The sequence below is a fragment of the Actinosynnema sp. NPDC050801 genome (assembly GCF_040673975.1).
GTDB lineage: Bacteria > Actinomycetota > Actinomycetes > Mycobacteriales > Pseudonocardiaceae > Actinosynnema.
This window is the reverse complement of sequence record NZ_JBFAQZ010000014.1, coordinates 1-45,023: the sequence shown is the minus strand read 5'-3', so window position 1 is coordinate 45,023 and position 45,023 is coordinate 1. Positions and strand designations below refer to the sequence as shown.

The following is a 45,023-nucleotide window of genomic DNA, read 5'->3' as shown; positions in this document are numbered from 1 at the left end:
TCCTAACCCCTGTCACCTCCCCGGCCCCTCTGCGTACCTCCACGACCACGTGGCCACCGGCGGGTGCCGGCCGGCCCCCCCCCCCCCCGGGGGGGGGGCGGGGGGGGGCCCCCCCCGACGCGGGTGGCGTGCGGTCAGCTCCCGTACTTGGCGATGAGCTGGGTGGCGACGTCGTCCAGGTCGGCGCCGACGATGGTCGGCGCGTCGGCGGCGGGCAGCGGCCTGCGGCCCTCGCGGGCGACGAACGCGCTGTTCAAACCGGCCGCCGCGGCACCGGCCACGTCCCAGTCGTGCGCCGCGACGAGGACCGCGTCGGACGCGGCGACGCCCTGTTCGCGCAGCACGAGCTGGTAGGGCTCGGGCGCGGGCTTGAGGCGCTGGACCTGGTCGGCGGCGTAGATGGCGTCGATCAGCGGCCGCAGGCCCGAGTTGACCATCTGGTCCTCGGCGACGGCGGCGACGGAGTTGGTCAGGGTGACCACGCCGAAGCCCGCCTCGCGCAGCCGGGTGATCGCGTCGGCCACCTCGGGGTGGGCCGGGAGCTTGCGCAGCAGCCCGCCCAGCTCCTTCTGGTGGTCGGCGGTCGCCGTGCCGCCGTGCGCGGCGACGACCGGCAGCAGGCAGGCGCCCGCGATCTCGCCGAGCGGCTTGTACCCGCCCAGGGCGGTCGTGGTCAGCGCGTTGTGGATCAACAGGTCGAACCACTCCCGCCGGGCCCCGGCGTCGCCGGTGAGGTCGGCGAAGAAGTCGTCCAGCGGGGCCAGGTCGAGCAGGGTCTCGTTGACGTCGAACACGCAGAGCACGGCCGCCTCCAGAGGTACGATGGATGTCGTACCCGAAAGGTACGATGAGCTCCGTACCTTTGTCGAGGAGGGTCGCACGTGGACATGACCGTGCCGCCGATCGCCGAGGTCGACCTCGGTCTGGTGTTCCGCGCGCTCGCCGATCCGATGCGCCGGGCGGTGGTGGCCGAACTCGCCGCCGACCCGGACGACGCCGAGCGCGCATGCTCCTCGTTCGCCATGCCGGTGGCGAAGTCCACCAAGACCCACCACTGGCGGGCGCTGCGCGAGGCCGGGTTGATCATGCAGCGCGACGCGGGCAACGGGACGTTCGTCCGGCTGCGGCGCGCCGAGTTCGAACGGAGGTTCCCCGGCCTGCTCGCCACGCTGACCGCGCTCACGCGGGAGGTCGAGGCCGCTGCGCCGAGCACGTGAGCGCACGCGGGAGGTCGAGGCCGCCGCGCCGGGCACGTGAGCGCACGCGGTCCGTCCGGGCGGCCTGATGGCGGCGGTGTGATCAACGTCGTTATTGCATGGAGCTGGCCATTGCGGTCTATGTGCAACTAGCGTGTGGTGCGTGTCCGAACAGGTAGCAATGCACATGAGCGACGGTCTGCTCAACGCGCCGACCTCGCTGCTGTTCGTCGCGGTCGCCGTGGCGGGGGTGGGCGTGGCGCTGGCCAAGGCCCGCGGTGACCTGGACGACAGGACCGCGCCGATGGCGGGCCTGGTGGCGGCGTTCGTCTTCGCCGCCCAGATGCTGAACTTCCCGGTGCTGCCCGGTGTCAGCGGGCACCTGCTCGGGGGCGCGCTCGCCGCGATCCTGGTCGGGCCGTGGGTCGGCGCGCTGTGCGTGACGATCGTGCTGGTCGTGCAGTCCCTGTTCTTCGCCGACGGCGGCGTCACCGCGCTCGGCGCGAACGTCACCAACATGGCCCTCGTCGGCACGGCGGTCGGCTACCTCACGGCGGTGGCGCTGCGCCGGCTCGCCACCCGCAACAAGGGCGGCCTGGCCGCCGTCGCGTTCGTGTCCGCGCTGGTCAACACGGTGCTCGCGTCGTTCGGCTTCGTGCTGGAGTACGCGATCGGCGGCCAGGGCGGTGTCGCGTTCGGCACAGTCGCCGCGGCGGTGCTCGGCGTGCACGTGCTGATCGGCATCGGCGAGGGCCTGATCACGGCGGCCACCGTGACCGCGGTCGCGGCCGCCCGGCCGGACCTGGTGTACCTGCTGCGCGGCGTGCCGCAGAAGCTGGAGTTGAGGGCGTGAAGCGCTTCTTCCTGGGGTTCGCGGTGGTCAGCCTGCTGCTTGCCGGGGCCGTGTCCTACTTCGCCGACCCGAACCCGGACGGGCTCGACCACGTCACCGAGCAGCACGGCATCGCCGAGCACGCCCGGGACCACCCGCTGGCGGGGTGGCCGCTGGCCGACTACGCGGTGGCGGGCGACGACCGGTTCACCGGCCTCGCGGGCATCCTCGGCGTGGTGCTCACACTGGCCGTGGCGGGTGGGTTGTTCCGGTTGCTGCGCAAGCGTCCCGACGGGCGCACTGCCGGGAACACCGCCGGGAGCACCGACGTGAAAACCGACTTGGGGTGAGCGCCGGGCACCACGGCTTCCTGCACCGGCCGGGCGACTCGCCGGTGCACCGCCTCGCACCGCAGACGAAGATCGTCGCCACGGTGGTGGCCGTGCTGTGCGTGGTGGCCACGCCGCGCGACGCCTTCTGGGCCTTCGGCGCGTACCTGCTCGCGCTCACGGCGGTCTGGGCGGTGGCCCGCGTCCCGGTGCGGTGGTTCGCCGCGCGGTCGGTGATCGAGGTGCCGTTCGTGCTGCTGGCGCTGCTGCTGCCGTTCACCGGCGCGGGGGAGCGGGTCGACGTGCTGGGCGTGGCCGTGTCGGTGGAGGGCGCGCTGGCCGGGTGGAACATCCTGGCCAAGGGCACCCTCGGCCTGCTGACGTCGTTGACCCTCGCCGCCACCACCGCACCGCAGGACCTGCTGCTCGGGTTGCAACGGCTGCGGATGCCGTCGGTGCTGGTCACCATCGCCACGCTGATGCTGCGCTACGCCGAGGTGATCGTCGGCGAGGCCAGGCGGATGCGGGTGGCCCGGATCTCCCGCGGCGACGACCCGCGGTTGTTCTGGCAGCTCGGCGCGACCGCGCGCGGCGTGGGCAGCCTGTTCATCCGCTCCTACGAACGCGGCGAGAGGGTGCACCTGGCGATGGTGTCGCGAGGCTGGACGGGCCGGATGCCCGACGGCGCCGGAGGCGGTGCGGCGGTCGAGCCGCGGCGGTCCGCGCCCGCGTTGGTGGTGGAGAAGCTGGCGTACGCGTACCCGGACGGCCACCAGGCCCTCTACGGGGTGAACCTGCGGGTGGAACGCGGTGAGCGCGTCGCGGTCCTCGGGCCCAACGGCGCGGGCAAGACGACGTTCGTGCTGCACCTCAACGGCGTGCTGGGCGGCGGTTCCGGCCTGGTCGAGGTGGCCGGGCTGCCGGTGGAGAAGGCGCACCTCAAGGAGATCCGCCGGCGCGTCGGCGTGGTCTTCCAGGACCCCGACGACCAGCTGTTCCTGCCCACCGCGCGGCAGGACGTGGCGTTCGGCCCGGCGAACTTCGGGCTGCGCGGCGCGGAGCTCGACGCACGGGTGGACCGAGCGCTGGCCGCGGTCGGCATGGAGGGGTTCGCCGACCGGTCGCCGCTGCACCTGTCCGGCGGGCAGCGCCGCCGCGTCGCGCTGGCCACCGTGCTCGCCTGCGACCCGGAGGTCCTGGTGCTCGACGAGCCCTCGGCGAACCTGGAACCGGTGGCCCGCCGAGAGCTGGCCGAGGTGTTGCTGGGGTTGGACCACACCATGCTCATGGTCACCCACGACCTGCCCTACGCCCTGCAGTTGTGCCCGCGCAGCGTGCTGATCGACGGCGGTGTCGTGGTGGCCGACGGACCGACGCGGGAGCTCCTGGCCGACACCGAGCTGCTCGCCCGGCACCGGCTGGAGCTCCCGTTCGGGTTCCGCCTGGACTGACGGCCACGGATCGGCCCGACAGCCTGAATCAGCCTGGATCAGCCCGAATCAGCCCGACAGGGGGATCAGGGGCTGGTGCAGGTCACCGTGGGCAGCGAGTTGGCGCCGGAGTAGTTGGCCGTGAAGCCGAACTTCACCGATGCCTCCGGGGCCACCGCGCCGTTCCACGCCGCGTTCTTGACGATCACCTGCGAACCGGAGCCGGACTTGACGCCGCTCCACAGGCTGTTGATGGCCTGGTTGCCGCCCCACGTCCACGTGGCGGTCCAGCCGTTGTACGCGCTCTTGCTGTGGTTCATGAGCTCGACCTCGCCCTGGAAGCCGCCCGACCACGAGCTGGTGATCTTGTAGATCGCCATGCAGTTCGGGTCACCCGGGTTGTTCGAGGTCGTGGTGGTGCTGGTCGGCGTCATGGTCGTGGTGCTCGTCGACGTGCTGGTCGACGTGCTGGTAGTGGTCGTCGTGGTGGTGGTCGTCGTGCCGCCACCGTTGCCGACGCCGGTCTCCTGGCCGTTGCCGCCGTCGAACACGACGTCGGAGCAGTTGTAGAACGTCTCCGTGCTGTCCGAACGGGTCCACACCGAGTAGATGATGTGGCGACCGGACTTGCCGGACGGCAGGTTCGCGTTCCAGTAGTACTTGCCCTCGACGCTGCCCACCGCCCCGCTGTTCGGCGGGTTCGTGACGCTGTGGAACGGCGTGCTCTCCAGGTCGCTCCAGGCCAGCGGCCGGGTCGGGCTCCAGCTGTCCTTGGTGACGTACAGGTGGAACGTGCCAGGGTGCGCGGCCCACTTGTTGTAGGTCCAGGCGAAGTTCGCGCCGGAGGTGAGGTGGGTCACCGGGTAGTCGTTGCGGGCGATGTCGAACCCGGAGAACGTCGGGTTGCCGCCGCTGCACAGCTTGCCGTCGGGGATGAAGCCGCTGGTGCGGCCGGCGCCGTCGGACCGCAGCACGCCGAACCAGTTGTACAGCGCGTTGGTGCCGCCGGCGTTCACCGCGGCGGTACAGGCCGGGTTCTGCGGCTGGATGTTGCCCGTCGGGCTCAGGCCGTCCTTCCAGCACATGAAGGTCCGGCTGCCCGGCGTCATCATCGCGCCGTGCGCGGACGCGGTGGTGGGGCCGACCACATTCACGAGCGTGGCAATCAGCAGGCTTGCCGCACCGGCCGCGGCCAGTGCGATCCATCGTCGGGCCGTCACGTCGTTCACCTCCTCGTTGAGGTTCTGGGAGCGCTCCCAGGAGCAGTCCTGACTGTAACGGGGGCCACCTCGATCTGTGAATGGGCGATTACTCAGTGCATCCGAGCGGCCCAACGCGTGCCGCCCTCCGGACCTGCGGCGCTACACCCGGACGCGCGCACGCGGCCTGATGCGTTTCCCAGGGCGCACTGGTCCGTGCGGATGACCGGTGGGTGGAGCGGGCTGGTGCGGCCTGCGCAGCACGCGGTGCGCCAACGCGGTCCGGCGGTGCCGCGGCGCGGCCAGCACGGAGGCGGCGCACACCGTCGCCAGCAGTGTCAGCACGCCCGCGAGCACGAGGGTCTCCGGTGCGCCGATCCGCTCGCACAGCCAGCCGAGCAGCGGGGCGCCCACCGCGCCCGCCGCCGCGCCGACGGCCGAGTTGACCGCCAGCAGCCGGCCGCGCATCCCGTCGGCGGTGTCGAGCTGGATCCGCGTGCTCATGGTCGTGTCGATGACCACCGCGCCCGCCGCGATCGGCAGCAGCACGAGGGCGAACCCGAGCAGGCCGGGCACCAGCCCGCTGGTCACCTGGAGCACGCTTGTCGCGCAGGCGACCACCAGCAGCAGCCGCACGGTCAGCGCCTTGCGCGCCGCCGCGGCCAGCCCGCCCAGCACCGTGCCGATCGCGAACACCGTCGACAGCAGGCCGTACGCGGTCGCGTCCGGGCTCATCGCGGCCATCGTGACCTGGTAGTTGCGGCCGAGGCTGGACAGCGTGAAACCGAGCGCGAACAGCAGCAGCAGCCGCCCGCTGGCCGCGACGTAACGCAGGCCCGCGGCCACGCCGACCCGGCCGGCCGGGCTGCGCTCCAACGGGTGCAGCGCCTCGCGGCGGATCGTGAGCACCGCGACCATCACGGCGAGGAAGCTCACCGCGTTGATCAGGAACAGCGCGGGCGAGCCGAACGCGGCGGCCAGCACCGCGGCGCTGCTCATGCCCAGGATGCGGCCGGTCGAGCTGAGCACCGAGCCGAGCGCCACCGCGTTGCCCAGGTCCTCCCGGGACACCACCTGCCCGCCGAACCGGCCGAGCGCGGGCCCGTCGAACACCGTCACCAGACCGGAGGCGAACGTCAGCGCGAACACCGCCGTGATCGGCGCGCCCTGCCACACCGCGAGGGCCAGCAACGCGGCCAGCGCGGCGTGCAGGGCCTGGCAGGTCAGGATGATCCGGCGCACCGGCAGCCGGTCGGCCAGCGCGCCCGCCCACGGGCCGAGCAGCACCGACGGCAGCGTGCCCAGCAGGACCGAGAGGCCGACGGACGTGGCCGAGCCGGTCCGGTCGAGCACGACCCAGTTCAGGCCGATCAACTGCATCCACGAGCCGGTCACCGAGATCAGGTCGGCGAACGCCCAGCGGCGGTAGTTGCGGCCGCGCAGAGCGCGGAACATCGAAGCTCCCTCGAAGACGATCCGGGGCCTCGACGTGCGGAAGTGCCCAGGTGAACGGCGCTCACACTAGGTGTCGCTTTTTCGCGTTCAAACCTGATGAGCAGTGAAAACGCTCACGTGACGCTCTGTGTCGCAAGCGATGCGAGCCGGCTCAACGCCTGCACGAGGTGCTCGTCGGTGATTTCGTGCGCCTCGCCGCCCTCCGCTGCGGGGTGCTCGCCGCCGACGTCCAGGTGCAGCACCACGCGGCTGCGGCCGGGGCCCTCGTCGTCCACCTGGAGCCACCCCGAGTAGCCGCCGCCGTCGAGGTCGCCCCACTCCAGCCGGCGCTGCTCGGTGTCCGCGGCCAGGTAGCCCTCGGCCTCGTCGATCTCGTCGCCCATCGACACCCGCCCGGTGACCCGCTCCGGACCGCTCCGCTCGACCTGGAGGCCGTCGGGTAGCCACGCCTCCATCGCGGTGACGTCCCGGGCCAGGTCGAACACCACCCGCGCGTCGACCGGGATCGCCTGCTCGTGCTCGAACTCAGCCATGCCGGCAGCAGTACCCCCGGCGCGGCGCGGCTACACCGGCGCGGGCGCCATGCCCCCGATCGTGGCGAGCCGGACGTGGTGCGGGCGCATCGGGCGCATCCCGGCGTCCACGCAGCGGCGCACCACGCCGGGGTGCTCGCGCAGCAGCCGCAGGCCCCGGCGGGCCAGCAGGGGCACCGGCTTGCGCGCTTCCGCCACGTCCCGGGCGAACCGGCGGGCGAACGTCACCAGGGCGTTGGGCGCGAGCACGATCGCGTCGGCCAGCACGCCCGCCTCGCGGCAGCCGGCCACCAGCCGGTCCGCGAACAGGCCCTCGGCGATGAACAGGCCGGGCGCGGTCACGGTGCGGCAGCCGACCCGCCGGTCCTCGCCGAGCGCGTACACCGGCGCCCGCACCGTGCCGGTGGTGGCGAGCTCGACCACGGCGGCGAGGGCGTCGGCGGTGTTCCAGGAGCCCTCGGCGTCCCAGTCCGGGCGGCCGGCGTCGTCGCGGGGCAGCAGCGGGTCGTCACCCTCGCGGTAGAAGTCGTCGAGGCGCAGCACGGGCAGGCCGAGGTGGGTGGTGAGGGTGGACTTGCCCGAGCCGGAAGGACCGGCGAGCAGCACGGCGCGCGCGTGAACGGCAGGTGACGGCACGGGACGCGATTTTCGCACACGTTCCACCCGGATCGCGCACCGCCGCCGTGCGGTCGCCTTGTCCGATCGTGCACCGCGGCCGCACTCCCGTCGTGCGCGTCCTCTTGTCCGATCGTGCACCGCGGCCGCACCCGCGTCGTGCGGTCGTCTTGTCCGATCGTGCACCGACGCTGCTCCCGCTGTGCACCCGGTCTGGTCACCCGCGCGCGGGCACACCACCATGTGGTCCATGGTCGTCAGGGTGCGCGGCGTCGAGGACGCCAAGCGGATGCGCGAAGAGCTGCGCGATGAGCAGCGCGAGTCGGGGCCGGTCGCGGTTGCGGTGGTGCCCGAGCCGACCGGTGCCGGTGCGGCGGACGTGGTCGCCGAGGGCGGTGACTTCATCGAGCTCGACCTGGCGTCCTTCACCACGGCGGTGTCCGACCTGGAACGGCTGCACGGGGTGCTGACCGAGCTGCTGGCCCGCGCGGACCGGGAGATGGAGCAACCGCTCGGCGACGGCAAGGGCCCGGTCGCGCTGAACATGCGCCGGGCGTTCGGCCTGCGCGGCGGCGACGTCGGCGGCGGTGTGCGCACGGCGCTGCGGTCCTACCTGCGGGAGCTGGCGCGGTTGCGCGACTCGCTGGAGCAGGTGGGCCGGACCCACCAGGCACAGGACGAGCAGGTGCGGCAGGACCTGGGGCGGCTGCGGTGAACGAGCGCGAGCGCAAGGGCGGGTACTGGTCGGACTTCCACGACCACTCGCGGGCCGCCCGCCGGCGCAACGAGAAGCGGCTCAGGCAGCGCCGGGCCAACCGGGAGCCGGAGAGCTTCGGCAAGATCAACTGGCGGGCGTACACGCACCGGCAGCTCTGGGACATGGTGAAGTCGGCCGACGCCGCGCAGATGGCCACCCGCACCTACGAGTGGCAGCGCCTGGCCGCCGACATCGACCAGGCGACCGCGGACGTGCGCAAGATCGTGCAGGGCCTGGCGATGTCGTGGCGCGGACCGTCGGCCGTGACGGCGGCGGCGTCGGTCTCCGAGCTCACCAAGTGGGGCGCGGAGTCCTCGAAGCACGCGTTCCAGGTGGGCAACGGCCTGGAGGGCTACACCTCGGCGGTGACGGAGGCCGCGCGGGCGATCCCGGAGCCGGTGCACCCGGACGCCGAGAAGTGGTTCCGCGAGGGCTACGACGTCACCACGCTCGACGGGCCGCAGGGCGCGTACATGCTCAAGCAGCTCCTGGACGACCACATGCCGTCCAAGCGGGAGCAGCAGGCGGCGATGGACCAGGCCGTCCGGGTGATGGAGCAGTACGAGGCGGCCAGCCACGGGATCGGCCGCGAGCTGCCGGTGTTCGACGAGGCGCCGACCGGCGCGCAGCCGACGGCGGACACGCGGCCCACGCCGACGGCGCCGCCCTGGACCGCGCCACCGCCCCCACCGCAGGCGCCCTGGGAGACGCCCCGACCCGCGGACCCCTCGCCGCTCCAGCCGGGCGTGCGGCCGGAGGGCACCACGTCCGTCGCCGCCGCCGGTGGGCCCGCGACCGGTCAGGGCACCCACGGCGGTCCCGGCGGGTTCGGCTCGCAGGCCGGGTTCGGACCGGGCGGCGGCGGCTCGTACGGCCACGGCCCCGGCCAGGGCGGCGGTCAAGGCGCCGGTCAGGGCGGGTTCAGCCAGGGCGGGTTCGGCCCCGGCGGTTCCTCCGGTGTGCTCGGCGCGGTGCCGGGTGGCGCGGCGGCCCGGGGCGGTGTGGGACCGGTCCTCGGCACGGGCGGTCCGCAGGGCTTCGGCATGTACCCGCCGATGTCCCCGGCCAACCGCGAGGAGGACGGCGAGCACCGCAACCGCTACGACAACGGCCTGGACCTGCTGGACGACCTGCCGCCCGCGTTCCCGCCGGTGCTCGGCGAATGAGCGGCGGCTACCTGGTCGACCCGGACGCGTTGACCGCGTTCGCGGGCCGGTTGGACGAGGCGGCCGACGAGGTGCGCGCCGCCGGGTCCACCGTGGCGCAACCGCCGGGCGACCTGGGGCCGGAGGGCGTCACCGAGGCGGTCGAGCAGCTGGTGGTGGAATGGTCGCGGGTGTTGCGCGGTGTCGAGCTGGACGCGGTGGCGAACGCGTTGCGCGCGGCGGGTGAGACCTATCGGCAGGCCGACGAGCTGCGCCATGACTGACTACCGGGGTCTGGGGTTCGACCCCGCACCGGGCCACGCGGGCGCGGTGGCGGCGGCGAGCGAGCGGTTCTCCGTCGCCTTCGGGGTGCCCGGTGAGCCACCGCGGGAGTGGACGGGTGCGGCGGCCGACGGGTTCAGGACGCGGTTGGAGGCGGTGGTGTCGGAGCTGACGGCGGTGCGGCGCGCGATGCGGGCGGCGGCCGAGGTGCTCGACGGGTGGGCCACCACGTTGCTGGGCAACCAGCGGCGGGCGGAGGAGTTGGACCGGCGCGCGCTGGCCTTGCGGCGCGCGCTCGCCGACGCCGCCGACGAGGTCGACCGGACCGGCGCGATGGCCGCGTTCACCGCCGCCGACGGCCAGGCGCACGAACGTGCGACGGCCCGGCACGACGAGGTGAGGCGGCAGTTGGACGAGGTGCTGGAGGAGGCACGGCTGTTGGCGCGCGACCACCGCGCGGAGGCCAGGCGGGTCGCCGAACGGCTGCGCGCCGAGGAGCCGTCGACGGCCGTCGCGGACACGCTCGCGGGCTTCTCGGCGATCACCGCCGAGCTGGCCTCCGTGCTGCTCGGTCCACCTCGACCGGCGTCCACCAGGGGCGCGGCGGCGGCGTTCCGGGCGGGCCTGGGGTGAGACTCGCTCCCGTGCCGGGGGTGACCCCGGTGGCACTCGGCACTCCTGAACGCACCGCCGCGGAGCTGTTAGCCGTGCTGCAACGGCTCAAGGGCGCCCGCGACCCCGGTCTCGAAGTGTCCGCCACGCAGGCCGCGGAACTGGCGCACCAGCACGGCGCCGGCCTGCTGGCCGTGGTCGAGCACCGGGACGCGGACCCGGCGCTGCTGATGGCGGGCGTGGTCGGGGTCGACCGGCCCGCCGATCCCGGTGAGCTCGGCTTCCACCTCGACGGCCCGGCGATCCGCGAGGTCACCCGCGGCGAGACGGCGACCGGCTACCCGGTGGTGATCGTGGAACGCATCCCGGTGACCGGGCCCGGCGCCCAGTTGCAGGTCGTGGTGACCGACCCGGACCACCCGCGGATCGCGGTGTTCACGCTGCACTCGCCGACCGGGCGCGGCTGGCTCGACGTGGCGGGCGTCGCGGGCCGGTTCGTCTCGGGCATGACGTTCAGCGATTACGGAACTCGCTCGGTGTCTGCCCGACCACCTGGCGGAACGTCCGGGAGAAGTGCGCGGCGCTGACGAAACCGCAGTCCTTGGCGATCTCGCCGATGCCGCGCGCCGCCTTCGCCGGATCGGCCAGCAACGCCTTGGCCCGGTCGATCCGCAGGCCGCGGATGCGTTCGGACACGCCCTGCCCGTCGTCGAACAGCTGGTAGAGGCGGCGGCGGGAGATGAACAACGCCTCGGCGACCCGGTCCGCGGAGAGGTTCGCGTCGGAGAGGTGCTCACGCATGTACTCCACCGCCTCGCGTCTTCGCGCGACCAGCGAGTCCACCCGTTCCAGTTCGGCGCGCAGGGCGCTGCGCAGCACGAGTTCGGCCAGGCCGAGCAGGTGGTGGGACAGGCCGTGCGGGTCCAGGGCGGGCGCGGCGGCGAGCACCTGGGCCACCGCGACGGAGAAGACCGAGCGCAGCGCGGCGTCCACCGGGACCTGTTGGAACATCAGCGGTTTGAGCTCGCCGAAGCCGACGGTCAGCCGGGCCTCGGCGACGGTCAGCATCACCACGTCGGGCAGGACGTGCAGCGCGCAATCGGGAAACCGAAGGGCGGTGCCGTTGCGGGGCACCCCGTCGGCGACCGTGCAACCGACGAGCAACTGGATGTGCTCCGGGGTCGGCGCACCCCCGCTGAGCGCGGCTTTGGCCGCCGCCGCGCCGGAAGCCCGCACAGTCAGGAACCCGCCGGCGACGTCCACGGGGAGCAGCGTAGCCACCGGTGTTGCCCAACCGGCCGCGCGAGACGGTGCCGGGCGCTACCTTCTGGCCCCATGGCGCGACGTTCGGCGACCGCGGTCGTCCTGTCCCACCTGGAGTTCGACCTGCTGTGGGAGGACTTGGGCGTGGGCGAGCCGCCCTACCCGCTCGAAGTGCCGTCCCACGGCGAGACGATGGACGACCGGGACGCCCTGGGCGCGGAGGTGCTCCGCACGTTGACCGAGGCGGGCCTGGCCGACGGCGAGGACGTCTCGCCGGAGCTGGAGGACCTGTTCACCCTGCTCGCGCACGGCGAGGTCTCGGTGGACGCCCTGGTCTTCCGCCCGCACCCGTGGCGGGTGCTGGCCACGGCCCGCGGCCGGCAGGGCGTCCTGGCCGTGCTCAACGACCGGGAGGTGGCGCTGGAACCCGTCACCGACCTGACGTCCGCGATCACGCGCGTCATCGGCGACGCGCCCGCCGGCCCCGGCGAGCAGGTGCGGATGCCCAGGTCCGTCTTCGCCGCCGCGATGGACGCCTACGCCGAGTCGGGCCACCTCGCGCTGGAGCGCACGCTGGCCCAGGCGGACATCACCGGCCGCGCCACCCGGGCGATCATCACGCTGGTCGACTCGCCGCGCAAGTCGACCGGTCAACTGGCCGCCACCGGCCCCGCCGGCCGTTCCCGCGTCCTGAGCTGGACCGACACCGCCGCCGGCCGCTACGCCCTGACCACGGACGAGTCCGCGGACACCGAGTGGGTCCACCTCTCACCGGCCGACACCCCGTGGCTGACCCGCCACCTGACCACCCTGCTGACCCAAACCCGCCCACCCCGACCGTAGAACCCACCCGCCCCGACCGTTCGACTCGCGCGACGCGAACGTTCGACTCACCCACCCTGAACGTTCGACTCGTGCGACGCGAACGTTCGACTCGCCCGTCCTGAACGTTCGACTCGTGCGACGCGAACGTTCGACTCGCCCGTCCTGAACGTTCGACTCGCGCGTCCTGAACGTTCGACTCGCGCGTTCTGAAGGTAGGACACGCGCGCGAGTCCTACGTTCAGGACCACCGTGTCCTACGTTCAGGTACCCCGAGTTCAACGTTCAGGACGTGAGCAGTTCCGGTGGGAAGACCTCGGCCAGGATCGACGTGCCCTCGGCCACGGCCGCCGCCGCGGCCTCGTCGGCCAGCCGACGGATCAAGCCGGCCAGCTCGTCCGGCCGCACGGCCAACGCCTCCCGCGTGAACGACAGGTCGACCAGCTTTCCGTGCAGGTCGACCACCACCGTCACCCCGGACGCCGAAGCCTCCCGCCGCACCGCGTCCAACCGCTCCCCGAGCCCCATCACACCCTCCACGTCTCGGGGGTCGTGTCCTCGACCGACTCCACCAACGGCGCCCGCACGTCCAGCCCCAGCGCCGCCGCGTCGTCACCGATCGCGTGCCGGGCCCGCGCGTTCGCCCGCGCCGTCGCCGTGTCGACCAGCGCCAGGATCGCGCGCGCCAACCCCGACTGCCCCAGCCGCAACGACCGCGAGTCCAGCACCAGGTCGCGCAGCCCGCCGCCGGGACCCACCTCCACCGAAATCCCCGTGTCCGGGTCGTGCGCGTGCGCCGTGATCACGGGTGCACCCCTCCGTAGAACGTCGCCGAGCTGAGCCGGTGGGTGTTGCGCCGCACGCTGTCGCCGGAGTTGCCCTCGATCAGCGTCACGGTCCCACCGGAGACCTTCTCCACGATCCCGATGTGCGTGCTGGTCGCCGGGCTGCTCGGCCCGCTCCCGAACAGCAGCACGTCACCCGGCTTCACCGCGCTCAACGACGTGTACGCCTTCCCGTGCCGCTGCCCCCACCGGAACACGTCGCCGGTGAACGGCAGGATCGGGATGTCCACGCCGGCCTTGCGCCACATCGCGGTGGCGAACGACGAGCACCACGCCGCCGTCGGCCCGTACGGGTTGCGGTTGCTGCCCGGCGGGTTCTCCCGGGTGCCCAGCTCACGCCGTGCGGCCGAGATGACCGTCCGCGAACGGCCGCGGGCGCGGGCGCGGGACGGCGCGGTGCGGCCGCGGGTGCGTTCGGCCCGCCCGTCCGCGACGCCGTCGTGCTCGACCTCCTTCTCCAACGCCCGCAGCTTGCGCGCGGCGTCCTCCAACTCGCCCCGCACGTGCCGGACGGTCGCGGTGGTCTCCTTGGTGTACTTGGGCTCCAGGTCCGCCGCCTGGGCCACGGCCTTGAGCAGCGCGGCCTGCGTGCCGACGGCCTTGCCCGCGTCCAGCAGCCGGGTCGCCGTGTCGAGGTACTCGTCGACGGCCTGCCGCGCCCGCGTGTGCCCGGTCGTCAACGCGCTGGTGACGCCCGCGACGATCTTCTCCGCGTCACGGGCGGCGTCCGCGGTGACCCGCAGCTGCCTGCCCAGCCGGTTCGCGCGCTTCTCGAACCCCTCGGAGTTGTCGCCCTTCCAGTGCTCCAGCACCGTCCTGGCGGCCTTGCGCTGGTCCTCGTGCTGGTCGGTGAGCCCGGACGCGGTCTGGTGCAGCGCGTACTGCGCCTTCACCGCGTCCTCGGCCTTGCCCGCCAACGAGTTCCGGTGGCCGATCATGCTCTCGGCGAAGTGCCGGGCCATCTGCCGCGTGTCCACTAGCCTTCCCCTCCACCGCTGATGCCGCCGCGGTTCCCACCGCGCAACGATCCGGCGATGTCGTCTTCCTGCTCCTTGTACGCGCGGGCGGAACGGCCGGCCGACGTGGCCAGCGCGTCGGTGTTGTGCGCGACCGCCTTGACCTGCTTGCGCAGCGCCGCGCCGAAGTTGTCCAGCGCGTCGGCGAACCCGGACTGCTTGCCGATGCGCCCGAAGCTGTCGTCGGCGATCTCCCGCACCTCGCGCACGTGCCGCCGACCGAGCGCGGTGAGGTCGTCCGCCGAGTTCCGCGTGCGCCGCGCGTAGTCCCGCAGCACCCCCACGTCCACGGAGAACCCACCGCCACCCGAGCCGCCACGTGAACCGCCACCCGAGCCGCCGCCTCCCGACCCTCCCCGCGAACCGCCGCGCTTCATCCCCTCGACGCCCCGCCGCGCCTCGTCCAGGTGGCGCTTGTAAGCACCGCTCGTGTACGTGGTCCACGGTGTCCACGACCGGCCGTCACCGGAGATCTTGTTCGCCGCACGGGCGTTCTCCGCCGGGTCGAACAGCTCCCGGTTGGACTCCAGCCCGAACTCGCGCCGCCGCGCCGGCCCCATCGAGCCCAGCATGTTGATCTGCCACAGCCCGTAGGAGTTGTCCGGCGGGGTGGCGTTGTGCGCCCGCGGGTCGCCGCCGGACTCGGCCAGCGCGACCGCCACCGCGATCGTCAGGTCCTGCCCGCGGAACCCCGCGTCGTGCGCGTGCCGGGCGATCTGCTCCGGACTCAGCTTGCTCATGCCGCACACCCTGCACCGCCCGCGACCTGCGACGGAACCGCCGTTGCACGCTCGGACAGCGGCTGTGCACGGGGAAGCTACAGTCGAACACGTGAACGAAGGGCTGTTCGACGACGGCTTGTTCGGCGTCGACCCGGAGGAGAAGGCGGCGCGCATCGCCGCCAACGCGCCGCTGGCCGTGCGGATGCGCCCGCGCACCCTGGACGAGGTGGTCGGGCAGGACCACCTGCTCGGGCCGGGCGCGCCGCTGCGCAGGCTGGTGGAGGGCTCGTCGCCCGCCTCGGTCATGCTCTACGGCCCGCCGGGCACCGGCAAGACGACGCTGGCCACGCTGGTCTCCCAGGCCACCGGCCGGCGGTTCGCCGCGCTGTCGGCGCTGTCGGCGGGCGTGAAGGAGGTGCGCGCGGTCATCGAGGAGGCGCGCCGCCGCCTGGTCCGCTCCGGCGAGTCGACCGTGCTGTTCATCGACGAGGTGCACCGGTTCTCCAAGACCCAGCAGGACGCGCTGCTGGGCGCGGTCGAGGACCGGATCGTGCTGCTGGTCGCGGCGACCACGGAGAACCCGTTCTTCTCCGTCGTCTCGCCGCTGCTGTCCCGGTCGCTGGTGCTGCAACTGCGCCCGTTGACCGACGACGCGGTGCGCGTGCTGGTCAAGCGCGCGGTCCAGGACGAACGCGGGCTCGGCGGCACGGTCACCGTCGAGCCGGACGCCGAGGACCACCTGGTCCGGTTGGCCGGCGGTGACGCCCGACGCGCGCTGACCGCGCTCGAAGCGGCGGCGGACTCGGTCGGTCCCGGGGGCGTGCTCGACCTGCCGACGCTGGAGGCGACGGTCGACAAGGCGGCCGTGCGCTACGACCGGCAGGGCGACCAGCACTACGACGTGACCAGCGCGTTCATCAAGTCGATCCGCGGTTCGGACGTGGACGCCGCGCTGCACTACCTGGCCCGGATGATCGAGGCGGGGGAGGACCCCAGGTTCATCGCCCGGCGGCTGGTCATCCACGCCAGCGAGGACGTCGGCATGGCGGACCCGACCGCGTTGCAGACCTGCGTGGCCGCGGCGCAGGCCGTGCAGCTCATCGGGCTGCCGGAGTGCGCGCTGAACCTCGCCCACGCCACCATCCACCTGGCCACCGCGCCCAAGTCGAACGCCGTGGCGGCCGCGATCGGCGAGGCCATGGCGGACGTGCGCAAGGGCTCGATCGGCTCGGTGCCGACGCACCTGCGCGACGGCCACTACGCGGGCGCGGCGAAGCTCGGCAACGCCCAGGGCTACCGCTACCCGCACGACGTGCCGGAGGGCGTGCTGACCCAGCAGTACCCGCCGGACGACCTGGTCGGTCGCGACTACTACGAGCCGACCGGCCGGGGAGCCGAGCGCGTGCTCGCCGAACGCCTGCCGAAGCTGCGCAAGGTCGTCCGGGGCCAGGAGTAAATGCATTTCCGATCCGTTCGAGTTCTGACACGGTGTGCCCGTGACAGACGCACCGCTGAACGGCCACGCCCTGCTCGACTTCAACACACCGCTCTCGGACACGAAGGCGTACGACCTGATCGGGAGCCTCCACCTGCGTCCGGGTGAGAGGGTCGTCGACTACGGCTGCGGCTGGGCGGAGCTGCTGTTGCGGGCGGTCGAGCACCAGGTGGGCGTGACCGGGTTCGGTGTGGACAGCGACGAGTACGCCATCGCGCGGGGCCGGGCGAACGTCGAGGCCAGAGGCCTGACGTCCCGCGTCACGCTGGAGCGGGCGGACGTCACCGCGTGGGAGGCGGAGCCCGCGGACGTGGCGATCTCCATCGGCGCGTCGCACGCCTGGGGCGGCACCAAGGAGACCCTGGAGGCCATGCACGCCCGCGTCCGCCCCGGCGGCAGGCTCCTGCTGGGCGACGGCTTCTGGGACCGGCCACCCGGCCCGAAGTCGGTCGAGATCTTCGGCGAGGACGAGTTCGGCACCCTCGCCGAGCTGGTCGACCTGGCGATGGCCTGCGGTTACCGCCTGCTGTCGGTCACCACCGCCAACCAGGACGAGTGGGACAGCTTCGAGTCCCGCTGGTGCGCCGCCCGGGAACACTGGCTGCTGGAGCACCCGGACGACCCGAAGACCGCCGAGGTCCGCGCGGTCGTGGACGACCACCGCGACGGCTGGCTCAAGGGCTACCGGACCGAGTTCGGCCTGGCCTACCTCACCCTGGCCCGCCCCTAGGACCCCGGCCGCCTCGCCCGGCCGGGGATACCGGACGAGGCGGCCGGAGATCTCCTATCGCGCACGGGTTGTCGAATACGCTGCGGGCCTCCCTTCGAGCGCCTGAGGTGGAACCGTGCCGGGACCGATCGCCGCCACAGCCGACCCTTCCCTGGTCACCGTCGCGCTTCCGGCGCTGATCGCGCTCGCAGGAGTGCTGTTGACCGCACTATTGGGGTTCCTGCAATGGCGCAAGGCGCAGGCAGCGACGAAGGAATTGGAAGCCGAGAAGCTCGCCCACGCGCGGGACCTGCTGGCCTGGGAGAAGGAGAAAGCGGCCCTCAGCCAGGAGTCCGATCGCGAACGGGCGGCGGAGACCGCAAAGGCGGACCGCCTGCGTGACCGCCGAGAAGTCCAGCGGGCCGAGCTGGACAAGGCGCGCGCGTCACGTCGAGAGTCGTCCACCGACGCCGAGTTGGCCGAGCAGTACCGCCGGACCCTCGCCGAGCAGCTCAAGTCGGTCCAGATCCTCGACATGAGCCGTCCGCTGGACCTGGAGAAGGTGTACGTCCAGCTCACCGTGCGGGAGGAAGCCGGGCAGTTCGCGCGCGAGCGCGAGGTGCGGCAACTCGCTGAAGGCGATCCGCGAGAACACCTCGTTCGGCTGTTACCCGAACAGCAGTCGGTGTCCACCGCGCCTCCGGACGAGGCGTTGAGGCGGCACCAGCGGATCGTGGTCCTCGGCGACCCCGGTTCCGGCAAGACGACCATGCTGCGCCACCTGGCGCTGCGCGAGGCGCAGGGAGGCGTTGAGGCCCCCGTCTACGTCGAGCTGCGCAAGTTCGTGGACAGCGGCCTGGAAGACCTGCTCACCTACGTCATCCACGTGCTCGCCGAGGACTACCGCTTCGACGGGGCCACGACGTTCATCGAGGAGGCGTTCGCCGGGGGAGACGGCGTGCTCCTGCTCGACGGCTTGGACGAAGTGCTGGGAGGCGCTTCCGCCGAGGCCGCGGCGGCCGAGTACGACCGCATCATCAACGACATCGGCCGGATCTCCGTCCGCTACCCGAACCTGCTGATCGCCGTGACGTGCCGGCGGGCCGGGTGGCGTTCCGCCCTGAACTCGTTCGCCACCCTGGAGGTCGTCGACTTCACCTGGGAGCACATCGGGCAGTTCATCGACAACTGGTTCCGGGCGCGGCCCGAGCGGGGCAGGCAGTTGCGGCAGGCGCTGGCGGACAACTTGCGCATGCAGACCCTCGCAACCAACCCGCTGATGCTGTCGCTGATCGCGATCGTCTTCGAGCGCGAGCTGGAACTGCCCGAGCGCCGGGCGGAGCTGTACAACCGGTGCGCCGAGGTCATGCTGCGCGAGTGGGACTCCCACCGGGGCATCCGCCGGTTCAGCAAGTTCACCACCGACCGCAAGCGCGACCTGCTCCAAGAGGTGGCCTGGCGCTTCCACCTCGACGGCAAGCGGTACTTCCCGCAGGCGGACCTGCTCGACGTCATCGCCGACTACCTGCCGACCATCGGCATCCAGGCCACCGACAACGCGTCCATCCTCGCCGAGATCACCGCCCAGTACGGCATGCTGAAGGAACAGGCCCACGGCTGGTACGGCTTCCTGCACCTGACGATGCAGGAGTACTTCGCCGCCGTCTCGGCCGCCGCGCGGGGAGCCGAGCGCATCGACCACGTCGTCCGCCACCGGCACGACCCGTGGTGGGAGGAGGTGTTGGTCCTGCAAGCCGGTCTGGTCCCCGACGCCACCGGTCTGCTGCGCGACGTCCTGGGGTGGAGGTCGAAGAAGCGGAGGACCGACGACATCTTCTCCAGCGACCTGCTGCTCGCCGCGCAGTGCCTGATCGGCACGCCCAGGATCGAGGACACAGGGCTGCGCGCCGAGATCATGGCGGCGGTCGAAGCGCTGATCCTCGACGGACCGTCCCGCTTCCACCGGGACCGCGCCACCACCGCCCTGGTCCGGATCGGCACGGTCGAGTCGATCTCCACGGCTCGCACCATGCTCTTCGACACCGACCTGTCCGAGGACGTCCGGGCGGCCGTCGCACGGGCATTGTGCGGGCTGCCGGGCGAGCAGACCAGGCAGGACGTCGAACGCCTTCTTTCCAGTCGTGCTCGGCACGGGAACAAGGTCGTCAAAGCCGTCCTCGACGCCGTGGCCACCACCCGTCTGTTCACCGACGCCGACCTCCTGGTCGATCTGCTGATGCCCACCGAAGACAGCGATGTGAAGGCGGCCGTGGTCAAGGCCGTGGCTTCGACCGGCGACCGGTCGGCTGTGCCCATCCTGCACCGCGAGTTCCGCGACACCTCGGCGGAAATCACAGGACAATACCGGTTCGCAGTGCTGGAGGCGATAGCCGATCTCGACGGCGAGAATTCCTGGCGCTGATGTTCGACGTGCTGGACGGGGCAGATGGGAATCCGTTCGACGCCGCTGAGCACGTCGTGAAAAACGGTGGTCCGGCGGCCGTGCGGAAAATCGCAGAGCGCGTAATGGCTGCCGTGTGGCCGATGGACGCTTATGATCTCGTCAAGTCGCTGACCTACGCTGGCAGCGACCTCGTGGAGGAGTTGGCGGATGAGCTGCTCGGCAATCCCGAGGTGGACTGGGCGGTCAAGTGGGTGTATGTCACCCTCATGGAAGATGTCGGTGCTTCTCGGCAGACGATGCGTCGGCTCCACGCAAATCCGGATGTGGACGACCGGACGAAATTGGCCCTGTCCGCTGCCCTCGTCCGCCAAGGCGATCTCGAACTCGTTCCCGATCTCCGGCATGCGCTCCTGTATCGCTCCATTCCTCTCGACCTGAGATTCGCGGGTGACCGCTCCCTGATGACTCGTCCTGGTGGGGCCTGGAGGTGGCTCTGTCAAGCGCTGCACTCCGCAGACGACACGTCGGTGATCCCGGAGTTGCTCGACCTGCTGCGACAGCGGTTAAGGGCCGAGTACGCGTCGAGCCTGAAGGGTGAGAACAGTCCGAGGAGCCTTATCGCGGCTCTCACCGCCTTCGAGAGCGATGCTTTGTGCCAAGTGCTGGTCGACCACGCCACCAACGTGGAAGCGCTGTTGGACTTGGTGGAGAGCCATCCGAATGCCATGACGGCGACCACTGCCCCGCTAGTGGTCCGCGCCTTGGGCGACCGTCGGAACACCATGAAAGGGCGCTACAGGTGGGTGCTGGCCGATCTCCTGGGTGAGGTCGCTCAAGACCAGGTGACCGCCCAGTGGCTCTGGTCGCTGGCGCGAGAGGGGCACAACCGCTTGCGTGAATCCGCATATAAGGCGCTTTACGCCGTCTGCCGCCGCGGTCGGTTCCGCTTGATGCCCGACGGCACGGTCGAGTCGTACCAGCTCCCGGCCTGAAGGTCACCAGCCGTCCGCCGGTGCGATCGGCACGGCGTCGTGCAGCGGGTTCGGCAGGGTGCCCGTCTTCGGGACCGGTGGGCGGGCGGTCAGGTCCCGGTAGCCCAGGGTGATCCGGTAGCCGTTGAGGGGGTAGCGGAGGAACTCCGCGGTGGTCAGGGAGCCCTCGTCCATGCGGGCGGCCAGGGTCGGGAAGCGGTTGCGGTAGGCGTCCACCTCGCCGCGCACCATGCCCCAGAAGCGGTCCTCGGGCAGGGGGAGCAGGGTGGACAGCGGGCGGAAGACGCCGACCAGCAGGGCGTCCACGACGTACTGGCGCAGGATCTGCCACGGTTTGCGCGGCAGCACGGGGTCGTCGGCGTCCGGCTCCGGGCCGCGGGCGGGCACGTGGTCCACCGACACGTTCACGTCGTCCACCAGGTCGAGCAGGGCGACGCGCACCGGCACGTGGTCGCGGTCGGTGATCACCACGACGTTCTCGCCGTGCGGGTTGAACGTGATGCCGTACGTGTAGAGCACGTGCAGCAGCGGCCGGAACAGGGCGCGCAGCAGCGCGGCGAACCACACCGCCGGGTCCGTCCGCCCGATGTGCTCCAGCACCAGCGGCCGACCGGCGCGGTCCACGTGCAGCAGGGCCGCCAGCGACCAGGAACGCTCACCGGGTCGCAGGGAGACCGGCTCACGCCAGATGCACCCCATTGTCTCCAGCCACTGGTACGGCACGTCGCCCGCCCCCGACAGCCGCGGGTGCCGGACGGTCACCGAGGCGACCTCGCCGAGCAGGTTTGTGCCCCACTCGCCGATCAGCTTGTCCGCCCGCCACAGCCCGGTGAGCCACTGCGTGACGACCGGCGCGGCCTGCGTGCAGTGCGGCGGGATGCCCCGGTACACCGACGTGTTCAGCACCCGCAGCGGCAGCTTGACCTGGTACCGGTCCGGCGAGTCCACGTTGGTCATGGTGCGCACGGCCTGGGTCGGCAGGTACCGGTCCGGCGCCTCGCCCAGCTCCACGATCCGACCGGTGGCCAGCTCCGGCGCCCACAGGGTGCGCACGACGTGGTCCAGCTGCCACGGGTGCACCGGCAGCCACACGTAGGCCGCCGGGTCGGCCCCCGCCTCCCGCAACACCTCGGTGAACCGCTCCACCGTCACCGGGTCCAGCTCGCGCGCCCGCACGCCCTCCTCGGACAGCGACGACGTGCCGCGGAACTCGGCCAGGCCCCGGTGCACGGCCAGCCACGGCAGCCGCACGGGCGTGCGCGCCTCGGGCGCGTGCCGCGCCAGGTCGTCCGCCGAGAACCCGACCCGCCCCTTGTTCGCGATCAGCCACGGGTGCCCGGTCAGGTGCCCGTCCAGCTCGGCCTGCGGCAACGACACCAGCTCCGCCGCCGGCCACGCGGTCGACGCCAGCACCACGTCGGCCGCCAGCGTCGCGGTCACCTCGGCCAGGAACCCGGCGGTCGTGGCCGGGTCGACCCGCAGGAACCGGAACGCGTCCACCACGAACCGCTGCACGTCGTCGCACGGCTCCACCACGTCGTCGCCGAGGATGCCCGCCGCGGCCCGGCGCACCGACCCCGGCGTGACGGCCCACCCGCCGAACGCCGTCCGCGTCGCCGAGAACGTGTAGACCGCGTCGTCGAACCGCAGCTCGTGGCCCACCGGGTCGTCGAGCGCGGTCGGGGTCAGCAGCTCCTCGAAGCACAGCTCGCCGATCGCCTTCGCCAGCAACGCCGCCGAGCACTCCCGCCACAGGTCAGTCAACGTCGTCTCCCGGCTGCCCCGCGTCCCCCGGTCGACCGTCGTCGCCCGGAGCGCCGAAGCTGGTGTAGGCGGTGTGCTTGGGCAGCGGGTAGACCTCGCGGCCGGTCACCGCGTTGACGATGGTCGCGTTGCGCACCGCCCCGATGCCGAGGTCGGGCGCGGCCACGCCGTGGCTGTGCAGGTCGGCGTTCGCCACGAACACCCGGCCGGTGACGGACGGGTCCAGCGCGATCGAGTGGTCCAGCGCGACCACGTACCGGCCCTGCCCGTCCCGGCGCACGAACGGCTCCAGCGGCTCCAGGAACGGGGTCGGCGCCTGCCCGTACCCGGTGGCCGCCACGACGAGGTCGGTGTGGTGCCGGAACGTCCGACCGGTGTCCCGGTGCGCGCACGTCAGCACCACCTCGGAACCGGTGACCTCCGACGACACCACCGCCACGCCGGGCCGCAGCTCGACCGGCGCGAGCCCGTGCTCCCACTCCCGCCGGTACAGCAGGTCGTGCAGCTCCTCCAACGTCTCCGACGAGATCGCCCGGTAGTGCCGCCAGTGCTCCGCGCGCAACGCGTCCCGCCGGTCCTGCGGCAACGAGTGGAAGTGCCGCACGTACGACGGCGTGGTCATCTCCAGCACCAGCTTGGTGTAGTCCAGCGGCGCGAACACCGGCGTGCGGGTCAGCCACGTCACCGCCGGCCCGCCGTTCAGGTTGCGCCGCAACAGGTCCAGCACGATCTCCGCACCCGACTGCCCCGACCCCACCACGGTCACCCGCTCGGCGGACGGCGACCGGTGCAGGTAGTCGGAGCTGTGCACCAGCCGGTCACCCAGCCCGGCCAACGCGGGCGGCACCGACGGCGTGGTGCCGACCCCGAGCACCAGGTGCCGGGCGTCCACCGAGAACCCCGGCCCCGACACCGCGAACCGGCCGTCCTCCCACCGCACGGACGTCACCGCGTGCGAGAACCGCACCGGCAGCCGCGACGCCGCCCACCTCAGGTAGTCCTCGTACTCGCGCCGCGTCGGGTGGAACCTCTCGCGCACGTAGAACGGGTACAGCCGGTCCGCGTCCCGCAGGTAGGCCAGGAACGACAACGGGTGCCTCGGGTCGACCAACGTGACCAGGTCGGCCAGGAAGCTCACCTGGAGCACCGCGTCGGCGAACATCACCCCGCTGTGCCAGCGCAGCTCCGGCCGCGCCTCCAGCACCACCACGTCCAGGTCGTCCACGGTGGACGCCAGCGCGGCCAGGCCGAGGTTGAACGGACCGCACCCGATCGCCACCACGTCGGTGACGGGCCGCCCGGCGTTCATCGCGTGCGCACCATCAGCAGCGCCACCTTGTCCGGCAACAGCACCTCGCCCACCGGCGCGAACCCGCCCGCCGTGAACGACGCGATCGCACGCCGGTTGCGCACGTCCGGTTCCAGCAGCACCCGCGTGCACCGGGGGTCGGCGTCGAACAGGGCCGCGGTCAGCACCGGCAGCAGCTTGCGCACCAGCCCCTGGTCGGTCATCGACAGCTCGCCGACGGCGACGTGCAGCCCGAGGTCGTGCGGCCGGGCCTGGTAGACCTCCGCGACGACGTCCCGGGCCGCCCGGTAGACCTCCAGGTAGATCACCGGGTCCTCGCCCGGCCCCACCAGCACCGGCAACGAGTGCGTGCCGGACAACTGCCGGCGCAACTCCTCCTCCCAGCGCTCGCGCGGCCACGCCTGGTGCCAGAACGCGACCACGTGCGGCGCCTGCATCCAGCGGTGCACCAGGTCCAGGTCACGGGTGTCGGGGTCGACCACGCGGGCGTGCCAGCCGTCGGTGAGCACCGGCAGCGGGGGAGCGGGCACGGCGGACAGGTCGTCGGTGTGCCGGTAGGCGTCGAGGTGGGTCACCGGGCGCACCTGCCCTCCCGCAACGGGTTGGGGGCGTCGAAGTACACCGACTGCGCGTCCAGCGGCGCGAGCACCTCGTCGATGCCCTCCAGCCTGGTCAGCAGGTTCGCCTTGCACGGCAGCACGTCCGCCTCCAGCCACCTGCGCGCCAACCGGTCACCGTCCGGGCCCGCCTCGGCCAGCGCGGGCAGCGCCGCCTCCAACCGGGCCGCCATCACGCCCAGCAGGTCCCGCTCGTCGGCGAGCCCTTCCACGCCGAGGCAGCCGATCACCGCCAACGCCTGGTTGCGCAGCAGGTAGTAGGTGAGCCGGTCGTCCACGACCGCGTCGTCGACCACGGCCAGCGTGGACTCCTCGACACCCAGCCGCGCCAACACCCTCGGCAGGTGCGAGGCGGCCAGGTAGTAGCCCTGGTTGTCCCGGTAGCGGCCGCCGACCACCCGGCCCGCCGGGTCCAGCCGCACCAGCGTGTTCTGCTGGTGCGCCTCCAACCCGATGCCGGTCTCCGCGTACAGCCGCAGCATCGGCACCAGCACCCGGTCGGTGTAGTCGGCGACCCACTCGGCGGCGTTGAGCCGCAGCACGAGCTCACCCAGCAGGGAGCGACCGATACCCGGCCGTGGGGCCACCATGCCGGCCAGGCACCGCGAGTCGCCGATGTCCTCGGGCACCTCGCGCACGGCCACGTCCAGCCCGGTGACCTCGCCGCCCTCGTCCACCGCGATCCAGGTCGGGTCGCGCACGACGCTGAACTCCGGGTGCGCCTTCTCCGTGCCCTCCGCGTAGCCCGATTCGAGCAGCAGGTGGACCTCCGAGCCGCGGCGCAGCTCGGTGGCCGTCGACTCGCGCCGCGAGTTGGTGATCCGCAGGCCGAGCGACAGCTTCAGCATCACCGGCGCGCCGGTGCGGTACACCGTGCGCAGGCTGGACGTCGGCGACCACGCCGGCCCGAACTCGCCCAGGGGCTCCAGCAGCCCGCGCGAGATCAGGGACGCGATCCGCGGCCGGCGCAGCAGGTCGTGCGCCTGCCACGGGTGGGCGGGCACCAGCACGCGGCCCGGCTCGGGGCTGCGCCCGGCCAACGTCGACATCAGCGTGACCGCGTCCGGCCCGGCCACCGACCCGTGCGAGACGACCTGCTCGGCGGCGGAGAACCAGAACAGCGGGAACGACCCGCGCAGCTCCGGCGCGTACCGGGCGTTGTCGGCGTCGGACAGGCCGTCCCGGCTCTTGGGCGCGGGGTGGTGCAGGTGGCCGAGCATCAACCGCTGCTCGCTGTCGAGGAACCGGTCCGCCGGACCCACCGGCTCACGTCGCCGGTACGCCACGAACTCCGCGACCCGCCGCACCGACTCGGCCGTCCGCTCCACCAGATCGGCCGCGTGACCACCGGCTCCGCCGACAGTCGTGGGGTTTCCGGCTCCGCCGGTGGAAAGCTCCGCGCCCACCAACGCCACCGCCACCACCGGGTCCGCCGGTCTGCCCGCCAACGTCACCGCCCCGAACCGGTGCCGCCCGGTCGGCGACGCGTACCGCACCTCCGCCTCCAGCGGCAGCCCCAGCACGTCGATCCGCACCCGGTCCGCGACCGCCACGTTCCGCTCCCGCACCCAACAGCGCAGCAACGCCTCCAAGTGCGCGTGCTCCGCGGTCGACCGAGGGTCGCCCTCCAGCGGATCTGGTCTCATGCCGCACCTTCCACGAGTCGCTCGGCGGCTGACCCGGCCTCGCGGACCAGGGCCAGCAGCGCGGCCAGGTCCGCTTCCCGGGCGTTCGGGTTGAGCAGGGTCAACTTCAGGCACGTCACCTTGTCCACCTCGGTCCGACCGATCAGCGCCGCGCCCGCCCGCAGCAACGCCCGGCGCAAGCGCGCGTTCACCTCGTCGGCCCGCGAGTCGTCGGCCGGCCGGTACCGGAACACCACCGTGGTCAACGTGGCACCGCCGACCAGCTCGAACGACGGGTCGGCGGCGATCAGCGCGGCGGCGTGGCCGGCCAGCTCGTGGCACCGGTCCACCAGCGCGCCCAAGCCGGCGCGGCCCAGCGCGAGCAGCGTCGCGGCCACCTTCACGGCGTCCGGCCTGCGCGTGGTCTGCAACGACCGGCCCAGTGCGCCGTCGTAGCCCTCGGCCCGGTCGTCCTCGGGGTTGAGGTAGGCCACCGACCGCTCCAGCGGCGCGAACGACGACGCCGAGCGCACCAGCAGCACGCTCGCCGCCGCGGGCTGCCAGCCGATCTTGTGCAGGTCCGCGGTCACCGAGTCGGCCAGCGCCAGCCCGTCCACGAGCCCCGCCAGCTTGGCCGAGAACACCGCGCCGAAGCCGTACGCGGCGTCCACGTGCAGCCAGACGCCGTGCTCGTGGGCGATCGCGGCCAGTTCCGGCAGCGGGTCGACCGAGCCGAAGTCCGTGGTGCCCGCGGTCGCCACGACCGCCACCGGCGTGCCGCCCGCCCGCAGCACCGCCGCCACCGCCTCCGGCCGCATCCGCCGCCGCGAGTCGACCGACACCGGCCGCACGGCGTGCTCGCCGATGCCCAGCACCGCGCACGCCCGCGCCACCGAGAAGTGGGCCAGCTCCGAGCACAGCACCACCGGGTCGGGCAGCGCCGTCACCCCGTCGGACCGCACGTCCACGCCGAGCCGGGCGGCCGCGGCGTCGCGGGCCAGCAGCAGCGCGGTCAGGTTCGACAACGTGCCGCCGGGCGTGAACACGCCGTCGGCGTCCGCGTCGAACCCGGCCAGCCGGGCCAGCGCCGCCACCACCCACCGCTCCACCGCGAGCGCGGCCGGCCCGGAGTCGTAGGTGTCCAGCGAGGCGTTGCCCGCGCTGGCCAGCGCGTCGGCCGTGACGGCCACGGCCAGCGGCGGCGGTTGCAGGTGGGCGGCGGCGAACGGGCTGGTCAGGTCCACTCCACCCTCGGCGAGCACGGTCGTGACGCGGGCCAGCGCGGCGTCCGCGCCGATGCCGTGCTCGGGCAGGTCGCCGAGCACCCGGCGGGCCCTGGCCAGCACGTCGGCGGGCCTGCCCGGCGGAATCGGTCGTCCGGAGGGACTGGCGGCGAACACGGCACCTCCGACGATCGACTAAGGATAGGCTTACCTCATCTACTCGCTGCGGTGTGTGTCAAGGCCTCCGTGACCATCCGTGGTGTGACGATCACTCGCGTGACCACGCTAGCCGCCGCGACCACGATCGAACTGACGCCAAATGGGGGGTCTTGGGCGGACCGTCCCACCACGTGGCACGCCGCGTCGCGCGCCTAGCCCGATCTCATTCGGAGGCCCCTCGGCGGTCGCGGTAACCTTGACCACCACGCTGGAGTCCCGGCCAATCCGGTCACAGCAATCCACCAGGAGGATCCGTGTCGCCAGGGCAGATCGCCGCGCTGGTCGCCGCCGGCGCGTTCGTGCTGCTTGTGCTCCTGCTGGCGATCCCGTTGGTCAAACTGGGCCGCACGCTGGACGAGGCCACGATCGCCATCCGCAAGGCGCACCAGAACAGCGACCCGATCTTCACCGGCGCGAACACGACGATCACGCACGTGAACACGCAGCTGGAGCGGGTGGACGGGATCACCGCCAACGCCCGCGCGGTCACCGGCAACGTCTCCGCGCTCACCTCGCTGTTCACCGCCACCCTGGGCGGGCCACTGGTCAAGGCCGCCGCGCTGTCCTACGGCCTGAGCAAGGCCGTCCGCGCCCGCCGCGCGGCCAAGGAAGCGACCAGCAAGCACACCCGGCGCAGGGGCAGGCGATGAGGCGGCTGTTCTGGTTCGGGCTGGGTATCGCCGCGGGCGTGTTCGCCGCCCGCAAGGCCGGTCAGGCCGCGCACGCCGCCACGCCCGCGGGCATCGGCGAGAACGTCGGCCAGGGCCTGCGCGAGCTGGCGGGCGCCATCGGCTCCTTCGGCGCCGAGGTGCGCGCCGGGATGTCGGAGCGCGAACAGGAGTTGCAAGACACCGTGGAACGTCAGACGGGCTTCACGCCGGGTCGGCGAGCGCGCAGGGCGGACGACGCCAGGTAGGTCGTTCGTCCGCCTCGCCGTGCCCGATCGCCCTCGCCCGAGTGTCGGCTTCGCCGACGGTGGCTTCCACACTTCCTGAAGGACAAGACCCGTGCAGACCCACGAGATCATCAAGCGCTTCCGCGAGCACTTCGAGAACGCCGGCCACAAGTACGTGCCCAGCGCCTCGCTCATCCTGGACGACCCGAACCTGCTGTTCGTCAACGCCGGCATGGTGCCGTTCAAGCCGTACTTCCTCGGCGAGGCCCCGCCGCCGGACTCGCGCGCCACGAGCATCCAGAAGGTCGTGCGCACCGGCGACATCGACGAGGTGGGCAAGACCGCCCGGCACAACACGTTCTTCCAGATGGCCGGCAACTTCTCGTTCGGCGACTACTTCAAGGAAGACGCCATCCGGTTCGCCTGGGAGCTGATCACCAAGTCCCAGGACGAGGGCGGCTACGGCTTCGACCCCGAGCGCCTGTGGGTGACCGTCTACCTGGACGACGACGAGGCCATCGAGCTGTGGCAGAAGGTCGCCGGCCTCCCGCTGGAGCGCATCCAGCGGCGCGGCATGGCCGACAACTTCTGGTCGATGGGCGTGCCCGGCCCGTGCGGCCCGTGCTCCGAGATCTACTACGACCGGGGCCCGGAGCACGGCGCCGAGGGCGGCCCCGTCGCCGACGAGAACCGGTACCTGGAGATCTGGAACCTCGTCTTCATGCAGAACATCCGCGGCGAGGGGGGCTCCAAGGAGGAGTTCCCGATCGTCGGGGACCTGCCCGCCAAGAACATCGACACCGGCATGGGCGTCGAGCGGGTGGCCGTGCTGCTCCAGGACGTGGACAACGTCTACGAGACCGACCTGGTCCGCCCGGTGATCGCCAAGGCCGAGGAGATGTCCGGCCGCAAGTACGGCGACAACCCGGTCGACGACGTCCGCTTCCGCGTCATCGCCGACCACGCCCGCAGCGGCGTGCTGATCGTCGGCGACGGCGTCACCCCCGGCAACGAGGCCCGCGGCTACGTGCTGCGCCGCCTGCTGCGCCGCATCGTCCGCTCGGCCCGCCTGCTCGGCGTGACCGAACCGGTCCTGGTGCGGTTCGCCGAGGTCGTCCGCGACGCCATGGGACCGGCCTACCCCGACCTGGTCAAGGGCTTCGACCGGATCGCCCAGGTGCTCAAGGCCGAGGAGGACACGTTCCTGCGCACGCTGGACGCCGGGTCGCGGATCTTCGAGAGCGCCGCCGCCGAGGTCAAGTCCGACGGCCGCGCCACGCTGCCCGGTGACAAGGCCTTCCAGCTGCACGACACCTACGGCTTCCCGCTCGACCTCACTCTGGAGATGGCCGCCGAGGCCGGCCTGACCGTGGACGAGGACGGGTTCCGCAAGCTGATGGCCGAGCAGCGCGCCCGCGCCAAGGCCGACGCCGCCGGCAAGAAGACCGGCCACGGCGACCAGACCGTGTACCGGGAGCTGCTCGAACTCGGCGCCACCGAGTTCACCGGCTACACCGAGCTGGCCAGCGAGGCCACCCTGCGCGGCATCGTCAGCGGCGGCAAGCGGGTGCGCTCGGCCAAGGAAGGCGACATCGTCGAGGTCGTGCTCGACCGCACCCCGCTGTACGCCGAGTCCGGCGGCCAGGAGAGCGACGCCGGCGTGATCGTCTCCGGCAGCGCCGAGCTGGAGGTCGTGGACGTGCAGAAGGTGGCCCGCAAGCTGTGGGTGCACCAGGTGCGCGTGGTCAGCGGCGAGATCGCCGAGGGCGAGCACGTCGAGGCCAGGGTCGACCCGGAGTGGCGCGTCGGCGCCCGCCAGGGCCACTCGGGCACGCACGTCGTGCACGCCGCCCTGCGCCAGGTGCTCGGCCCGTCGGCCCTGCAGAGCGGCTCGTACAACAAGCCCGGCTACCTGCGGCTGGACTTCGCCTGGACCGGCGGTCTGTCGGAGGAGGCCCGCAGCGAGATCGAAGAGGTCTCCAACCTGGCCGTCCGCAAGGACCTGCCGGTGCAGGTCGTGTACACCGACATGGGTGGCGCCCAGGAGATGGGCGCCGTGGCCCTGTTCGGCGAGACCTACGACGAGACCGTGCGCGTGGTCGAGATCGGCGGGCCCTGGTCGCGTGAGCTGTGCGGTGGCACGCACGTCGAGCACTCGTCCCAGATCGGCCCCATCACGGTGATCGGCGAGTCGTCGGTCGGCTCCGGCGTGCGCCGGTTGGAGGCCTACGTCGGCATCGAGGCCTTCAAGTACCTGGCCCAGGAACGGGCCCTGGTGCAGAACGTCGCCGCCATGCTGAAGGTGCCCGACGCCGAGGTGCCCGCCCGGGTCGAGGCCCTGGTGGAGCGACTGCGGGTGGCCGAGAAGGAGCTGGAGAAGGTCAAGGCCGCCCAGCTCGTGGCCAACGCCGGTTCGCTGGCCGACCAGGCCATCGACGTGCGCGGCGTGTCCCTGGTGGCCCTCCAGCTGCCCGAGGGCACGTCCGGCGCGGACGTGCGGACCATCGCCGGCGAGGTGCGCAACCGGCTCGGCGACAAGCCGGGCGTGGTCGGCCTGTTCGCCCCCGACGGCGACAAGGTCAGCTTCGTGGTGGCCACCACGTCCGCCGCCCGTGACCTGGGGCTGGCCGCCGGGAAGCTGGTGCCCGCCTTCGCCCCGGCCGTGGGCGGTCGTGGCGGCGGCAAGCCGGACCTCGCCCAGGGCGGCGGCACGAACCCGGCTGGTGTCGGCGCCGCCATCACCGCCCTGCGCACCGAGGTGGACCGCGCCCTTGAACAGCGCTGACCGCCCCGGCGTCGACGATCCCGGCCTCGGTCGGAGGCTGGGCGTCGACGTCGGCGCGGTGCGCGTAGGGGTGGCGACGAGCGATCCGGGGGCGTTCCTCGCCACACCGCTCGTGACCCTGGCGCGCGACGCGAAGACCAACCGTGACCTGCAAGAACTCGCCGACCTGGTGGTCGAGCACGACATCGTGGAGGTCGTGGTCGGCCTGCCTCGCACGCTGGCCGGGAAGCACGGGCCGGCGGCGGCGACCGCGGCGGCGTACGCTGCGGCGTTGGCCGAGCGCGTCGCACCGGTTCCGGTGCGTCTCACCGACGAGCGGCTGACCACCGTCACGGCGAGCCGGGTGCTCGCCGAACGCGGGGTGCGAGGCAAGAAGCAACGCGCCGTCGTGGACCAGGCTGCCGCGGTCGAGATCCTGCAGTCCTGGCTGGACGCACGGGCGCGACAAGTGGCTCGATCCGCTGCGGAGCGGGCCCCCGGAGCTAAGGACGGCTCGTGAACGACGACCTCGGGTTGTTCACCGATCCCGACGCGCGCCACGACGAGCGGGTGGCGCGTGGCAAGAGCGACGCCGCGGCCCGCCGGGCCAAGCGCAGGCGCAAGCGGACGATCCTGTGGGTCGTCGTGGCGCTGGTGCTGACCGGCGGCGGCGTCGGCGCGTACTACGGGTACCGCACGCTGAGCGGCATCGGCTCGTTCGACGACTTCGCCGGTGGCGGCGAGGCCGACGTGGTGGTCGAGGTGAAGGACGGTGACCTGGTCACCACCATCGCGACCACGCTCAAGGACCAGGGCGTGGTGGCCAGCGCGCGGGCGTTCACCGAGGCGGGCGCGGACGACTCGCGGGTCACCGCGATCCAGCCCGGCTTCTACCTGATGAAGACCAAGATGTCCGGCGCGGCCGCGGTGGCGCGGATGGTCGACCCGGCGGCCAAGGTCGTGCCGCTGGAGGTCAAGGGCGGCTACGTGCTGCACGACCTCACCGCGCAGGACGGCGGCATCACCAAGGGCATCCTGTCGAAGCTGTCCGACGCCTCGTGCGTGGAGCTGGGCGGGGCCAAGCAGTGCGTGACGCCCGAGCAGCTGCGCGACGCGGCGGACAACGCAGACCCGGTCGCCCTCGGCATCCCCGAGTGGGCGCTGCCCGACGTGGCCGCCGCGCCGAAGGAGAACCGGCTCGAAGGCCTCATCCTGCCGGGCCTGTACCACCTCAAGCCCGGTGCGAACGCCGTCGAGCTGCTCAAGAGCGTGATCGCCACGTCACTGGGCCGGTTGCAGGGCTACGGCATCCCCAGCGGCACGGGGAAGACGGGGTTCCGCCCGTACGAGGTCCTGGTGATCGCCTCCCTGATCGAGAAGGAAGGCCTGACCAAGGACTTCGGCAAGATCTCGCGGGTGATCTACAGCAGGCTCGCGCTGCCGCAGAAGCTGGAGCTGGACTCCACGGTCAACTACAAGCTGGACCGGCCGCACATCACCACCAGCGACGCCGACCGCGACAAGTCCGGGCCGTTCAACACCTACAAGGTGCAGGGGTTGCCGCCCACGCCGATCGGCTCGCCCGGCCGTGAGGCGATCACCGCCGCGATCACGCCCGAGGACGGGCCGTGGATGTACTTCGTGAAGTGCGAGAAGGACGGCACGTCGTGCTTCACGACCAACTACGACGAGCACCGGGCCGTGTCGGACAAGGCTCGCGCGGAAGGCGTCTTCTGATCGTGGCCCGTCGTGCGGCGGTCATCGGCTCGCCGGTGGCCCACTCGTTGTCACCGGTGCTGCACAACGCCGCCTTCGCCGCACTGGGCCTGTCCGACTGGGCGTACACGCGGGTCGAGTGCACGGCCGAGGAGGTCCCGTCGCTGGTCACGGACCTGGACTCGACGTGGGCGGGACTCTCGGTGACCATGCCGAACAAGCGCGCGGCGCTCGCGGTCGCCGCCACCGCGACCGCACGCGCGGTGCGGGTGGGCGCCGCCAACACGCTGGTGCCCACGGCCGAGGGGTGGCGGGCCGACAACACCGACGTGGACGGCGTGCTGGGCGCGTTGCGGGCCTCGTGCGGCTTCACGTCCGGTCGTCGTGCGGTGCTGCTCGGCGCGGGCGGCACGGCCACGGCGGCCCTGGTGGCCCTCGCCTCGGCCGGCGTCCGCGAGGTGTCGCTGGTGGTCCGCTCGGTGAGCCGGGCCGCGGAGGCCGAGTCGTGCGCGTCCCGCCTCGGTCTGGCGCTCGACGTGGTCACCTGGGACACCGCGGACTTCGCCGCGCTCGCCTCGGCGTCGGACGTGCTGGTCAGCACCGTGCCGCCGGGCGCGACGGAACCGGTCGCCACGGCGTTGGCCGAGGCGCCGTGCGTGCTGGACGTGATCTACCACCCGTGGCCGACGCCGTTGGCGCTCGCGGTGGCGAAGAGGGGCCGCACCCTCGCGACCGGCCTCGACATGCTCCTGCACCAGGCGTTCGGCCAGGCGGAGCAGTTCACCGGCCTGCCCGCGCCGCGCGAGGCGATGCGCCGGGCGCTGCGGGACGCGACGGACCACGTCCTGCCGTTGCCGTGCTAGCCGGGGCGGGCCAGCGCGACGTGTTCGACCGCGCCGGAGCCGCACCCGGCCCCGGTCTCGTCCCGCGCACGTGAACAGTCACTCCACCGAGCCCTTTCGTGATCCGCTCCCGGTCGTACCGGGCCGGGGCTCCCGGGCGTGGCACCCGGTCCGCACCCCTCGGAGCGGACCGGCCGACCCGGGCGCCGGCCCGTGCCGGCGGGCTCGCCGCAGCCGTGGTTCGATGCTAGTCAATGGATCTTGTAGCGATCTTGTGGCGATCCTGAGGCGCCGGGTGCCGCCGCCCGCGTGCCCGGCGGATCCGGCTCCGGGGGCGTGATGGAGGTGCGGTTCAGGCTGCTGGGGCCGGTCGAGGTGCACGTCGACGGCCGCCGGCTGGACATCGGGCACGCGCGGCAGCGCCACGTGCTCGCCGCGCTGCTGGTCGACCTCAACCGGGCCGTGTCGCTCGACCAGCTCGTCGACCGGTTGTGGGACGCGCCGCCGCGCACGGCACGCGACTCGCTCTACAGCTACCTGTCCCGGTTGCGTGCCGTGCTGGGCGCCGTGGACGACGTGGACCTGGTCCGACGGGGCGGCGGGTACGTGCTGGTCGGCGACGAGGATGCGGTGGACCTGCACGGGTTCCGCGGGCTGGTCGCGCGCGCCCGTGCGGCGGACGACGAACGCGCCGTCGGGCTGTTCGACCAGGCCCTCGGCCTGTGGCGCGGACCGGTGGCGGGCGAGATGGACAGCTCGTGGATCGACGGCGTGCGGGCGCGGGCGGACGAGGAGCGGTTGCTCGCCGAACTCGACCGCAACGACGTGCTGCTGCGCCGGGGTGAGCACGCGGCCGCGGTGGCGGGCATCGCGGCGCAGGCCGCCGACCGGCCGTTGGACGAGCGGCTGGCCGGCCAGCTGATGCTCGCGCTGTACCGCTCCGGCCGGCAGGGCGAGGCGCTCGACGCCTACCGCCGCGTCCAGCGCCGGCTGGTCGAGGAGCTGGGCGCCGATCCCAGCCCGCCGCTGCGGCGGCTGCACCAGCGGATCCTCACCGCCGACCCGGTGCTTGGCGGTCACGCGCCCGCCGACCTGGCGCTTGGCGGTCACGCGCCCGCCGACCTGGCGTTTGGCGGTCATGCGCCCGCCGCGCCGGCGCCGAGCCGGTCGACCGCGCCGGTGCCGCGCCAGCTGCCGCTGCCGCCGCCGCTGTTCACCGGCCGCACCGCGGAGCTGACCTGGCTCGACCGGGCGGTGCCCGCGTCGTCCGCGCCCGACCGCCGGTCCGCCGTGGTGGCGATCAGCGGACCCGGTGGCGTGGGCAAGACGTCGTTGGCGCTGCACTGGGCGCACCGGGACGCGCGGCGCTTCCCGGACGGCCAGCTGTACGCGAACCTGCGTGGCTTCACCCCGTCCGGCACGCCGTCGTCGTCGCCCGCGGTGATCCGGGTGTTCCTCCAGGCGCTCGGCGTCGACACCGACGCGATCCCGCCTGACGACGAGGCCCGGATCGGGTTGTACCGGAGCCTGACCGCGGACAAGCAGCTGCTCGTGCTGCTGGACAACGCCCGCGACTCCGAGCACGTGGCCGACCTGGTGCCCGGCGGCCAGGCGTGCACGGTGGTCGTGACCAGCCGGCGGCACCTGACCGGTCTGGTCACCACGCACGGCGCCCGCCAGCTGACGTTGGACGTGCTGCCCGCGGCCGAGGCGCGCGACCTGCTGGTCCGCCACATCGGCCCGGAGCGCGCCGACCGCGAGGGGCACGAGGTGCCCGCGCTGGCCGAGCGGTCGGCCGGGCTGCCGCTGGCGATCAGCGTGATCGGCGCGCGGGCGGCGGTGCGGGCCGACCTGCCGCTCGCCGAGCTGGCCAGGGAGCTCGACAACGCGGCGGCGCCGCTGGACGCGTTCGAGGCGGGCGAGATCACCGCCAGCGTCCGCGCCGTGTTCGCCTCGTCGTACCGGGCGCTGCCCGACGGCGCGGCGCGTGCGTTCCGGCTGCTCTCGGCGGGCAGCCCGGAGATCGGCCTGGCGGCGGTGGCCGCGCTGCTGGGCGTCGCACCGTCGCGGGCGCGGGTCGAGCTGACCGAGCTGTGCCAGGCGAACCTGCTGCACGAGCACGTGCCGGACCGGTTCCGGATGCACGACCTCGTGCGCCTGTACGCCGACGAGCGGGCGCGCCACGACGAGCCGGCCGAGTCGCTGGTGCCCGCGGTGCGCCGGCTCGTGGACCACTACCTGCACACGGCATTGGCCGCGCAGCAGCACATGGACCACTCCGGTGCCGTCCTCGTGCTGAGCCCGGCGGTCCCGGGCAGCGGGCCGCTGTCGTTCGACACCGACAAAGCAGCCATGACCTGGTACGACGAGGAGCACCAGGTCATCCTCGACACCCAGCGGACGGCCGCCCGGTACGGCTGGGACCTCCAGGTGTGGCAGTTCGCCGAGGTGTTGCGGAGCTACCAGCTGCGGCGCCCACCGGACCCCGCCGACGGCCGCGCGACCTGGGAGCAGGCGCTGGGGGCGGCGGAACGACTCGGTGACCGCAGGCTCGCCGCGAAGTGCCACCGGTTCCTCGGGCACATCGCGGCCCGGCACGACTTCGGACCGCAGGCGATCGAGCACCTGCGGCAGGCCGTGGGGCTGCTGGAGGACTCGGGCGACGAGCTGGAGCAGGCGCGCACGCACCTCGCGTTCGCCTGGGTGCTCGAACGCCACGGCGACGACGCCGCCGCGCTGGACCACTCGCTCGCCGCGCTGCCGCTGTTCCGGTCCTCCGGTTCCCGGCCGGGCGAGGCGGACGCGCTGAACGCGGTCGGGTGGTACCAGTCCAGGCTGGGCCGGCTCGACGAGGCCGCCGAGCACTGCGGTCTCGCTCTGGCCCTGTACCGCGAGTCCGGCGACCGCAACGGTGAGGCGAACACGCTGGAGAGCCTGGGTTTCATCGCCCACAACGCCGGTCGGCACGACATCGCGATCGACCACTACGAGCAGGCGCTGCGCCTGTTCCGCGAGGACGAGAGCGCCTACCAGGAGGCCGACACCCTGGTGCGGATGGCCGACGCCCACCTCGCCCGCGGCGCCCACTGCGAGGCCAGGCGAACCTGGGAAGCCGCCCTGGTCCTCCTGCACCGCCAAAGCCGCTCCCTGGAAGCCGCCGACGTCGAACGCTCCCTCCGCTCCCTCCCTCCACCCTGACCCCTGCCCTCTACCCCTGCCCTCTACCCCCTGCCCCCTCCGCGCGTCCTACCTCCAACCCGTGCGTGTCCTACCTCCAGAACGCGCGAGTCCTACGTTCAGGTCGCGCGTGTCCTACGTTCAGGACCCCCGAGTTCAACGCTCAGAACGTGCCACGGGCCCTGCTCGCGTGAAGTGCGAGCAGGGCCCGGTGACGTGCCGAGGCGATCAGCCTTCGTCGAGGTCGGTGGCGATGATCTCCGCGATCGCCTCCAGCGCGGCGTCCGCGCCGTCGCCTTCGGCCGCGAGGACGACCTCGTCGCCGTGCATCGCGCCGAGCGTCATCAGACCCAGCACGCTCGCCGCCTCGACCGGTTGGCCGTCGTCCTTGCGGATGGTGACCTTGACCGGTTGCCCGGCCGCCGCCTTCGCCAGCAGTGCGGCAGGGCGCGCGTGCAGTCCGACCTTGCTCGCCACGGTGACCCGTCGCTCAGGCATGACCCGTCCTCTCGTCCTTCGACTCGCCCGTCAGGACGCCGTGGCGTCCGACCGGCCTTCCTTCTCACGCCTGTCGGTCTTGGCGGTCTTCTCGCCGCCGTCGACCACGCTCTGGTCGTCCTCGGGATCCTCGTCCTCGGAACGGCCCGGCGTCTTCAGGTTCCACTTGGTGATCACGAAGCGGAACAGGAAGTAGTAGATCGCCGCGTAGATCACGCCCAACACCAGGATCAGCAGGGGTTTGGTCGCGATGTTGAAGTTGAGGATGTAGTCGATCGCACCGGCGGAGAAGCCGAACCCGTCGTGGATGCCCAACGCGTTGCTGATGGCCAGCGACGTGCCGGTGAGCACCGCGTGGATCACGTACAGCGGCCATGCCACGAACATGAACGCGAACTCCAGCGGTTCGGTCACACCCGTGATGAACGACGTCAGCGCCGCCGAGCCCATGATGCCCGCGATGACCTTCCGCTGACCTGGCCGGGCGGTGTGCACGATGGCCAGCGCCGCCGCGGGCAGGGCGAACATGAAGATCGGGAAGAAGCCGGTCATGAAGGTGCCCGCGGTCGGGTCGCCTTCGAGGAACCGGGGGATGTCGCCGGTCTTGCCCTCGTAGTCGCCGAACTGGAACCACAGCACGTTGTTGACGATGTGGTGCAGGCCGAGCGGGATCAGCAGCCGGTTCACCACGCCGTAGATGCCCGCGCCGACGATCGTGCTGCCGGTGATGGCCTCGCCGACGTTCTTCAGGCCCGCCGCGAACACCGGGTACACCAGGCCCATCAGCACGCCGACGATCACGATCACGCCCGCGACCAGGATCGGCACGAACCGACGGCCGCCGAAGAACGCCAGGTAGGGAGGCAGCTTGATGCGGTGGTACCGCTGCCACAGCACGGCGGTGATCAGGCCGACGACGATGCCGCCGAGCACCCGGTAGTCGATCAGCACCGGGTCGGCGGTCGGGTCCGTCGGCTGGTCGAGGACCAGCGGCGACATCGCCTTGAACACGCCTTGCAGCACCACGTAGCCGACCACCGCGGCCAGACCCGTGGAACCGTCGCCGCGCCGGGCGAAACCGACGGCGATGCCGACCGCGAACAGCAGCGGCAGGTTGGCGAACAGCGCGTCGCCCGCGTTGCCGATGACCGCGGCTACCTGGTTCCAGCCGAGGCCCTTCTCGCCCAGCATGTCGGGCTGGCCCAGTCGCAGCAGAAGGGCGGCGGCGGGCAGCACTGCGATCGGCAGCATGAGGCTGCGACCGAAGCGCTGGAGACCGGCCAGTCCCTTGATCTCACGACCGCCGGTCGCCTGTGGGGCGCTGGCGCTCATGGGGTACCTCCCTTGGCGGAGTGGTGCGGGCCGGATTCCGGGACGGTCCGGTCCAATTGCATGGTCACCTGGTAGAGATCGCCCCGGTACCAGGACGTCATGTCCTCGACGGGCCTGCCTTGTGAGCTGGAGACCCGGCGGAAGACCAGCAGCGAGCTGCCGGGTCGGATGCCCAGCAACGTCGCGGTCTCGGGGTCGGCGCCCTCGGCCCACACGGTCTGGCCCGCGTGGTCGAGCTGCACCCCGTAGGTGTCGGCGATGAGGGTGTAGAGCGAGGTGGTGAGGTCGTGCCGGTCGAGGTCGGGCACGACCCGCGGGTTGTACCAGCCCCGTTCGACGGCGAGCGGCACGCCGTCCGCGCGGCGCAGGCGGACGAGCTTGCACGCCGGTTCGTGCGGTAGCAGGCCGAGCGCGGTGGCCGCCTCGGGCGGCGGCGCCTCCTCGGCGCAGGCCAGCACCTCGGTGGCCGGGGTCAGGCCGCGCCTGCGCATGTCGTCGGTGAACGACTCCAGGTACAGCTGCACGTCCAGGCGGCGCCGGGCGGTGAACGTGCCCCGGCCCTTGGCCCTGGTCAGCAGCCCTTCGGCGACGAGCTGGCCGACGGCGGCGCGGACCGTGATGCGGGACACCCCGTACTGCTGGGCGAGGTCGCGCTCGGACGGGATGGGCGAGCCGGGGGGCAGCTCCTGCTCGGCCATGCGCCGCAGGATGTCGCGGAGCTGGGCGTGCTTGGGCTTCGGCCCGTCGACGATCTCGCCGCGGTGCATGACACCTCCCCGGTGCTCGCGTCGGTAGACCCGGATTGGTACTTTCCGGTCTAGACCAGTTGGTGCGGGGAGGATGCTCCGCGCGCCAACCGGGTGTCAACCGCCGTTACGGGACCGTGCCCGAGCGGTGGCACCCTCAGGCCAGGTGTCGAGAGAGGACTTCAAGTGGCGGACGACAAGGCAGCGCGGATCCTCGCCGCGCTCGGCGGTGCGGACAACATCGTGGAGATCGAGCCGTGCATCACGCGCCTGCGCTGTGAGCTGGAAGACGGTTCCCTGGTGGACGAGAAGGCGTTGAAGGGCCTGGGCGCGCACGGCGTGATGCGCGCGGGCAACGTCGTCCAGGTGGTCGTGGGCCCCGAGGCCGACACGATCGCCAGCGACATCGAGGACCTCCTGTGACGTTGCGCGTGACCAGTCCGGTCAGCGGTCGCGTGGTGCCGCTGACCGAGGTGCCGGACCCGGTGTTCGCGCAGGCCATGGTGGGTCCGGGGGTGGCGGTCGAGCCCGACCGGGTGAGCGCCGACGTGGTGTCGCCGGTGGACGGCACGGTGGTGACGCTGCACCCGCACGCGTTCGTCGTGGCCACCGAGGACGGCGCGGCGGTGTTGGTGCACCTGGGGATCGACACGGTGAAGCGCAAGGGCGAGGGCTTCACGCTGCACGTGGTCAAGGGCGAGGTGGTGCGCGCGGGGCAGCCCGTGGTGACGTGGGATCCGGCCGAGGTGGAGGCGGCGGGTTTCGCGCCGATCTGCCCGGTGATCGCGCTGGACGCGGCGCCGGAGGTGGTGCTGGACCAGGCGGGCGGCCCGGTCGCGGCGGGTGACGCGCTGTTCTCCTGGCAGCGCTGACCTCCCGGTGGGAGTGCGGGTGAATGGTCCGTTCACCCGCACTTCTCGTTGCGCCACCGGTGTTGCGGGGCCGACGCTGGCCCCATGGTGATCTCGGGATTCCTGGCCGGCGCGGTGGGCGCCGGGTTGCTCCGCCGGCTGCCGCGCGGCGCGGACGTGCACTGGCTGTGGTGCGCCGCGCCGACGGCGGTGTTGTGGTTCGCGGCCTGGGCGCTGGCGCCGCCGCGGTGGCTGCCGGTGTCGCTGCTCGTGGCGTGGCTCGGCGTGCTGCTGACGGTGACCGACCTGCGCCACCGCCGCCTGCCGGACGCGTTGACGCTGCCCGCGTACCCGGTGATCGGTGTCGCGTTGTGGCTGTGCGGGGCGGACCTGTGGCGGGCGTTGGCGGGCTGCCTGCTGTTCGGCGGCTTCCACCTGCTGGTCCGCCTGCTGGCGCCGGCGGCGATGGGCGGGGGAGACGTGAAGCTGGCTGGCTCGCTCGGCGCGGTGCTGGCCTCGGTGTCGTGGCTCGCCCTACCGGTCGGCGCGCTGCTGGCGAGCGCGCTCACCCTCGTCCTGGGCCTGTGGTGGCCGGACGACGGCATCCCGCACGGTCCCGGCCTGGTGGCGGCGACGTGGCTGGTCGCGGTGTCGGCCGGCTGAGCCGCGCGGCGGGACGTCGGCACACCTCACCTGGGCTCTCGGCCCGCATTCACACTGTGGAAGGATCGCCCCGTGCTGCGCTGGATCACCGCTGGGGAGTCCCATGGACCGGCCCTCGTCGCCGTGCTGGAAGGCATGGTCGCCGGGGTCGAGGTCACCACTGCCGACCTGACCGCTCAACTGGAGCGCCGCCGCCTCGGGTTCGGCCGGAGCCCGCGCATGGGCTTCGAGGCCGACGAGGTCGAGATCCTCGGTGGTGTCCGCCACGGGCTCACCCAGGGCGGCCCCATCGCGGTCCGGATCGGCAACACCGAGTGGCCCAAGTGGCAGAAGGTGATGTCCCCCGACCCGGTCGACCCGGGCGAGCTCAAGCCGACCGGCCGCAACGAGGCGCTGACCAGGCCCCGGCCCGGCCACGCCGACCTGCCCGGCATGCAGAAGTTCGGCTTCGACGAGGCCCGGCCCGTGCTGGAACGCGCCAGCGCCCGGGAGACCGCGGCCCGCACCGCGCTCGGCACGGTCGCCCGCCACTTCCTCAAGCAGGTCTTCGACGTCGACGTGATCAGCCACGTCGTCTCCATCGGCAAGGCCAGGACGCCCGCCGACGCGCCCGTGCCGGGACCGGACGACCTGGCCGCCGTCGACGAGAGCCCGGTCCGGGCCTTCGACCCGCGCGGCACCGAGGCGATGGTGGCCGAGGTCGAGGCGGTCAAGGAGGCGGGTGACACGGTCGGCGGCGTCATCGAGGTCATCGCCTACGGCCTGCCGCCGGGCATCGGCTCGCACGTGCACTGGGACCGCCGCCTCGACGCACGGCTGGCCGGCGCGCTGATGGGTGTGCAGGCGATGAAGGGCGTCGAGATCGGCGACGGCTTCACCACCGCCGAGCGGTGGGGCAGCCAGGCCCACGACGAGATCGACCGGGGCACCGGGCCGAAGGGCGTCACGCGCCGCTCCAACCGGGCGGGCGGCCTGGAGGGCGGCATCACCAACGGCGAGCCGCTGCGCGTGCGCGTCGCCATGAAGCCGATCTCCACCGTGCCCCGTGCCCTGTCCACCGTGGACGTCCGGACGGGAGAGCCCGCGGTGGCGATCCACCAGCGCTCGGACGTGTGCGCGGTGCCGCGCGCGGGCGTGGTGCTGGAGTCCGTGGTGGCGCTGGTGCTGGCCGAGACGGCGCTGGAGAAGTTCGGCGGCGACTCGATCGCCGAGACCAAGCGGAACGTCGTCGCCTACCTGGAGTCGCTGGAAGCCCGCTGGGAGGGGATGTGAGCCCTCGGTTCGTCGTCCTCGGCCCACCCGGAGCCGGTAAGACGACGGTCGGCCGGCTGCTCGCCGAACGCCTCGGCGTCGCCTTCCGCGACACCGACGACGACGTGGTGGCCACCGCGGGCAAGCCGATCTCCGACATCTTCACCGACGACGGCGAAACCGCGTTCCGCGCGTTGGAGGAGGAAGCCGTCGCCGAAGGCCTGAAGACCCACGACGGCGTGCTGGCGCTCGGCGGCGGAGCGGTGCTGTCCGCGACCACCCGCGGTCGCCTCGCGGGCCACGCCGTGGTCTTCCTCAACGTCGGCATGGCCGAGGGCGTGAAGCGCACCGGCATGTCCAGCGCACGGCCCCTGCTGGCTGGCGTGAACCCGCGCGCGACGTTCAAGTCCCTGCTCGACGCGCGGCTGCCGCTGTACCGGGAGGTCGCCACGATCGAGGTGGCCACCGACGACCTCGCCCCCGAGCAGGTGGTCGACGCCGTGCTGGGCGACGCCGTGCTGGGCACGCCTGCGCCGGGGACCTGATCCCCGGTGGACCTGACCGGTGCCCGCGTCCTCGCGCACCGAGCCGCGGTGCAGGGCCTGCACGGCGACGCCCCCGACGCGGTGCTGCCGTTGGGCGTGGTGGACAGCCCGCCCAAGACGGGCGCCGCGGCGTTGGGCGTGCGCGGGCGCCGTGCGGGCACCGAGGACCTGGTGCGGGTGCTGAGCCTGCGCGGTGCGCCGCACCTGCACCGCCGCGAGGACCTGCCCGCGTTGCGCCGTCAGCTCCGGCCGCGCACCCTGCGGCAGCTGGCGGCGTGGTGCGGCGCGTACCCGGTGCCCGACCTGGAGCACGTCGACCTGGTCGTGGACCTCATGCACCGCGAGTTCCCCGGCGACACGGCCACCAAGGGCGAGCTGTCCGCCGCGATCAGCCCGCGGCTGCCCGAGGTCGCCCGCCCGCACTGCCCGACGTGCGGCACCGACCACGTCATCGAGAACCTGTTCCGCCTCGGCACGCTCCTCGCGGGCATCGAGCTGGAGCACCACGGCGCGAAGCTGGTCTTCCGCCGACCGACCGCGCGACCCGTCGTCGAAGACCCCGGCGAACCGACCCTGCTGCGCGACTACGCGCGGCTCGTCGGGCCGTTCGCCAAGGCCGACGCGGAGAAGTGGCTCGGCGCGGGACCTCAGGACGCGTGGCCCGAACTGCGCCCGGTCCGGGTCGACGGCAAGCGGCTGCTCGCGCACGAGGACTTCCTCGATGCGGTTGCGGCGGGCGGTCCTGTTGCGGCAGGTGGTGCGGCGACGCCGGACCCGCCCGCCGGGCTGCTGCTGTTCCCGCGCGACCCGTACCTGCTCGGCCCGCGCCACCTGGTCGCCGACCCGGACGTGGCCAAGCGGGTGTGGCGGCCCGTCGGCGCCCCCGGCGCGCTCGTGCTGCACGGCCGGGTGGCGGGTGCGTGGCGGCACGAGTTCAGCGGCCGCACGGTGACGTTCCAGGTCACCGGCTGGTCGAAGGTCAAGGGCACGGCTCGGCGGGCGATCAAGGACCAGGCCGCTGTGCTGGCCGGGGTGTGGGGCGGCAACGTGCTCGGACCGGACGTGGTCGAATGGTGACCCGACGAGGGGAGTGGTGATGGGCGAGCCGGTGCGGATCCGCGTGGCCGCGGAACGACCGTACGACGTGGTGGTGGGCCGCGGCCTGCTCGGCGACCTGGTCGAGACCCTGAAGGGCACGGCCAGGGCGGCGATCGTCCACACGCCCACGCTGGCCGAGACCGCCGACGCGGTCCGCGGCGAGTTGGAGGCGGCCGGGATCGACGCGCACCGCGTCGAGGTCCCCGACGCCGAGGACGGCAAGGACCTGCGGGTCGCCGGGTACTGCTGGGACGTGTTCGGCCGCATCGGCCTCGGTCGCTCGGACGTCGTGATCGGCCTGGGCGGCGGCGCGGTGACCGACCTGGCCGGGTTCGTCGCGTCCACCTGGATGCGCGGGGTGAAGCTGGTGCACGTGCCCACCACGCTGCTGGGCATGGTGGACGCGGCGGTCGGCGGCAAGACCGGCATCAACACCGACGCGGGCAAGAACCTGGTCGGCACGTTCTACGAGCCGGAGGCCGTGCTGGTCGACCTGGCCACGCTGGAGACGTTGCCCCGCAACGAGCTGGTCGCGGGCATGGCCGAGGTGGTCAAGGGCGGGTTCATCGCCGACCCGGTGATCCTCGACCTGATCGAGGCCGACCCGAACGCCGCGCTGGACCCGTCCGGCGACGTGATCGAGGAGCTGGTCCGGCGCAAGATCCAGGTCAAGGCCGACGTGGTGTCCACCGACCTGCGCGAGTCGGACCTGCGGGAGATCCTGAACTACGGCCACACCCTCGCGCACGCCATCGAGCGCCGCGAGCGGTACCGCTGGCGGCACGGCGCGGCGGTCAGCGTCGGGCTGGTGTTCGCGGCGGAGCTGGCGCGCCTGGCGGGCAGGCTGGACGACGCGACCGCCGACCGGCACCGTTCGATCCTCACCTCGCTCGGCCTGCCGACCGGGTACGACCCGGACGCGCTCGGCCAGCTCCTGGAGGGCATGCGCACGGACAAGAAGACCCGCTCCGGCGTGCTGCGGTTCGTGGTGCTCGACGGGTTGGCGAAGCCCGGGCGGTTGGAGGGGCCTGATCCGGCGCTGATCGCGGCGGCGTACTCCGCGGTGGCGGCCGAGTCGAAGTCGGGTGGGAGCGTGCTGCTGTGACGGCGGTCGAGGGGTGAGTGGTTGGGTGGTTGGGTCCGGCTCGATTTGACATGGGGCCCTTACGGGCACCCCAGGCAGGCCAAAGCCGGGCAGGCACGGCGGGGAAAAGCGTCCCGCCCTGCCTGCCCGG

The 45,023-nt window shown here is 72.7% G+C and carries 46 protein-coding genes and 1 pseudogene; 29 read left to right on the top strand and 18 right to left on the bottom strand.

The window, feature by feature from the left end; all coding sequences use genetic code 11:
• Positions 1 to 134: 134 nt before the first annotated feature.
• The gene (locus AB0K14_RS27470; protein WP_360449564.1) at positions 135 to 803 is read right to left on the bottom strand and encodes a haloacid dehalogenase type II; all 669 of its coding nucleotides are present in this window, start codon (positions 801 to 803) and stop codon (positions 135 to 137) included.
• 78 nt (positions 804 to 881) lie between these two features.
• Here AB0K14_RS27470 and AB0K14_RS27465 point away from each other — a divergent pair, with 78 nt between their 5' ends.
• The 5 genes and pseudogenes from AB0K14_RS27465 to AB0K14_RS27445 all read left to right on the top strand — a co-directional run bounded on the left by AB0K14_RS27465 (position 882) and on the right by AB0K14_RS27445 (position 3,808).
• A complete protein-coding gene (locus AB0K14_RS27465) occupies positions 882 to 1,217 on the top strand; it encodes a helix-turn-helix transcriptional regulator (protein WP_360449567.1) in 336 nt (111 codons plus the stop codon).
• Positions 1,218 to 1,359: 142 nt separating this feature from the next.
• Positions 1,360 to 2,049, top strand: coding sequence for an energy-coupling factor ABC transporter permease (locus AB0K14_RS27460; protein WP_360449570.1), 690 nt, complete (start codon positions 1,360 to 1,362; stop codon positions 2,047 to 2,049).
• Positions 2,046 to 2,378: a PDGLE domain-containing protein gene (locus AB0K14_RS27455; RefSeq protein WP_360449573.1), complete on the top strand. Its 333-nt coding sequence runs from the start codon at positions 2,046 to 2,048 to the stop codon at positions 2,376 to 2,378. Before AB0K14_RS27460 ends, AB0K14_RS27455 begins: the two co-directional genes overlap by 4 nt.
• A pseudogene (cbiQ, locus tag AB0K14_RS27450) lies at positions 2,375 to 3,016 on the top strand (cobalt ECF transporter T component CbiQ); the annotation flags it as partial. The gene AB0K14_RS27455 and the pseudogene cbiQ, both read left to right, overlap by 4 nt.
• A gap of 15 nt (positions 3,017 to 3,031) precedes the next feature.
• Positions 3,032 to 3,808 carry an ABC transporter ATP-binding protein gene (locus AB0K14_RS27445; protein ID WP_360449928.1) on the top strand — a complete coding sequence of 259 codons (777 nt, stop codon included), beginning with the start codon at positions 3,032 to 3,034 and terminating at the stop codon, positions 3,806 to 3,808.
• A gap of 65 nt (positions 3,809 to 3,873) precedes the next feature.
• Here the strand turns inward: AB0K14_RS27445 and AB0K14_RS27440 are convergent, their stop codons facing one another.
• From AB0K14_RS27440 to AB0K14_RS27425, 4 genes are all read right to left on the bottom strand, one after another.
• Positions 3,874 to 5,007, bottom strand: coding sequence for a lytic polysaccharide monooxygenase (locus tag AB0K14_RS27440; RefSeq protein ID WP_360449575.1), 1,134 nt, complete (start codon positions 5,005 to 5,007; stop codon positions 3,874 to 3,876).
• Between the two features lie 141 nt (positions 5,008 to 5,148).
• Positions 5,149 to 6,441, bottom strand: a complete 1,293-nt coding sequence (locus AB0K14_RS27435; RefSeq protein WP_360449578.1) for an MFS transporter — start codon at positions 6,439 to 6,441, stop codon at positions 5,149 to 5,151.
• A 113-nt stretch (positions 6,442 to 6,554) separates the two neighbouring features.
• Positions 6,555 to 6,974: an SRPBCC family protein gene (locus AB0K14_RS27430; protein ID WP_360449580.1), complete on the bottom strand. Its 420-nt coding sequence runs from the start codon at positions 6,972 to 6,974 to the stop codon at positions 6,555 to 6,557.
• Positions 6,975 to 7,004: 30 nt separating this feature from the next.
• Positions 7,005 to 7,610: a uridine kinase gene (locus AB0K14_RS27425; RefSeq protein ID WP_360449583.1), complete on the bottom strand. Its 606-nt coding sequence runs from the start codon at positions 7,608 to 7,610 to the stop codon at positions 7,005 to 7,007.
• Between the two features lie 229 nt (positions 7,611 to 7,839).
• On the opposite strand from AB0K14_RS27425, the gene AB0K14_RS27420 reads away from it, so the two are divergent.
• Genes AB0K14_RS27420 through AB0K14_RS27400 form a run of 5 tightly spaced genes read left to right on the top strand, consistent with a single transcriptional unit; the run spans position 7,840 to position 10,972 of the window.
• Positions 7,840 to 8,304, top strand: coding sequence for a hypothetical protein (locus AB0K14_RS27420; protein ID WP_360449586.1), 465 nt, complete (start codon positions 7,840 to 7,842; stop codon positions 8,302 to 8,304).
• Complete coding sequence (locus AB0K14_RS27415) at positions 8,301 to 9,512, top strand: PPE domain-containing protein (protein ID WP_360449589.1); 1,212 nt, start codon at positions 8,301 to 8,303, stop codon at positions 9,510 to 9,512. Before AB0K14_RS27420 ends, AB0K14_RS27415 begins: the two co-directional genes overlap by 4 nt.
• Positions 9,509 to 9,775, top strand: coding sequence for a hypothetical protein (locus AB0K14_RS27410; RefSeq protein WP_360449592.1), 267 nt, complete (start codon positions 9,509 to 9,511; stop codon positions 9,773 to 9,775). The genes AB0K14_RS27415 and AB0K14_RS27410 overlap by 4 nt, the downstream gene beginning before the upstream one ends.
• Positions 9,768 to 10,406 (top strand): hypothetical protein, encoded by a 639-nt coding sequence (locus AB0K14_RS27405; RefSeq protein ID WP_360449594.1) that lies wholly within the window; start codon positions 9,768 to 9,770, stop codon positions 10,404 to 10,406. Before AB0K14_RS27410 ends, AB0K14_RS27405 begins: the two co-directional genes overlap by 8 nt.
• Positions 10,407 to 10,435: 29 nt before the next feature.
• Positions 10,436 to 10,972 (top strand): hypothetical protein, encoded by a 537-nt coding sequence (locus AB0K14_RS27400; protein WP_360449596.1) that lies wholly within the window; start codon positions 10,436 to 10,438, stop codon positions 10,970 to 10,972.
• On the opposite strand, the gene AB0K14_RS27395 is transcribed toward AB0K14_RS27400, so the two are convergent.
• Positions 10,899 to 11,648 carry a helix-turn-helix transcriptional regulator gene (locus AB0K14_RS27395; RefSeq protein ID WP_360449599.1) on the bottom strand — a complete coding sequence of 250 codons (750 nt, stop codon included), beginning with the start codon at positions 11,646 to 11,648 and terminating at the stop codon, positions 10,899 to 10,901. The genes AB0K14_RS27400 and AB0K14_RS27395 overlap by 74 nt on opposite strands.
• 72 nt (positions 11,649 to 11,720) lie before the next feature.
• Here AB0K14_RS27395 and AB0K14_RS27390 point away from each other — a divergent pair, with 72 nt between their 5' ends.
• On the top strand, positions 11,721 to 12,491 hold the full coding sequence (locus AB0K14_RS27390) for an ESX secretion-associated protein EspG (protein ID WP_360449602.1): 771 nt from the start codon (positions 11,721 to 11,723) through the stop codon (positions 12,489 to 12,491).
• 264 nt (positions 12,492 to 12,755) lie between these two features.
• Here AB0K14_RS27390 and AB0K14_RS27385 read toward each other — a convergent pair whose 3' ends face one another.
• Genes AB0K14_RS27385 through AB0K14_RS27370 form a run of 4 tightly spaced genes read right to left on the bottom strand, consistent with a single transcriptional unit; the run spans position 12,756 to position 15,071 of the window.
• Positions 12,756 to 12,998 (bottom strand): hypothetical protein, encoded by a 243-nt coding sequence (locus tag AB0K14_RS27385; RefSeq protein WP_360449604.1) that lies wholly within the window; start codon positions 12,996 to 12,998, stop codon positions 12,756 to 12,758.
• Entirely contained in the window at positions 12,998 to 13,276 is a 279-nt protein-coding gene (locus AB0K14_RS27380; RefSeq protein WP_360449607.1) for a YbaB/EbfC family DNA-binding protein, read from the bottom strand. The genes AB0K14_RS27385 and AB0K14_RS27380 overlap by 1 nt, the downstream gene beginning before the upstream one ends.
• Positions 13,273 to 14,292, bottom strand: a complete 1,020-nt coding sequence (locus AB0K14_RS27375; protein WP_360449610.1) for a CHAP domain-containing protein — start codon at positions 14,290 to 14,292, stop codon at positions 13,273 to 13,275. Before AB0K14_RS27375 ends, AB0K14_RS27380 begins: the two co-directional genes overlap by 4 nt.
• A complete protein-coding gene (locus AB0K14_RS27370) occupies positions 14,292 to 15,071 on the bottom strand; it encodes a transglycosylase SLT domain-containing protein (RefSeq protein ID WP_360449613.1) in 780 nt (259 codons plus the stop codon). Before AB0K14_RS27370 ends, AB0K14_RS27375 begins: the two co-directional genes overlap by 1 nt.
• A 103-nt stretch (positions 15,072 to 15,174) precedes the next feature.
• Here AB0K14_RS27370 and AB0K14_RS27365 point away from each other — a divergent pair, with 103 nt between their 5' ends.
• From AB0K14_RS27365 to AB0K14_RS27350, 4 genes are all read left to right on the top strand, one after another.
• On the top strand, positions 15,175 to 16,509 hold the full coding sequence (locus AB0K14_RS27365) for a replication-associated recombination protein A (RefSeq protein WP_360449931.1): 1,335 nt from the start codon (positions 15,175 to 15,177) through the stop codon (positions 16,507 to 16,509).
• A 40-nt stretch (positions 16,510 to 16,549) separates the two neighbouring features.
• Positions 16,550 to 17,278 (top strand): methyltransferase domain-containing protein, encoded by a 729-nt coding sequence (locus tag AB0K14_RS27360; protein WP_360449616.1) that lies wholly within the window; start codon positions 16,550 to 16,552, stop codon positions 17,276 to 17,278.
• A gap of 115 nt (positions 17,279 to 17,393) precedes the next feature.
• Positions 17,394 to 19,679: an NACHT domain-containing protein gene (locus tag AB0K14_RS27355; protein WP_360449619.1), complete on the top strand. Its 2,286-nt coding sequence runs from the start codon at positions 17,394 to 17,396 to the stop codon at positions 19,677 to 19,679.
• Entirely contained in the window at positions 19,679 to 20,653 is a 975-nt protein-coding gene (locus AB0K14_RS27350) for a hypothetical protein (RefSeq protein WP_360449622.1), read from the top strand. Before AB0K14_RS27355 ends, AB0K14_RS27350 begins: the two co-directional genes overlap by 1 nt.
• Before the next feature lie 3 nt (positions 20,654 to 20,656).
• Here the strand turns inward: AB0K14_RS27350 and AB0K14_RS27345 are convergent, their stop codons facing one another.
• From AB0K14_RS27345 to AB0K14_RS27325, 5 genes are read right to left on the bottom strand one after another with little or no spacing between them, the layout of a single operon-like run.
• Complete coding sequence (locus tag AB0K14_RS27345; protein ID WP_360449625.1) at positions 20,657 to 22,417, bottom strand: IucA/IucC family protein; 1,761 nt, start codon at positions 22,415 to 22,417, stop codon at positions 20,657 to 20,659.
• Positions 22,410 to 23,726: a SidA/IucD/PvdA family monooxygenase gene (locus AB0K14_RS27340; protein WP_360449628.1), complete on the bottom strand. Its 1,317-nt coding sequence runs from the start codon at positions 23,724 to 23,726 to the stop codon at positions 22,410 to 22,412. The genes AB0K14_RS27345 and AB0K14_RS27340 overlap by 8 nt, the downstream gene beginning before the upstream one ends.
• A complete protein-coding gene (locus AB0K14_RS27335; protein ID WP_360449631.1) occupies positions 23,723 to 24,301 on the bottom strand; it encodes a GNAT family N-acetyltransferase in 579 nt (192 codons plus the stop codon). The genes AB0K14_RS27340 and AB0K14_RS27335 overlap by 4 nt, the downstream gene beginning before the upstream one ends.
• Positions 24,298 to 25,989, bottom strand: a complete 1,692-nt coding sequence (locus AB0K14_RS27330) for an IucA/IucC family protein (RefSeq protein WP_360449634.1) — start codon at positions 25,987 to 25,989, stop codon at positions 24,298 to 24,300. The genes AB0K14_RS27335 and AB0K14_RS27330 overlap by 4 nt, the downstream gene beginning before the upstream one ends.
• Positions 25,986 to 27,368: an aminotransferase class V-fold PLP-dependent enzyme gene (locus AB0K14_RS27325; protein ID WP_360449637.1), complete on the bottom strand. Its 1,383-nt coding sequence runs from the start codon at positions 27,366 to 27,368 to the stop codon at positions 25,986 to 25,988. The genes AB0K14_RS27330 and AB0K14_RS27325 overlap by 4 nt, the downstream gene beginning before the upstream one ends.
• A 296-nt stretch (positions 27,369 to 27,664) precedes the next feature.
• Here AB0K14_RS27325 and AB0K14_RS27320 point away from each other — a divergent pair, with 296 nt between their 5' ends.
• The 7 genes from AB0K14_RS27320 to AB0K14_RS27290 all read left to right on the top strand — a co-directional run bounded on the left by AB0K14_RS27320 (position 27,665) and on the right by AB0K14_RS27290 (position 36,825).
• Positions 27,665 to 28,060, top strand: coding sequence for a DUF948 domain-containing protein (locus AB0K14_RS27320; protein ID WP_360449639.1), 396 nt, complete (start codon positions 27,665 to 27,667; stop codon positions 28,058 to 28,060).
• A complete protein-coding gene (locus tag AB0K14_RS27315) occupies positions 28,057 to 28,326 on the top strand; it encodes a hypothetical protein (RefSeq protein ID WP_360449642.1) in 270 nt (89 codons plus the stop codon). Before AB0K14_RS27320 ends, AB0K14_RS27315 begins: the two co-directional genes overlap by 4 nt.
• A gap of 91 nt (positions 28,327 to 28,417) precedes the next feature.
• On the top strand, positions 28,418 to 31,090 hold the full coding sequence (gene alaS / locus AB0K14_RS27310; RefSeq protein ID WP_360449644.1) for an alanine--tRNA ligase: 2,673 nt from the start codon (positions 28,418 to 28,420) through the stop codon (positions 31,088 to 31,090).
• A complete protein-coding gene (ruvX, locus tag AB0K14_RS27305; RefSeq protein ID WP_360449647.1) occupies positions 31,077 to 31,589 on the top strand; it encodes a Holliday junction resolvase RuvX in 513 nt (170 codons plus the stop codon). The genes alaS and ruvX overlap by 14 nt, the downstream gene beginning before the upstream one ends.
• On the top strand, positions 31,586 to 32,806 hold the full coding sequence (gene mltG, locus AB0K14_RS27300) for an endolytic transglycosylase MltG (protein ID WP_360449649.1): 1,221 nt from the start codon (positions 31,586 to 31,588) through the stop codon (positions 32,804 to 32,806). The genes ruvX and mltG overlap by 4 nt, the downstream gene beginning before the upstream one ends.
• The gene (locus tag AB0K14_RS27295; protein ID WP_360449934.1) at positions 32,806 to 33,648 is read left to right on the top strand and encodes a shikimate dehydrogenase; all 843 of its coding nucleotides are present in this window, start codon (positions 32,806 to 32,808) and stop codon (positions 33,646 to 33,648) included. The genes mltG and AB0K14_RS27295 overlap by 1 nt, the downstream gene beginning before the upstream one ends.
• 318 nt (positions 33,649 to 33,966) lie before the next feature.
• Positions 33,967 to 36,825, top strand: a complete 2,859-nt coding sequence (locus AB0K14_RS27290) for a BTAD domain-containing putative transcriptional regulator (protein ID WP_364339102.1) — start codon at positions 33,967 to 33,969, stop codon at positions 36,823 to 36,825.
• Between the two features lie 207 nt (positions 36,826 to 37,032).
• Here AB0K14_RS27290 and AB0K14_RS27285 read toward each other — a convergent pair whose 3' ends face one another.
• From AB0K14_RS27285 to AB0K14_RS27275, 3 genes are read right to left on the bottom strand one after another with little or no spacing between them, the layout of a single operon-like run.
• A complete protein-coding gene (locus AB0K14_RS27285) occupies positions 37,033 to 37,302 on the bottom strand; it encodes an HPr family phosphocarrier protein (RefSeq protein WP_360449654.1) in 270 nt (89 codons plus the stop codon).
• Positions 37,303 to 37,332: 30 nt separating this feature from the next.
• Positions 37,333 to 38,634 carry a PTS transporter subunit EIIC gene (locus tag AB0K14_RS27280; RefSeq protein ID WP_360449657.1) on the bottom strand — a complete coding sequence of 434 codons (1,302 nt, stop codon included), beginning with the start codon at positions 38,632 to 38,634 and terminating at the stop codon, positions 37,333 to 37,335.
• Positions 38,631 to 39,401, bottom strand: a complete 771-nt coding sequence (locus tag AB0K14_RS27275; protein WP_360449660.1) for a GntR family transcriptional regulator — start codon at positions 39,399 to 39,401, stop codon at positions 38,631 to 38,633. The genes AB0K14_RS27280 and AB0K14_RS27275 overlap by 4 nt, the downstream gene beginning before the upstream one ends.
• Before the next feature lie 165 nt (positions 39,402 to 39,566).
• Here AB0K14_RS27275 and AB0K14_RS27270 point away from each other — a divergent pair, with 165 nt between their 5' ends.
• From AB0K14_RS27270 to aroB, 7 genes are all read left to right on the top strand, one after another.
• On the top strand, positions 39,567 to 39,803 hold the full coding sequence (locus AB0K14_RS27270) for a PTS glucose/sucrose transporter subunit IIB (protein ID WP_360449663.1): 237 nt from the start codon (positions 39,567 to 39,569) through the stop codon (positions 39,801 to 39,803).
• A complete protein-coding gene (locus AB0K14_RS27265) occupies positions 39,800 to 40,252 on the top strand; it encodes a PTS glucose transporter subunit IIA (protein ID WP_360449666.1) in 453 nt (150 codons plus the stop codon). The genes AB0K14_RS27270 and AB0K14_RS27265 overlap by 4 nt, the downstream gene beginning before the upstream one ends.
• 84 nt (positions 40,253 to 40,336) lie before the next feature.
• On the top strand, positions 40,337 to 40,894 hold the full coding sequence (locus AB0K14_RS27260; protein WP_360449669.1) for an A24 family peptidase: 558 nt from the start codon (positions 40,337 to 40,339) through the stop codon (positions 40,892 to 40,894).
• A 72-nt stretch (positions 40,895 to 40,966) separates the two neighbouring features.
• Entirely contained in the window at positions 40,967 to 42,166 is a 1,200-nt protein-coding gene (gene aroC / locus AB0K14_RS27255) for a chorismate synthase (RefSeq protein ID WP_360449671.1), read from the top strand.
• Entirely contained in the window at positions 42,163 to 42,690 is a 528-nt protein-coding gene (locus AB0K14_RS27250) for a shikimate kinase (protein WP_360449673.1), read from the top strand. Before aroC ends, AB0K14_RS27250 begins: the two co-directional genes overlap by 4 nt.
• Before the next feature lie 6 nt (positions 42,691 to 42,696).
• Positions 42,697 to 43,767, top strand: a complete 1,071-nt coding sequence (locus AB0K14_RS27245; protein WP_360449676.1) for a crosslink repair DNA glycosylase YcaQ family protein — start codon at positions 42,697 to 42,699, stop codon at positions 43,765 to 43,767.
• Positions 43,768 to 43,786: 19 nt separating this feature from the next.
• Positions 43,787 to 44,893, top strand: coding sequence for a 3-dehydroquinate synthase (gene aroB / locus AB0K14_RS27240; RefSeq protein ID WP_360449679.1), 1,107 nt, complete (start codon positions 43,787 to 43,789; stop codon positions 44,891 to 44,893).
• Positions 44,894 to 45,023 lie beyond the last annotated feature (130 nt).

Bases quoted from the DNA above. Each gene is read 5' to 3' on its own strand.
- AB0K14_RS27330 (WP_360449634.1), bottom strand. From the start codon at position 25,989: ATGAGACCAGATCCGCTGGAGGGCGACCCTCGGTCGACCGCGGAGCAC.
- AB0K14_RS27430 (WP_360449580.1), bottom strand. From the start codon at position 6,974: ATGGCTGAGTTCGAGCACGAGCAGGCGATCCCGGTCGACGCGCGGGTG.
- AB0K14_RS27405 (WP_360449594.1), top strand. From the start codon at position 9,768: ATGACTGACTACCGGGGTCTGGGGTTCGACCCCGCACCGGGCCACGCG.
- AB0K14_RS27280 (WP_360449657.1), bottom strand. From the start codon at position 38,634: ATGAGCGCCAGCGCCCCACAGGCGACCGGCGGTCGTGAGATCAAGGGA.
- AB0K14_RS27420 (WP_360449586.1), top strand. From the start codon at position 7,840: ATGGTCGTCAGGGTGCGCGGCGTCGAGGACGCCAAGCGGATGCGCGAA.
- AB0K14_RS27385 (WP_360449604.1), bottom strand. From the start codon at position 12,998: ATGGGGCTCGGGGAGCGGTTGGACGCGGTGCGGCGGGAGGCTTCGGCG.
- AB0K14_RS27445 (WP_360449928.1), top strand. From the start codon at position 3,032: ATGCCCGACGGCGCCGGAGGCGGTGCGGCGGTCGAGCCGCGGCGGTCC.
- AB0K14_RS27290 (WP_364339102.1), top strand. From the start codon at position 33,967: ATGGAGGTGCGGTTCAGGCTGCTGGGGCCGGTCGAGGTGCACGTCGAC.
- AB0K14_RS27410 (WP_360449592.1), top strand. From the start codon at position 9,509: ATGAGCGGCGGCTACCTGGTCGACCCGGACGCGTTGACCGCGTTCGCG.
- AB0K14_RS27285 (WP_360449654.1), bottom strand. From the start codon at position 37,302: ATGCCTGAGCGACGGGTCACCGTGGCGAGCAAGGTCGGACTGCACGCG.
- AB0K14_RS27435 (WP_360449578.1), bottom strand. From the start codon at position 6,441: ATGTTCCGCGCTCTGCGCGGCCGCAACTACCGCCGCTGGGCGTTCGCC.
- aroB (WP_360449679.1), top strand. From the start codon at position 43,787: ATGGGCGAGCCGGTGCGGATCCGCGTGGCCGCGGAACGACCGTACGAC.
- AB0K14_RS27340 (WP_360449628.1), bottom strand. From the start codon at position 23,726: ATGAACGCCGGGCGGCCCGTCACCGACGTGGTGGCGATCGGGTGCGGT.
- AB0K14_RS27275 (WP_360449660.1), bottom strand. From the start codon at position 39,401: ATGCACCGCGGCGAGATCGTCGACGGGCCGAAGCCCAAGCACGCCCAG.
- AB0K14_RS27315 (WP_360449642.1), top strand. From the start codon at position 28,057: ATGAGGCGGCTGTTCTGGTTCGGGCTGGGTATCGCCGCGGGCGTGTTC.
- AB0K14_RS27370 (WP_360449613.1), bottom strand. From the start codon at position 15,071: ATGAGCAAGCTGAGTCCGGAGCAGATCGCCCGGCACGCGCACGACGCG.
- AB0K14_RS27350 (WP_360449622.1), top strand. From the start codon at position 19,679: ATGTTCGACGTGCTGGACGGGGCAGATGGGAATCCGTTCGACGCCGCT.
- AB0K14_RS27260 (WP_360449669.1), top strand. From the start codon at position 40,337: ATGGTGATCTCGGGATTCCTGGCCGGCGCGGTGGGCGCCGGGTTGCTC.
- AB0K14_RS27390 (WP_360449602.1), top strand. From the start codon at position 11,721: ATGGCGCGACGTTCGGCGACCGCGGTCGTCCTGTCCCACCTGGAGTTC.